The following is a 48,947-nucleotide window of genomic DNA, read 5'->3' as shown; positions in this document are numbered from 1 at the left end:
ACACCCGAAGGCATCAGACCGAGTTGATTCTGACTGTTGACTGTCTACTGACAATCTTCAATCCAAAAGGAATTGCTTCATGACCCGGTCAGCAAGCCGACCAGGCACGAGGTCAATCAATAAATTGGCATTGACAATGTGCACGCTGTTGAGTTCTCAAGGACCAGACGCACTCCCCGCTCGACCCACAAGGGGCTCCGCCAGAGAGGCATTCGTCTTGTTCCACCATCGGACACGTCGAATCACTTCGACTTCTTCAGGAGGACGTTGCCTGAGCGGGACCCCGTCCGGACTGCATCTCCAGGTGTTCAACCCGGTGATCGTCTCGGCCGTTCCGTTCTCCGCCTCAGCGGCAACGAGTGATTACTTTACGCAGAGGTGAACGGCAGCGCCAAGCCGGCCCACATCCCGGGCGTGTCGCTTGCAGCGGCACCGGGAGCACTCGCGCCCGGCAACGACGAACGGCCCGCTCCCCACCGGGGAACGGGCCGTTCGTGGCCGCTGTCAGTGCCGGGCGATGACCGGGTTCTTGAGCGTGCCGATGCCGGAGATGGTGACCTCGACGATCTCGCCGTCCCGGATCTGCCCGACGCCGGCCGGGGTCCCGGTCAGGATGACGTCGCCGGGCAGGAGGGTCCAGATCGAGGAGACGAACTCGACGAGCGACGGGATGTCGTGCACCATCTCGTTCGTCGACGCCGCCTGACGGAGGTCGCCGTCAACGCGCGTCTCGAGCCGGATGTCCGACGGGTCGATCTCCGTCTCGATCACGGGGCCGAGCGGGCAGAACGTGTCGAAGCCCTTCGCCCGGGTCCACTGGCCGTCACGCGCCTGCAGGTCACGGGCCGTCACGTCGTTCGCGATCGTGTACCCGAGGATGACGCTCGCGAAGTCCTCTCGCCGGACGTTCTTCGCGAGCGAGCCGATCACGATGGCGAGTTCGCCCTCGTGGTCGACGCGGCCGATGTCGGCGGGCAGCCGGATGGGTTCGTCGGGACCGATCACCGAGGTGTTCGGCTTGAGGAACACCACCGGGTCGTCGCCGGCACGCTCGTCCATCTCGGAGGCGTGCTCGGAGTAGTTGAGCCCGACGCCGATGACCTTCGACCGCGGGATGACGGGGGCGAGGAGCTTGGCGTCGGCGAGTGCGACCCGCTCCCCCGTGGTCTCGAACCCCTGATACATCGGGTCTCCGGCGAGCACCACCAGGTGCCGCTCGTCGAGGATGCCGTACCGGGGGTCTTCACCCTTGCTGCTGAACCGTGCGATCTTCACTGTTCGACCCTACCCACGCCCGCCGGTCGATCAGGACGCGTCGGTCAGCTTGGTCATCCACCCGTGGGGGTCGGGACGACGGCCGTACTGGATGTCGGTGAGCTCGTCGCGCAGGGACATCGTGAGCTCCCCCGCCCCCACGGTCGGCGAGCCGATGGTGAAGCCCTCGCCCCGGAGTTCGGCGATCGGCGTCACCACGGCGGCGGTTCCGCACGCGAAGGCCTCGGTGATCGAGCCGTCGGCGACGCCGTCACGCCACTCGTCGAGGGTCACCCGGCGCTTCTCGACGGTCAGACCGCGGTCCTCGGCCAGCTGCAGGATCGAGTCACGCGTGATCCCCTCGAGGATCGAGTCGGAGTCGGGCGTGACGAGGGTGCCGTCGGACTTGACCAGGACGACGTTCATGCCGCCGAGCTCTTCGAGGTACCTGCCCTCCACCGAGTCGAGGAACATGACCTGCTGGCAGCCGTGCTCGTAGGCCTCCTGCTGGGGCAGCAGCGACGAGGCGTAGTTGCCGCCGGTCTTCGCCGCACCGGTCCCGCCCTTGCCGGCACGGGCGTACTGCGTCGACAGCCAGATCGACACCGGTTTGGGGCCGGACGTGAAGTACGCACCGGCCGGGCTCGCGATGCAGTGGTACGCAACGGCCTGTGCGGCGCGGACCCCGAGGAAGGACTCGGTCGCGATCATGAACGGCCGCAGGTACAGGCTGGTCTCGGGCGCCGAGGGCACCCAGTCGACGTCGGTCTGCACGAGCTGCCGGATCGACTCGACGAACGCCTCGACCGGGAGCTCCGGGAGCGCGAGCCGTCGGGCGGACCGCTGGAACCGCCGAGCGTTGGCGTCCGGTCGGAACGACCACACCGAGCCGTCGGCGTGCCGGTAGGCCTTGAGCCCCTCGAAGATCTCCTGGGCGTAGTGCAGGACACTCGCGCTCGGGTCGAGGGACAGCGGCCCGTACGGGTGGATCGACGCGCTGTGCCAGCCGTCGTCGAGCGTCCACTCGACCGTGGCCATGTGGTCGGTGAAGTGCTTGCCGAAGCCCGGGTCGGCCAGGATCTGCTCGCGCTCCGCAGCGGCCCGGCGATCGGCTGACGGGGTGCTGGCGAACTCGAGTCCGAAGGCGGTGTCGGTGCTCATGGGGAGGGCTCCTTCTCAGGCGGTGGTGGTGCGTGCCGTGGCCGCGGCGGCGATCGCGTCGCCGATCTCGGCCGTGCGACGCGGAGTGGTGCCCCGATCGGCGAGGTCGGACTCCACTGCGCCGGTCACCGCCGCCGCCAAGTCACCGCGACCGAGGTGGTCGAGCAACAGGGCGACGGACAGGATCGCGGCAGTGGGGTCAGCCAACTGCTGACCTGCGATGTCCGGCGCGGAACCGTGGACCGGCTCGAACATGCTGGGGAAGGTGCCGTCCGGGTTGATGTTGCCCGAGGCCGCCAGACCGATGCCGCCGCTGATCGCGCCGGCCAGGTCGGTGATGATGTCGCCGAACAGGTTGTCGGTGACGATGACGTCGAAACGAGCGGGGTCGCGGACCATGTGGATGGTGACCGCGTCCACGTGCTGGTAGTCGACCGTGACGTCCGGGTACTCGGCGCCGACGGCCGCGACGGTGCGCTGCCAGAGGGCCCCGGCGTGCACCAGGACGTTGCTCTTGTGCACGAGGGTGAGGTGCCTGCGCGGGCGACGGTGCGCCAGGTCAAAGGCGTACCGCACGACCCGCTCCACGCCGAACGCGGTGTTCAGCGAGACCTCGGTCGCGATCTCCTGCGGAGTCCCGGTGCGGATGGCACCGCCGTTGCCGACGTACGGCCCCTCGGTGCCTTCACGCACAACGACGAAGTCGACCTCGCCGGGGTCGGCGAGCGGCGTCGCGACGGCCGGGTGGACCGTCGTCGGCCGCAGGTTCACGTAGTGGTCGAAGGCGAAGCGGAGCTTGAGGAGCAGCCCGCGCTCGATGATGCCGCCCGCCAGGCGCGGGTCGCGCGGGTCGCCCCCCACCGCACCGAGCAGGATCGCGTCGTGCTCGGCGATGGCCGCCATGTCGTCGTCCGTGAGGATGTCGCCGGTCTCCAGGTACCGTGCGGCGCCGAGGGAGAACGGGGTCTCCTCGACCACGAGGTCGTCGGGCAGCACGGCGTGCAGCACCTTCAGTGCCTCGTCGACGACCTCGGGACCGATGCCGTCGCCGCGGATGACCGCGAGTCGGATCGTCTGCGCACTGCTCATGTCCGCCACTCCCCTACAGCGTGATGTCGATCTCGCGGAGCGAGGAGGCGTCGATCGCGGAGCGGACGTGCTCGAGGATCTCGGCCGGGACGGGCGAGTCGACCGTCAGGACGCTGAGCGCCTGCCCGCCGGCGGCTTCGCGCGAGATCTGCATCGCGGCGATGTTGATGCCGGCCTGGCCGAACTCCTTGCCGTAGACCGCCACGATCCCCGGACGGTCGGTGTACTCCATCACGACGTGGTGCCGGTCGAGCGGCACCTCGACGTCGTGCCCGTTGATCTCGACGAGCTTCTCGACCTGCTTCGGGCCGGTGAGCGTGCCGGAGACGCTGATCGCCGGGCCGTCCGACTGGGCACCGCGGATCGTGAGCACGTTGCGGTACTCCGGGCTGTCGGTCTCGGTGATCAGGCGGACGGTGACCCCGCGCTGCTCCGCGATGAGCGGTGCGTTGACGTAGGAGACCTGGTCGCTGACGACGTCGGTGAAGACGCCCTTGAGCGCCGCGAGCTTGAGGACGCTGACGTCGTACTCGGCGAGCTCGCCGTGCACCTCGACGTCGATGCTCGTGACCGGCGACGTCGCGAGGGCGGTGAAGACCTGACCGAGCTTCTCGACGAGCGGGATCCCGGGGCGCACGTACGGGTCGATGACACCGCCCGCGACGTTCACGGCGTCGGGCACGAGCTCGCCGCCGAGGGCGAGACGGACCGACTTGGCGACCGAGACGCCCGCCTTCTCCTGCGCTTCGTCGGTGGAGGCACCGAGGTGCGGCGTCACCACGACGTTCGGGAGCGCCAGGAGCGGCGAGTCCTTCGGGGGCTCGGACACGAAGACGTCGAGGCCCGCACCGGCGATGGTGTTCGAGGTCAGCGCCCGGTGCAGGGCGTCCTCGTCGATCAGGCCACCGCGAGCGACGTTGACGACGAACGCGGTCGGCTTCATGAGCGCGAACTGGGCGTCCGAGATCATGCCGAGGGTCTCCGGCGTCCTCGGCATGTGGATCGTGGTGAAGTCCGCCCGACGCAGCAGATCGTCGAGGGAGACGAGCTCGACCCCGAGCTGCTGCGCCCGCGCAGTGGTGACGTACGGGTCGTAGGCGATGACGGAGACCCCGAACGCCTGCAGCCGCTGGGTGATGAGCGCGCCGATGCGGCCGAGGCCGATGATGCCGACGGTCTTCTCGTAGAGCTCGACACCGGTGTACGACGAGCGCTTCCACGCACCGGCGGCCAGCGAGGCGTGGGCGGCCGGGATGTGCCGCGCGAGCGACAGGATGTGCCCGACCGTGAGCTCCGCCGCCGAGATGATGTTCGAGGTCGGGGCGTTCACCACCATCACGCCGGCGGTCGTCGCCGCCTTGATGTCGACGTTGTCGAGGCCGACGCCGGCACGGGCGACGACCTTGAGGGACGGTGCCGCGGCGATCGCCTCGGCGTCGATCTTGGTGGCGGACCGCACGAGGACAGCGTGCGCGTCGGACAGCGCCGCCAGGAGCGCCGGACGGTCGGTGCCGTCCACGTTCCGGATCTCGAAGTCGGGCCCGAGGGCGTCGACCGTTGCGGGCGAGAGTTCTTCGGCGATCAGGACGACCGGCTTCGACACAGCAGCTGTTTCCTCACTCGAGACGGTTGGTATCCCACCATGCTATCGACGCGGGCCGGTGGTGACGACCGCGGGAGCGGTCCTGTGGAGAACCACACGACGGACGGCAGGGGCGGGGCGGGGCCGCACCGTGCCTCCTGGCCGTCGGCGGGTCGCGTCAGAAGTCCAGCAGCGTCGGGACGTACAGCTGGAGGTCGAGCCAGAGGGCGCCGGCGCCCGCAAAGGCGACCACGAACACCGCGATCGTGACGGGCAGGCTCGCACGCCGGGTGATGGCGATCGCCGCGACGAACGCGACCGGCGCGATCAGGATGTCGAGCACGAGCCACAGCCACGGTGTGCTGGTCTGCAGCGAGTCGCCACCCGAGGTCGTCTCGAGGAACGCGTTGAAGGCGTCCACCCGCTGGGTGATCTGCGTCAGGTTGCCGACGGCCTGCACCGTCATGTAGGCGAACAGGACCGCGAACACGGCCCAGACCACGATCTTCGCGACGACGGGGGCGGTGTTCCGGCGGGTCGTCGCCGGCACGGCCCCGGTCACCCGAAGCTCCGGGTCAGGAGGAACGGCCACGGGAACAGCACGACGGCGCCGAGGAGCATCCAGAGCAGTCGGGTGCGGGTCCGGCTGCCGCGGGCTGCCCAGAGCACCACGGTGAACCAGAGGGCGGGCGCGAGGATCGCGAGGAAACGGAGCACCTCGACGAAGAGCGTGAGGACCGTGTCGACGCCGGAGACGTACGCGGTCGACGCGGTGAGGAGCCAGGCCACCGTGTAGAGCAGGTAGAGGCCGCCGAAGACGCCGAACCCGACCAGCGCGCCGGAGGTCTCGGGTGCCTCGGGGTCGCGCGCTCCGCGGTCACGCACCGCCACCGGGTTGTGCGCCGCGTCGACGTGGGTGGCGTCGTCGGCGTCCCCCCAGCTGAGGGCGGCGTCGTCGGTGTCGACGGCGTTCGGCACGTCCGGGTCGGTCGACCCGTCTGGTGGGGATGCTGCCGTGGTCATGCCCCCGATTCTACGAGGGACGAGCCTGCCGCGGGACCAACCGTCGTCGGCGAGGGGCCTGCTTCGGCGTTCGTCAGGCGTCGGCGGGCTGCGTCGCGAGGACCTCGGCGACGACGTCGCGGACGGCCGGGAAGAGCGGGTGGCTCTCCATCAGGCCGGTGAGGATCTCGGTGAGCGCGTGCGCGGTCGCACCGGAACGCAGGAGCGCGTGCAGCTCGATCGACTCCGGGTCGTTCTCGTCGTCGAAGGCGAGCGCCACGCGGACCGCGCCGAGCAGGTGCTCGACGGGCAGGCCCCGCTCGGCGAGCTGCGACGCCGGGCCGACGAAGCGCTCGCGCCGACCGAGTTTGCGGAGCGGGTTGCGCCCGACGCGTGCCGTGGAGTCCGGCAGGTGCGGGTTCGCGATGCGGGAGAGGTTCGCGGCGACGTAGCGCGCGTGGTCCGCGGGGTCGAACCCGTGCTTCGCGATCAGCAGCGCCGTCGTCTCGGCGAGGACGCCGTCGACCTCGGCGCGGACGGCGTCGTCCTCGAGTGCTTCACGGATGAGCCGGATGCCCCGCACGTACCCGTGGTAGGCGGCGGTCGCGTGCGCGGTGTTCACCGTGTAGAGCTTGCGCTCGACGAACGGCTGCAGGTCGTCGACCCAGGTGACGCCCTCGATCGTCGGCGGCTCGGCGTCGGACCCCAGGAACGGGGTGCGCTCGATGACCCACTCGTAGAACGGCTCGAGCACCACGTCGAGTCCACCGGACTGGCCGAGCACGCCGGACTGGTCCGGCACGATGCGGTCGATCGCGCAGTTCGCGAAGACGGCGGCGATGTCGCGGTCCTCGAGGATCGGGGCGCGGCGGATGCTGGCGTGCAGGGAGTCGGTCGCGTTGAAGGCGTTCTCGCAGGCGACGATCGTGACGTCGCCGCGCTCGAGCGGACGTGCCGCGAGCCCCTCGGCGATGAGCGGCGCGACGAGCGGGAGCGTGCGGGCGCCCACCGCGGTGGTCACGACGTCGGCCGCGGCGATGGCCTGGACCACACGCTCTCGGTCGGTCTTGCTGTTCAGCGCACGGAACCCGTGGACGAGGTTCTCGACCGGCCTCTCGCCGACCTCGTGCACGACGAACCGGCCGGCTTCGTTGAGGGCGGAGACCACGCGCTCGTCGACGTCGACGAAGGTGAGCTCGTAGCCGCTCGCCACGAGGAACTGGCCCACGAACCCGCGCCCGATCTTGCCGGCGCCGATGTGGACCGCTCGCTTCGTCACCGCCATCCGACGATCATCCCATGCTGGTCGGGGCGGTCCTGACCGCGGGTGCGCGGCACGGCCGACGCGTGTCGGGAATCGTCCGGGCGCACGGCGGAGGGACGCCTGTCCGCGGCGTCGGGGCTGGAGGAGAGCTGCTGCATAACGTTCGGGTCACATCGCGAGGCGGCGGTGCACAGTGCACCGCCGCCTCGTCATCGAGTGGTTCTCGGAAGACTACCGCGCGGCGGAGCCGTCCACGTAGTCGCCGTCGTTCTGCTTCCACGCGAAGAGCGCGCGGAGCTCACGGCCGGTGGCCTCGATCGGGTGGCCCTCGCCCTTGGCGCGGAGCGCCTTGAACTCGGGTGCGCCTGCGTCCTGGTCCTCGATGAAGCGCTTCGCGAAGGCACCGTTCTGGATGTCCGCGAGCACCGCCTTCATGTTCTCCTTGACGTCCGGCGAGATCACGCGCGGGCCGGAGACGTAGTCACCGAACTCGGCGGTGTCGGAGATCGACCAGCGCTGCTTGGTGAGGCCGCCCTCCCAGATGAGGTCGACGATGAGCTTGAGCTCGTGCAGGACCTCGAAGTAGGCGATCTGCGGCTGGTAGCCCGCCTCGACCAGGGTCTCGAAGCCGTACTGGATGAGCTGCGACGTGCCACCGCAGAGGACGGCCTGCTCACCGAACAGGTCGGTCTCGGTCTCCTCGGTGAAGGTTGTCTTGATGCCGCCGGAGCGCAGGCCGCCGATGGCCTTCGAGTACGACCACGCGAGGTCCCAGGCGGAACCGGAAGCGTCGACCTCGACCGCGACGATCACGGGGACGCCACGGCCGGCCTCGTACTCGCGGCGGACGGTGTGCCCCGGGCCCTTCGGCGCGACGAGCGACACGTCGACGCCCTCGGGCGCCTCGATGTAGCCGAAGCGGATGTTGAAGCCGTGGCCGAAGACGAGCGTCGCGCCCGGCTTGAGGTGCGGACGGATGTCCTCGGCGTAGACGATGCGCTGGACCTGGTCCGGCGCGAGGATGACGACGACGTCGGCCCACGCGGTGGCGTCGCCCGGCGTGTGGACCTCGAAGCCCGCCTCTTCGGCCTTCTGGCGGCTCTTCGAGCCCTCCTGCAGGCCGATCTTCACCTCGACACCCGAGTCACGGAGGTTGAGTGCGTGGGCGTGGCCCTGCGAGCCGTAGCCGATGACGGCGACCTTCTTGCCCTGGATGAGCGTCAGGTCGGCGTCGGCGTCGTACACGATGTCAGTCACGAGGGTGTGTCTCCTTGGTTCTGGGGTCGGTGCCGGGCACCATCGGCGCCCGGGAAGGGTGTGGCGGGTGCTCAGCGCACCCGGTCGGTGATGCTCTTCGGTCCGCGGCCCATGCCGAGGAGTCCCGCGCGGGCGAGCTCCTTGACGCCGTAGGGCTCGAGCACGCGGAGGATCGCCTGGATCTTGCCGGGGTCGCCGGTCACCTCGACGATCAGGGAGTCGGTCGCCACGTCGACGACCTGGGCACGGAACAGGTTCACTGCTTCGAGCACCGCCGAGCGCGTCTGGTTGTCGACGCGCACCTTCACGAGCATGTGCTCGCGCTGGACCGACTGCGAGAAGTCCAGTTCGACGATCTTGATGACGTTCACCAGCTTGTTGAGCTGCTTCGTCACCTGTTCCAGCGGGAGGTCCTCGACGTCGACGACGACCGTGATCCGGCTGAGGCCGTCCACCTCGGTGTTGCCGACGGCGAGCGACTCGATGTTGAACCCGCGCCGGGCGAACAGCCCGGCGACACGGGTCAGCAGACCGGGCTTGTCCTCCACGAGGAGGGAGAGGACGTGGCTCATGCGGTTTCTCCCGTCATGTCGGCGTCCTCGTCGTCCCAGGTGGGCGCGAGTGCCTGGGCGTACTCGATGGACGAGTTGCTGACGCCCTGCGGGACCATCGGCCAGACCATCGAGTCACGGCTCACGACGAAGTCGATCACCACCGGGCGGTCGTTGGTCGCGAGGGCGAGCTCGATCGCGGCGTCGACCTCGTCGGCCTTCTCGACGCGGATGCCGAGGGCACCGTACGCATCGGCCAGCTTCACGAAGTCCGGCACACGGCGCGAGGCGTGCCCCGTCTCGAGGTCGGTGAAGGAGTGCCGGCCGTCGTAGAACAGCGTCTGCCACTGCCGGACCATGCCGAGCGACGAGTTGTTGATGATCGCGACCTTGATCGGGATGTCGTTGATGACGCAGGTCGCGAGCTCCTGGTTCGTCATCTGGAAGCAGCCGTCGCCGTCGATCGCCCAGACCACGCGGTCCGGCTGGGCGACCTTCGCACCCATCGCCGCGGGGACCGAGTAGCCCATCGTGCCGGCGCCACCGGAGTTGAGCCAGGCGTTGGGCCGCTCGTACTTGATGAACTGCGCAGACCACATCTGGTGCTGGCCGACACCGGAGGCGTAGACGGCCTCGGGACCGGAGAGCTCACCGATGCGCTTGATGATGCCCTGGGGCGCGAGGAGTCCGTCGGTCGGCTCGGCGTACCCGAGCGGGAAGTCGGTCTTGAGCTGGTGGAGCTTCGCCCACCACTCGTCGGTCGACGCTCGGTCCTCGACGGCGATGCCGCCCCAGGCGTCGAGCAGGTCGACCAGGACCTCGCGGGCGTCGCCGACGATCGGGACGTCGGCGAAGCGGATCTTCGAGATCTCGGCCGGGTCGATGTCGACGTGCACGACCTTGGCGTCCGGCGCGAACTCGTCCGCCTTGCCGGTCACGCGGTCGTCGAAGCGGGCCCCGAGGGCGACGATGAGGTCGCTGTCCTGCAGGCCGAGCACCGCCGGCACCGTGCCGTGCATGCCGGGCATGCCGAGGTGCTGCGGGTGCGAGTCCGGGAACGCGCCGCGCGCCATCAGGGTCGTGACGACCGGCGCGCCCGTGGCCTCGGCGAAGCGGAGCAGCTCGGCGGTCGCACGGGAGCGGATGACGCCGCCGCCGACGTAGAGCACCGGACGCTTCGACTCGGACAGCAGCTGCGCGGCCGCGGTGATCTGCTTGCCGTGCGCCTTGGTGACCGGGCGGTAGCCGGGCAGGTCGATCTTGGGCGGCCACACGTAGGGCGCCGACTTCTGCTGGGCGTCCTTCGTGATGTCCACCAGCACGGGACCGGGCCTGCCGGTCGTCGCGATGAGGTGCGCCGCCGCGAGGGTCGCCGGCACGTCGGCCGGGTCGGTCACCAGGAACGAGTGCTTCGTGATCGGCATCGTGATGCCGACGATGTCGGCTTCCTGGAACGCGTCGGTGCCCATCAGCGTCGAGAACACCTGGCCGGTGATCGCGATGAACGGCACCGAGTCCATGTAGGCGTCGGCGATGGCGGTCACGAGGTTCGTCGCGCCGGGGCCCGACGTGGCGATGGCGACGCCGACCTTGCCGGACGAGGAGGCGTAGCCCTCGGCGGCGTGGCCGGCGCCCTGCTCGTGACGGACGAGGATGTGACGGATCGTGGTGGACGCCATCAGCTCGTCGTAGAACGGGATGATGGCTCCGCCCGGCAGGCCGAAGACGTCGGTGATCCCGAGGTGCTCGAGCGTCCGGAGGACGGCTCCCGAGCCGGTCAGGATCTCCGGCGACCGGCGTGCACCGGCGGCCGCGGACAACGGCGTTGCTTCCGTGGGCATGAGTGGTCCTTGCCTGAGTGGTGGCGGTGGTGCGGGTGTCGGACGCTAGCCCGTGACCGCGCCCTGGGCGGCGGACTTGACGAGCTTGGCGTACTTCGCGAGGACTCCGCGGGTGTAGCGCGGGGGCAGCGGGGCCCAGCCTTCTCGGCGGGCCTCCAGCTCGGCCGGGTCGACCAGTAGGTCGAGCGAGCGAGCCGCGATGTCGACACGGATGCGGTCGCCATCACGAACGAAAGCGACTGGACCTGCGTCCACTGCTTCCGGTGCGATGTGGCCGATGCACAGGCCGGTTGTGCCGCCTGAGAATCGACCGTCGGTCAAGAGTAGTACATCCTTGCCGAGGCCCGCGCCCTTGATGGCTGCGGTGATGGCGAGCATCTCGCGCATGCCCGGGCCGCCCTTGGGGCCCTCGTAGCGGATGACGACGACGTCGCCCTTCTGGATGCGTCCCTCGGTCAGGGCGTCCATCGCCGCACGTTCGCGGTCGAACACGCGGGCGGGGCCCTCGAAGACGGAGGCGTCGAAGCCCGCGGTCTTCACCACGGCGCCCTCGGGGGCGAAGGAGCCCTGCAGGACGGTCAGGCCACCGGTGGTGTGGATCGGGTTGTCGAGCGTCCGGAAGACCTCGCCGTCGAGTGCCGGCGGGTCGATCTCGGCCAGGTTCTCGGCGACGGTCTTGCCCGTCACGGTCATGCAGTCGCCGTGCAGCAGGCCCGCGTCGAGCAGCGCCTTCATGATGACCGGGATGCCGCCGTTGCGGTCGACGTCGACCATGACGTACTTGCCGAAGGGCTTCATGTCGGCGAGGTGCGGGACCTTCGAGCCGATGCGGTTGAAGTCGTCCAGCGACAGCTCGACCTCGGCCTCGTAGGCGATGGCGAGCAGGTGCAGGATGACGTTGGTCGAGCCGCCGAGCGCCATCGCGACGGCGATCGCGTTCTCGAAGGCTTCCTTCGTGAGGATCTGGCGCGCGGTGATACCGTGCTCGAGCATGTTCACCACGGCCTCGCCGGAGCGGTGCGCGTAGTAGTCACGACGGCGGTCGGCACTCGGCGGGGCCGCAGAGCCCGGCAGCGACATGCCGAGGGCCTCGGCGACCGAGGCCATCGTGTTCGCCGTGTACATGCCACCGCAGGCGCCCTCGCCCGGGACGATGGCGCACTCGATCTTCTTGAGCTCTTCCTCGCTCATGGTGCCGGCCTTGCAGGCGCCGACGCCCTCGAAGGAGTCGATGATCGTGACTTCCTTCATCGTGCCGTCGGCCTGCTTCACGTAGCCCGGCATGACCGAACCCGCGTAGAGGAAGACACTCGCCAGGTCGAGGCGCGCGGCGGCCATCAGCATGCCGGGGAGCGACTTGTCACAGCCGGCGAGCAGGACGGTGCCGTCGAGGCGCTCGGCGTTGACGACGGTCTCGACGCTGTCCGCGATGACCTCACGCGAGACGAGGGAGAAGTGCATGCCCTCGTGCCCCATCGAGATGCCGTCCGAGACGGAGATGGTGCCGAACTGCAGCGGGTAGCCGCCACCGGAGTGCACACCCTCCTTCGCACCCTGCGCGAGGCGGTCGAGCGAGAGGTTGCACGGCGTGATCTCGTTCCACGAGGACGCGATGCCGATCTGCGGCTTGCTCCAGTCCTCGTCTCCCATACCGACGGCCCGCAGCATGCCACGCGAGGTGGTTGCTTCGATCCCGTCGGTGACGACCCGGCTGCGCGGCTTGACGTCGATATCAGGCATGGGATGAGTCTAGGACGCTTTGGGATACCAGCTGCGCACCCCCATGCATTCTCATGCTCGTGGCCCGTGTTCAGCGGGTGGCGCGGAGCCTCGCGAGCTGCTTCAGGACGCCGGTCAGGGCCGCGGGGTCGTCGGTCCGGTAGCCGGCCCGCGTCTGGCCCGGACCGACCTTCACACCGACGTCGCCGTCACGGAGTACGCGGAAGCCGTCCTCGTCGGTGACGTCGTCACCGGCGAAGAAGACCGCGTCGGCGCCGTGCAGCTCGCGCAGCCGGGCGATGGCGTCCCCCTTCGTGACGTGCCGCACGGCGAACTCGACGATGTCCTTGCCGCCGCGCTCGAGCACCTCGGGGTCGGCATCGTGCGCCGCGCGGCTCGCCGCCGCGTTCGCCTCGGCCGCGACCTCGGCGGAGACCCGACGGGTGTGCACGCCGTGCCCGGCGGGCTTGTGCTCGATGACGACACCGGGGTACCGCTCGCCGACCGCGTCGAGCGCCGCGCCGATGCGTGCGACGCGCTCGAGCTCGTCGGGGGTCAGCGCGGCCTCGGCGTGGCCGTCGACACGCCACTCGACGCCGTGCGAACCGACCAGCGCCATCTCGTCCGGCGCGTGCGTGACCGCGGCGAGGCTGCCGAGGGGGCGCCCGGAGACGAGCACGACCTCGGTGTCCTTCGCGCGGTGCAGTGTCAGGACCGCGGCCCACGAGCCGGGCAGTGCCCCGACCTCTGACGGGTCGTCGGCGAAGGGTGCCAGCGTGCCGTCGAAGTCGAGCGCGACGATCAGTCGCGGCGCAGCCGCGAGCGTCTCGAGGGCCGCATCGAGGTCACCGGTCGTCGTCTCGTCACGCATCGCGGTCCTCCCGGGTGTCCTCGGCGGCACGCGCGGACTGGGCGTCCTGGTCGAAGATCGACATGTTGTCGGTCTGCGCTTCGCGGTGCGTCTCGCGGGGATCCGCGGCGGACGGGTCGATCTGGGCGTTCCGCGGCGCGTGGCGGTCGAGCGCCTCGAGGAACGAGCGCGACCAGCGCGCCACGTCGTTGTCCTTCACGCGCTTGCGGAGCGCGCGCATGCGCGTCGAGCGCTCACGGCGCGGCATCTCGATGGCGCGCTGGATGCTGTCCTTGAGCGCCCCGATGTCGTGCGGGTTGACGATCACGGCCTGCTTGAGCTCGTCGGCGGCTCCGGCGAACTCGGACAGGATCAGCACGCCGTCGTTGTCGAAGCGGGCGGCGACGTACTCCTTCGCGACGAGGTTCATGCCGTCGCGCAGTGCCGTCACGAGCATGATGTCGGCGGCCAGGTACAGCGCCACCATCTCCTCGCGCGGGTAGCCGTGGTGCAGGTACGAGATCGGCTGGTGGCCGATGACACCGAGGTCGCCGTTGATGCGGCCGACGCTCAGCTCGATCTCGTCGCGGAGCGTGGCGTACGAGTCGACACGCTCGCGGCTCGGGCTGGCGACCTGGACGAGGGCGGCGTCCTCGACGGCGATCCGCCCGTCCTCGATGAGCTCACCGAACGCCTTGATGCGGTGCCGGATGCCCTTGGTGTAGTCGAGCCGGTCGACGCCGAGCAGGACGGTCTTCGGGTTGCCGAGGCTCTCGCGGATCTCCCGCGCGCGTTCCTGCACCTCGGGCTTGTGGGCGATCGCCTCGAAGCTCTCGGCGTCGATGGAGATCGGGAAGTGGCGGGCCTCGACGTGCCGGACCGTGATGCCCTTGCGGCTCCGCGGCGCTGCCGGGTCGTCCACCGGGACGTCGATCGTGGTGCCCTTGGTCGTGTAGCCCTTGATGTGGCGGACCGCGCGGAGGAAGTCGCTCGCGTCGTCGTGCCGCTGGAAGCCGATCACGTCCGCACCGAGCAGCCCGTCGAGGATCTGCGCACGCCACGGCAGCTGCGCGTAGATGCCGACCGGCGGGAACGGGATGTGGTTGAAGAAGCCGATGGTCAGGTCGGGACGCTTCGCACGGAGGAGCGCCGGCACGAGCTGCAGCTGGTAGTCCTGCACCCAGACGATGCCGTCCTGCTCGACGATCTCGGCGATCTGCTCGGCGAACCGCTCGTTGACCCGCTTGTACGCGTTCCACCAGTCGCGGTGGTAGCTCGGGTGCTCGATGACGTCGTGGTACAGCGGCCAGAGGGTGTCGTTGCTGAAGCCCTCGTAGTACTCCTCGACGTCGTCGTCGGAGAGCGGCACGGGGACGATGTGGATGCCCTCGTTGTCGAACGGTTCCACCTCGACCTCGGGCTGCCCCACCCAGCCGACCCAGGCTCCGTCGTTCGCGCGCATCACGGGTTCGAGGGCGGTGACGAGGCCACCGGGCGAGTGCCGCCAGCCCTCGTTGCCGTCCTGGTCGACGACGCGGTCCACCGGGAGACGGTTGGAGGCGACGACGAACGAGTAGCGGGTCTGTTCGGTGCGGTCTGCAGGCATGGGGTGGTGTGATCTCCGTTCCGCCCGGCGGAGGCCGGGTGCGTCGGGTGCGCGGGTGCGTCGGTCCGTCGGGTGCGACGGCCGGCGTCGTGCGCCGGGTGCGGTGCCGAAGTTACCAGCGCGGGGACAGCGTATTCACGGCGGATCGGCGGTTCCGCTACGCTGCAGGCACGTGTCGGGGGGACACGGGTGCTGGAGCGCGGCGCCGGCCTCCCGGTCGGAGAGGACCCCCAGCCGTGAGCGAGAACCCGCCGAACCCGCCCGTCCCGCCGTCGCAGCCCGGTCCCGGGCAGCCCGCCTGGAACGGTCAGCCCGGTCCCGGTCAGTCCGGTCCCGGGCAGCCCGGTCTCGGGCAGCCCGCCTGGCAGCAGCAGCCTGGAGGCCCGCAACAGTGGTCGGGACAGCCCGCCCCCGCCGCGCAGTCGTCCGGTGCGTTCGGTCGCTTCCTGCGGTCCGTGTCCGGTCGCGACTGGCTGGCGGCCGTCCTCGCCGCCGTCGGCGGCTGGGTCGCGGCGTACGTCGTCGCGGCGCTCTCGCTGCTCATCACCGTGGCGCTGCTCGCGTCCGGCGGCAGCGGTTCGACGGGTCCGAGCACCGGCTCCGGCACCGACCTCGGCGCGGGGTCGGCTCCCGACGTCGAGTCCCTGCTCTCCGGCGTCAGCGTCCTGCTCGGTGCACCGGCACAGCTCGTCGCCCTCGCCGACCTCGGCCGCCTGCACCTGTCCGGGTCGATCGGGTTCCTCGGGTCCGGCTCGGGTTCCCTCGCCGTGGTCCCGGCGCTGGTGCTCGCGGCACAGGTGGTCCTGGCCGTCGTGCTCACGCGACGCATCCGGACTCGTGCCCTCGGCCGCACGCAGGTGCTCGTGACCGCGGTGGTGTCCGGGCTGGTGACGACGGTGCTCACGAACGTCGCGGCCGCCCTCTTCGCGATCCGGTTCCCGTCGGTGTCCGGAGCGGTCATCGAGCCGGTGCACGCCGTCGGTGTCGGCAGCGTCCTCGGCGCGTTCGTCATCGGCGCCCTGGCAGCGCTCCTCGCCCGGCCCTCCGTCCTCGCCGGTCGCAACGTCTTCGCCGCCCGTCTGCTCGGCACGCTCCGTGTCGCCGCGTCGCAGCTCACGGTCCTCGTCGTGCTGGTCGCCCTCGCCGTCATCGTCGTCGCCCTCATCGCCCAGCCGTCCTCCGGCTCCGCCCTGCCCCTGCTGCTCGGCAACGTCGCGGTCGGACTCACCGCGCTCGGCTTCCTCGGCGGCGTCGGGACGTCCGGCTTCGGGTCCGCCGGCGACACCGCCTCGGTGTTCGGCGGAGCCGGTGGCTGGACCTGGCTCGTCGTGCTGTTCGTCGTCGTCACCTCGGTCGTGGCCGGCCTCGCACTCGCCGTCCGCCGCAACGACCGGGTGCGGAGCACGCTCGACTGGGTCGTCACGCCGCTCGTGTGGTTCGCACTCGGGCTGCTGTTCTTCGTCCTCGGCACCGGGGTCGCCTCGTACCAGGTGAGCGGCACGAGCTCGGTGGACGGGTCGGGATCGATCGGCGTCGCACCGTGGACGCCGATCGTCTTCGCCCTGTGGGGTGGCGCGATCGAGGTCGTCGCCCGGTACCTCGCCCCGGTGCTCCTGCCCCGCCTCGGGGGTGCCGTGGTGCTCGGGACGTCGCGTCTGGTCGGCGCGGACCCCCGGCCCGTCGTGCCGCAGGCGTTCCCGGCCGGGCCCGCCGCCGGCACGGGTACCCGCGTCGTGGCCACCGCGTCCGTCGACCCGGCCGCGCCCGGTGCGCCTGCTGCTCCCGGTGCGCCTGCTGCTGCCGACGCTCCGGCTGCCGCCGCGTGGAACACTCCCCCGGGCGCCGGCCAGCAGGCGCCGTACCCGCCGTCGGGGTCTGCCGCGCAGTCCGCGTACGGCGCACAGCCGACGTCCGGCGCACAGCCGACGTCCGGCGCACAGCCGACGTCCGGCGCACAGCCGCCCTACGGCGCGCAGCCGGCGTACGGGGCGCAGCCGACCGACGGGTCGCAACCGTTCATCGGCGGTGGCGCGCCCGCACCCGCACCGATGTCCCCGCGGGCGAAGAAGATCCTGGTCCGCTCGCTCATCGCCGGTGGCGCCGTCGTGGTGGTCGTGATCGCCGGCGCCGTCACGACGAGCGTCCTCCGCGCGAACGTCTGGGGCCCGGCGCCCACGGTCAAGTCCTACGTGCAGGCCATCGCCAGCGGGGACGCCGACACCGCCGCCGACCTCAGCGAGGTCCCCGACGACGCCGCCATGCTCGACTCGACGGTGCTGAAGAGCGCGGAGGACCGGCCGTCGGACATCCGCGTCGGCCGGGTCGCCCGGTCCGGAGACACCGCGATCGCCACCATCAGCTACACGCAGGACGGCAAGAACCGTTCCGGCCAGGTGTCGCTCCGCCGCACCGGCACCTCGTTCCTGGTGAAGGACGAGTGGCGCATCACCCGGCCGCTCGCGCAGACGGTGACCCTGACGGCCTCCGACGTCCTCGAGGGCGCACCGGTGACCGTCGGCGGCGAGGAGGTCGGCACGATCGAGGACGGCAAGTTCACCTCGCTCGCCTACCCCGGCACGTACGAGGTCGAGGTCGGCGGGACGAAGTACTTCACCGGCGGCACCGAGGAGCTCACCGTGGGTCCGGTCTCGTCGGGCTACGTCGACTTCGCACCGAAGGCCACCGAGGCGCTCGAGCAGGACGCCGAGCAGTACGTGTCCGACCTCATCGACGACTGCTCCGCGAAGACCGAGCTCCGGGCCCTGAGCGGCTGCCCCTGGTACGGGCCGTACGACGCCGACGGCGGCGTGCGGTACGACGTCACGTCGATGCCCGAGCTGCGGGTCGAGGCGTCCCGCTCCGGCACCGTGATGGTGACGAGCACGAAGGACGGGAGCGTTTCGTACGAGTACACCTCCTACCTCGGCGACCAGAAGCGCGGCGAGGACTCGTTCGATGTGAACCAGTACCTGAAGGTGGAGGACGACAAGCTCGTCTCCGCCTACTGAGCAGGAGCCTCCTGAGCAGGAGTCGGCTGAGCAGGAGTCGGCTGAGCAGGAGTCGGCTGAGCAGGAGTCGGCTGAGCGGCTCCGCAGCACCACGACGGCCGACCCGGGATGACCGGGTCGGCCGTCTCACTAGGCTGAAGAGCATGGTCAGGACACGGGCGTGGTGCAGGGGTGACTCCGTCGAGCGGGACTTCCCCGTCGACCGCATCTCCGAACTCGTCGCCGACCCGGACACCTTCGTCTGGATCGACTACACCGACCCGACGCCTGCCGACCTCGAGCAGGTCGAGGAGGAGCTCGGCATCCACGCGCTCGCGGTCGAGGACGCGGTCGAGCACGGCCAACGCCCGAAGCTCGACCGGTACCGCGACAGCCTTTTCCTGGTCGTCTACGACGTCGGCGGCACGGACGACGACGGTGACCTCGTCACGCACGAGGTGAAGGCCTTCGTCACGGAGCGCGCCCTCGTCACGATCCACGGTTCCGACGTCGACACCACGCCGATGGAGCACCGCCTCACCGCGAACTCCGACATGGCCGAGCACGGCGTGCCCTGGCTCGTCTGGGCGCTGCTCGACGCCGTCGTCGACCGGGCCACCGACACCGTCGAGGAGCTGGAGCGACAGCTCGACGCGCTCGAGGACGACCTGTTCGAGCCGGGCGACCCCCGCGAGCAGCAGATCCAGCGTCGCTCGTTCCGGCTCCGCAAGACCCTCGGTGTCCTCCGGCGGCTGGTCGTCCCGACCCGGGACAGCGTGGCCTCGCTGCTGCACGGCGACGCAGAGACGATCTCGAACGGCATCCGGCCGTACTTCCGCGACGTGGAGGACCACCTCGTCTCGATCGCCGACTCGGTCGAGCAGCTCCGCGACGCGGTCTCGAGCGTGCTGGACACCACCCTGAACCTGGCGTCGAACCGGCAGAACACCGTGATGAAGAAGGTGACGAGCTGGGCGGCGATCATCGCGATCCCGACCGGCGTGACGAGCTTCTTCGGCCAGAACGTGAAGTTCCCGGGCGAGGGGGCCTGGAGCGGCCTCGGGGCGTCGCTCGCGATCATCATCGCATCGTCGCTCGTGCTCTACCGCGTCTTCAAGACCCGCGACTGGCTCTGACCATGCGGCCCGCCCGCGTCAGAGCGCGAGTGCCAGGACCCCGGCGACGACGGTGAGCGGCGCCACGATGCAGCCGAGCGCGATGTAGCGGCCCCACGACAGGTGCACGCCCTCGGCCGACAGGCGAGCGTGCCACAGCAGCGTCGCCAGCGAGGCCCACGGGGTGATGAGACACCCGGCGTTCACACCGATGAGCAGGGCGGCGTACCGCAGCGCCTCGTGCCCGGCGGCCGGCTCGAGGACCAGGTACGCCGGCAGGTTGTCGATGCCGTTCGCCGCGACCGCCCCGGCTCCGCCGAGCAGCAGCAGCGAGCCCGTGCCGGTACCGCCCTGCAGCACGTGCACGATCGGATCAGTGATGCCCGTCGTGTGCAGCGCCTCGACCACCACGAAGAGCCCGGCGGCGAAGAGCAGGGTCGACCACGGCACGCGGGACACCCGGAGCTCGGACGGCGACCGGAACGCCGCGACCACGACGAGCACGAGGGCTGCCGCGATCGCCGCGATCCAGACGGTCACGCCGGCGGTCAGCGCGACGACGAGGGCGACGAGCACCCCGGAGGCCGCCCAGAACGACACCGGGTCACTCGGCTTCCGCACCGACACGGGCGTGTAGCGACCGAACAGCCTGCCCCGGAACACCACGAGCAGCACCGCGCACGGCACGACCACCCCGGCGACGGCGGGCCAGGCCATCAGCCCGGCGAACGGCAGCGGGCCGCCGAGCCCCATCCGGTCGACGGCGAGCAGGTTGGTCAGGTTCGACACCGGCAGCAGCATCGAGGCGGTGTTCGCGAGCCAGACCGTGGTCAGGGCGAACGGCATCGGGGGCAGCCCCACCCGCCGCGCCAGCGAGATGACGATCGGGGTGAGGAGCACCGCCGTGGTGTCGATCGACAGGAAGACGGTGCAGAGCACGGCGAGGACGACGACCGCGCCCCAGAGACCGACGGTGCGACCGCCGCCGATCCGAGCGGCGACGTCGGCGAGGCGGTCGAACACCCCGGCGTCGGCGGCGAGCTCGGCGACGATGGTGAGTCCGAGGACGAACCCCAGGACCGGCAGGACCCGGTCTGCGAGCACCGCGAGGTCGTCGAGGGGCAGCAACCCGAACACGACGCAGACCGCGCCGACGACGAGCAGGGCCGCTCCGATGACCGCCTGACGCACGAACACTCCTCCAACCGATGCCGCGGCAGGGTGACCGGCGGCGCTCCAATGTACGGGCCGGTAGCGTTGTCAGCACGACGACAGGAGGCCTCTGTGCGCAAGTTCATGTTCAACGGTGCGGTGTGGAGTTCGCTCATCAGCGGCTACAGCGTGCTGCAGACCACCCGCCAAGGACCGCGTGACTGGCGGCTCGCGCTGACCTGGGTCGCGTGGATCGCCACGTCGATCGTGGCGATCGGCACGGTCGTCGAGGACGACCGCGCCGTCAAGGCGCGCCAGTAGGTCGCGGACGCGACCCCGTGACCGACGGGAGGCCCGGTGCCAGCTGGCACCGGGCCTCCCGTCCGTCGTCCGAGCCGGTCCACGGCGGCCGCCTCGGGACCGACAATCCGCGGAAGCGGGTCAGCGCTCCGACTCGGGGATGCCGGAGGTCTGGATCGGTCCGGTGAAGAGCGCACCGCGCTCGTCGTCGCCGAACAGCTGGGAGTCCCCCTCTGCCGGACGTCCGCGTCGGCGCGGTGTCGGGGCGGTCGGCTCGGTGAGCTGCACCCGCTGGACCGGCAGGGCATCCGGGTGGGTCCGCTGGATCCACTCGACCATCTCCTCGCGCACGTAGCAGCGCAGGTCGAAGAGCCCGCCGGCGTCCGGAGCGGTGACGAGGATGCGGACCCGGACCAGTCCCCCGACGGCGTCGGTGACCTGGAGCACCTTGACCCGGCGGTCCCAGATCGTCGACGTGTCGAGGATCCGGTCGAGCTCGGCGCGCATGTCGGCCGGGCTCACCCGCCAGTCGAGGTCGAACTCCACGGCGCCGAGGAGCTCGCTGCCGGTGCGCGTCCAGTTCTCGAACGGGGTGCTCGTGAAGTACGTCGACGGCAGGACGAACCGTCGGTCGTCCCACAGGTGCACGACGACGTAGGTGAGGGTGATCTCCTCGATCCGGCCCCACTGCTGCTCGACCACGACGACGTCGTCCACCCGGATCGAGCCGGAGAACGCCAGCTGCATGCCCGCGAACACGTTGCCGAGCGTGGACTGGGCGGCGAGGCCCGCGACCACCGAGATGAGCCCGGCGCTGGCGAGGACGCTCGCGCCGGCCGCCTCGACCCCGTCGAAGGTCAGCAGGATCGCGCCGACGGCGATGATGACGAGCAGGGCGACGGTGAGCCGTCGGATGATGAGCACCTGCGTGCGGATGCGTCGTGCCTGGCGGTTGTCCGGCACGTCGATGCGGAAGCGGTGCAGCCCGAGGTCCTCGAGGAAGATCGCGACCTGGCACGCGAGCCAGCAACCCGCCGCGATCGTGAGGATGAGGAAGGCGTGCACGACCTCGTCGCGCCACGGGTACGCGTCGGCGTTCCTCGGGATGCTGGACGTGAACGCGATCCAGAGCAGCACCACCAGGAGCACCGTGCGGAAGGGGTGTTTGGTCCGGCGCGAGAGCACGCCGGCCCAGCGTTCCCGGCGCGCGATCGCCCGGAGGACCAGGTGCAGGACGAGGGCGACGACGGCGGTGACGAGCAGGGCGAACCCGATCGCGACGAGGAGTCGGAGGAGGATGTCCATCCCTCCATGCAAGCAACGGATGGCGACCGTCGTTCAGGAACCGGGGCCGATGACCTGTGCGGACGCTCAGTCGTCCAGATCGGCTCGATCGTGGGTCCGAGTGACACCCCGGTCCGGTGCGCATGTAGGTTGTCGCGCATGACAGCGCAGAACGACACGGGTGTGAACCGAGCGCCGGCGAACGACTTCTCGCACGAGCAGGAGGGCTACCAGCACGGTCTGAAGCCCCGGCAACTGCAGATGATCGCCATCGGCGGCGCGATCGGGACCGGGCTCTTCCTCGGAGCCGGCGGACGACTCCACACCGCTGGGCCCGCACTCGCGCTGACCTACCTGGTCGCCGGGATCTTCGCCTTCTTCATCCTGCGGGCACTGGGCGAGCTGGTGCTCCACCGTCCGTCCTCGGGGTCGTTCATCTCGTACGCACGCGAGTTCTACGGTGAGAAGTTCGCGTACGCCGCCGGCTGGATGTACTTCCTGAACTGGGCGATGACCTCGATCGTCGACACGACCGCCGTCGCGATCTACCTGCAGTACTGGTCCGCCTTCACCGCGGCGCCGCAGTGGCTGCTGGCGCTGATCGCCCTGGTCGTCGTCCTCGCCGCGAACATGGTCGCGGTGAAGGTCTTCGGCGAGCTCGAGTTCTGGTTCGCCCTGATCAAGGTCGCCGCGCTCGTGGCGTTCCTGGTGGTCGCCATCGTGTGGCTCGTCTTCGCGTTCCCGGTCGAGGCCGGCGGCGAGGCCGTGCGTACCGGGTTCACGATCTGGGGCGACAACGGCGGGCTGTTCCCGAACGGGCTGCTCCCCGCGGTCATCGTGATCCAGGGCGTCGTGTTCGCGTACGCGGCGATCGAGCTCGTCGGCACGGCCTCGGGTGAGACGCAGAACACCGAGAAGGTCATCCCCCGCGCGATCAACTCCGTCGTCTTCCGCATCGCGGTCTTCTACGTCGGCTCGATCATCCTGCTCTCCCTGCTGCTGCCGTACACGGCGTACAAGGAGGGCGAGAGCCCGTTCGTGACGTTCTTCTCGTCGCTCGGCAACCCGCAGGTCGGTTCGATCGTCGGCGGGATCATGAACTTCGTCGTGCTCACCGCCGCGCTGTCGTCGCTGAACGCCGGCCTCTACTCGACCGGTCGCGCGCTCCACTCGATGGGCATGAACGGCTCGGCGCCCAAGTGGACCACGAAGATGTCGAAGGGCGGTGTGCCGTACGCCGGCATCCTGCTCACCGCGGCGTTCACCGTCGCGGGTGTGGTGCTGAACTACTTCGTGCCGAGTCAGGCGTTCGAGATCGCGCTGAACATCGCCAGCCTCGGCATCATCACGGCCTGGGGCACGATCATCCTGTGCCAGATGCGGTTGCGCCAGTGGGCCAAGCAGGGCCTCGCGAAGGAACCCACCTTCCGGCTCCCCGGTGCCCCGGTCACGGCGTGGCTGACCCTGGCGTTCCTGGCATCGGTCATCGTCCTGATGGCGATCGACTACCCCGTGGGCACGTACACGATCGCCTCGCTGGTCATCGTCATCCCGCTGCTCATCGTCGGCTGGTTCCTGCAGCGCGACCGCATCCTGCGCATCGCCGCCCTGCGCGAAGGCGTCACGGGTCCGTACCCGATCGGTGTCCGCAACCCCGCAGCCCAGGTCCGCCGCGACGGCGACCGGGACGACGACGGGGCGTAACCGCTCCGCTTGTCCCCGGAGCGCGAGGCCCGCAGGGCGAACACGAACGGTCCGGCACCCGTCGCTACTATCGGCGGGTGCCGGACCGTTCTGCTTCTCCCACCCTCGACCTGCAGCTCAGCTGGCGGGGTGCGTTCGGGCGGCTCCGCGTGTTCGCGGACCGGCTCGAAGCCGAGACCGACTACCAGCGCGAGGCCCGCATCGTCGTGCCGATGGAGCACGTGCAGGGGTGGCGGCTGGGCCCGTGCGACGAGGACGCCGTGTGCGTCGAGTTCGTCGCGGAGCAGGAGACGTACCGGGTGCTGCTCGACACCCCGGACGAGCAGCTCGCCTCGCTGGCGATCCGGAAGGTGCTCGGCCCGCCGCTCGAGTCGTGAGCGACAGGGGCCGACGCGTGCCGGTCAGTCGTCGGTGTCGACGCGGTCGGTGACGACGTCACCGGAGCCGGCGTCGATGCGCACGCTGTGCTTCGTCCCGGAGGAGTCGAGCACGTCACCCTCCCAGACGACCTTGCCGACGTGGTCGTCGAGTCCGAGTTCGGTCACCGTGCCGGCGTGCAGGTCCGCGAACGCGTCGACGGCCTGCTTGACGCTGAGGTCCGCGGCGTCGACGAAGCGCTCGTGCTCGGCCTGGTCGTCCGCGTCGGCAGCCTCGGTCTGCGGCGTGCCGGTGACCGCGGTGCCGTCGGCGTTGGTGTGCACCTCGTGCTCGGTGCCGTCCTTCGTCACGACGAGGACCTCGTAGGCGGAGGTGCCCTGCTCCTGCTCGACCGAGATGACGGTGCCGGAGCCGACCTCGCCACGGGCGGTGGCGACGGCGGCGAGCAGCGCCTTGTTCGAGCCCGCGGAGGCCGCGGAGGACGACCCGGAGGTCGTCGAGCCGGAGGACGACGAGCCGGTGGCGGACGAGCCAACCGAGCCGGAGCCGGCCGAGCCCGTGTCGTCGTCGGAGTCGTCGCTGGCGCAGCCGGTGAGCGCGAGCGCCGCGGCGATCGGCAGGGCGGCGAACGCGGCGATGCGGCGGGCGGAGGGCTTCTGGTGCTGGGTGCGGAGGTTCATGTGGACGAGCATGTCGGCGGGGTGCTGAAGCAGCCCTGAAGCCGCCTGTTCAGCCGCCGAGTGCGATGCGGACGACGAAGCGTGCGCCACCGAGCGGGGACGCAACGACGGTCGCGTCACCACCGTGGGCACGGACGGCGTCGCGCACGATGGCGAGTCCGAGTCCCGCGCCACCGGCGTCCCGGCTGCGCGCCTCGTCGAGTCGCACGAACCGCTCGAAGACCCGCTCCCGCTCGTCCTCGGGCACGCCGGAACCGTCGTCGTCCACCGTGAGCACCGCAGACCCGTCGTGCTCGGCGAGCGAGACCGCGACGCGTGTGCTCGCGTGCCGGACGGCGTTGTCGACGAGGTTCCGGACCACCCCCGCCAGCACGCGCTCGTCGCCGAGGACCCGTGCCGCCGAGATCGCCGAGCCGTCCACCCGCACCGCCGCGGCGACGCGGCTCTGCGCGGGCGCGGCACCGGCCGTGGAGCGTGCCCGCGCTCGCGCCACGGCGTCGAGTGCCAGGTCGTCGAGGTCGACGGGGCGCCGCGTCCGGATCCCGCCCTCGTCGAGGCGTGAGAGCTCGAGCAGCCCGGTGACGAGGTCCTGCAGGCGCACCGCTTCGGACCGGACGACGTCGGCGAGGTCGGCCACCTCGGTCCGCTCCGGGTGCGCGACGGCGACCTCGGCGTGCTGCCGGATCGAGGCGATCGGTGACCGGAGTTCGTGGGAGGCGTCGGACACGAAACGCCGTTGGCTCTCGGCCGACCGCTCGAGTCGGTCGAGCATGGTGTTCATGGTGGTCGCGAGCCGAGCGACCTCGTCGCCGGTGTCCGGCACCTCCACCCGCGCGTCCGGACGGGCGGCGCGGATCGTCTCGACCTCGGCGCGCATGCGCTCCACCGGCCGCAGCGACCGCCCGGTGACGGTCCACGTGACGGCCACCAGCAGGAGCACGAGCACGGGGACGCCGACGGCGAGGAGGACGACGGCGGTGCGGACGGCGGTGTCGGCCTGGTCGAGCGTGGCGCCGTAGACGAGCGTGGCCTCGCCACCGCCCGGCAGGTCCACGTCGTCCGCCACGAGCAACCAGTGTTCCCCGTCGTGCGTCCACCGGGACTCGTCGCTGGTGGGCAGCGCGTCCCCGTCGGCGTCCTCGCCGTGCGCCAGGACCGTCCCGCCGTCGCCGACGACCTGCACCAGGACGTCCTCGTAGTCCGCCACGGCTGCCGCGCCGTCCACCTCGACCCGGGAGGACACCTGCTCGAGCCCTGCCTCGGCCGAGGTGCGCACGCCGTCGAGCAGGACGAGCCGGAGCACGACGACGAACGCGACGGCACCGACGACCAGGGCGGCGAGCACGACGACCCCCGCGCCGAGGGTGGTGCGGGCCCGGACCGACCGGAACCGTCGCCGCCGGGTCGTCGCCCCGGCGCCGTCAGCCACCGTCGGCCGCCAGCCGGTAGCCGGCCCCGCGGACGGTCTCGATCGCGGCACGACCGAAGGGACGGTCGAGCTTCCGGCGGAGGTGTCCGACGTAGACCTCGACGATGTTCGGGTCCCCCTCGAAGTCGACGTCCCAGACGTTCTCGATCACGTCGCGCTTGGACCGGACCTGTCCCGGGTGCCGCGCGAGGTACTCGAGCACGGCGAACTCGCGGCTGGTCAGCTCCACGGGTGTGGCACCGCGGGCGACGGTCCGGGCAGCGGGGTCGACCACCAGGTCACCGAGCGTCAGCACGGTGGGGCGTTCGCGCGCCCCCGGCGGACGAGGGCCCGGAGCCGCGCGACGAGCACCGGGTGCGAGAACGGCTTCGTGACGTAGTCGTCGGCACCGGCGTCGAGCGCCTCGACCTGGTCCCACTCGCCGTCCTTCGCGGTCAGCATCAGGACGGGGGTCCAGTCGCCGTCCGCCCGGAGCTGCGCGCACACGGCCCAGCCGCTCAGGCCCGGCATCATCAGGTCGAGCACGATCGCGTCGTACCGGAACTCGCGTGCGTGCCACAGGCCGTCCACGCCGTCGTTCGCGACGTCGACCGCCCATCCCTCGGCCTCGAGGCCGCGGCGCACGCCGTCGGCGAGCCGGACCTCGTCGTCGACCACCAGCACACGCATGGGGTCGATCCTGCCGTGGTCCGCTGAAGCGGGGCTGAAGCGGTCTGTGCGCGGGGACTCGCGATGGTGACCGAGGCCGGCCTGGAGGCCCGTGGCGGCGCCGCCACGGGCCTCCAGGCCGGCGGGTGGTGCGGACCAGGGCCGCCCAGCGGCTGCTCGGACCGGCTCAGGCCAGCAGCAGGATGCCCGCGACGACCGAGGCGACGGCGATGGCGAGCGCGATGAGCAGGAGCACGAGGTGCACCGTGTAGAACGTCGTCGGCTTGCCGGCGGCGTCACGGGCACGGGAGTCCTTCGCGACGCGCTGGAAGAAGCGCGGCCAGGTGATGACGTTGAAGACGGCACCGAGGAACAGGACGACTGCGGCGAAGACGAGCACGGTCCGATCCTAGACAACGGTGCTCTCGCGCGGCGCCCGGGCGGGTGGTGCTCGGCCGCCCCCAACGCGGCCGAGTCCCGACCCCGGCAGGCCACAGGATCTGTAGCACTTGCTACAGACTGTACACGGCCCGCTCCGAAGCGTCGAGCGTCTACACGGTCTCGAGTGCGGCCTCGGCGTCGGCGAGCACGGCTCGCTCGGTGTCCGTCAGCGACGCGCGTGCGGTCCGGACCCCGTCGTTGATCTCGACGATGCGGCGGCTGAGCCGGGTGGCGGGGTCGTCGGTCGGCGGGTAGGCGTTGTCCACCCCGACCCGGTCGTGCAGCGGTGCCAGCCGGGCCAACGCGTCCTCCACCCGTCGGGTCCGGCGTCGACGGGAGATCCGGTGTCCGAAGACGAGCAGGAGCATGCCGGACGCGACACAGAGCACCGCGCCGGGCGTGGTGACGTCGTACGGCAGCGAGAGCGCGTGCGTGCGGTCGAGGTCGCCCGTGACGTGTGCGACGTCCATCACGACGACCACGACCATCCGGACGACCCCGAGCACGCCGCCGAGGACGAGGACCCACAGCCCCACCAGGTCGGTCGTCGTCCGGGCCTCGCGGAGTCGGAGCACGCAGATGAACCCCGTCGCGCCGAGGGCCACCCCGAGGTAGACGGTCTGCGCGATCGAGTAGACGGTGGCCGCCGGGTGCGAGCCCGCGTCCAGCATGAACGTCGTCGTGGAGGCGGGCTTGTCGAGCACCGTGAACGCGACGACGACCACGACGACGACCACCGCGAACGACACCAGGACGGCGTTCCGGAGCCACGGCCGTGCGGCGCCGACCGCCTTCGCGACACCCCACAGCAGCGTGCTCGTGCCGGCCACCATGAGGCAGTCGCTGATGAGGGTCACGACGTTGAACCCGCCGAGCCGAGGGTCGAGCCACCGGTACAGGGGGTCGACGTTCGTGACGATCGTCGCCGCGAAGAGCAGGAACGTGAACGCGAGCGTTCGGTCCTGCCCGCGCTGCATGACCAACAGCACGATCGTCCCGACGATGAGCAGCACCGCCTGGACGACGGCGATGATCACCCGAAGACCCCGCGGAAGGCGCTCGGGCGGCCGCGGTGCTGACGGATCAGGGTGGCGAGCCGGTCGGCGAAGACCTCGGCCTCGTGCTCGTACGTGTTGGAGAACATCCCGCGAGCCAGCGCCCGTTCGACCTTGTACTCCGGCAGGTCGGGGATGACGTCGCGGATGTACGCACTCTGCGGGGCGTGCTCCTGGTGGCGGTGCAGCACGTGCCCGAGCTCGTGCCCGATGACGAACGAGCGGAAGGTCGGCGACGCCGTGGGCGAGATCATCACGAGGTGCGCGTGCGCGAGCGTCGCCACGAAGCCACAGACCGGCTCGGCGGCGAGGAACGCCTCTTCGCGCACCACGATCGGCTTGTCGACGACCGCTGCCGCGGCGGCGACGGCCTGGTCGACGTCAGACCACCCCTCGGCGGCGCCACGGGCCCAGAACGCCTCGACGAACGACTCGGTCACAGGACGCTCCCCCGCTGCGATTCCTCCTCGAGCACCTCGGCGATGCGCCGCAACGCGTCGGGTGAGAGCTCACCGGGGAAGGTCCGTGCCGCGAAGCCGCTCACGCGGGCGGAGCGCAGGGACCGGACGAGGGCGAGCTGGGCCCCGATCCGCTCGGGCACCTCGCTGTCCTCGAGCAGGAAGCGTTCGTCGACCTCGAAGAACCCGGCCAGCAGACGCAGGAGCTCGGTGTCGCGGTTGCGCCGCCCGTCGCCGGACAGCATGTACGTCCACTTCGCCCGTGACAGGGAGCCACCGTGCGCCGCGACGTACTCCTCGATCGAGGCGAACGGCACCGGGGCGCCGCGCTGGGACTCCTCGAAGTCGAGGAGCAGGTTGAGGCGGCGCGCGAGCTCGGCGGCGTCGAGCGCCCCGCCCTTCAGATCACCCGTGTCCATCTCGGACTCCTCCCCAGCCGTGTCCGCGCGACCTGTGGGTCCGGCGCGTGGACGCCATGCTAGCGCGGGCGCCCGACACCGCGCCGCTACCCTCGTGGGCATGCCCCGCCGCTTCCCCGCCACCGTCGCGGCGCGCATCGAGCACGAGATCGTGATCACGAAGTCCCGCTTCATCACCACCGTGGCACCGGTCTCCGGGGTCGAGGACGCCGACCGGGTCATCGCCGAGGTCCGCCGGCGGTACTGGGACGCCCGGCACAACTGCACGGCGATGGTCACGGGCGTGCTCGGCGACCAGGCCCGTTCCTCGGACGACGGGGAGCCCTCGGGCACGGCTGGCGTCCCGATGCTCGAGGTCCTGCGACGCCGCGAGCTGACCGACGTCGTCGCGGTCGTCACGCGGTACTTCGGCGGGGTCAAGCTCGGTGCCGGCGGCCTGGTCCGCGCCTACTCGACCTCGGTGTCCGAGGCGCTCGACACCGCGGTCCTGGTCCGTCGCGAGGCGCTCACGCAGGTGCGCTTCGACGTCGAGCACGCCGAGGCCGGTCGGCTCGACAACGTGCTGCGCGACTGGGTACGGCACCACCACGCGACGCTCGGGCCGACCGAGTACGGGCGGGCGGCGACCTTCGAGGTGTGGGTCCCCCGGGACGCACTCGGGGTCCTCACCGCCGACCTCGCGGCGGCGTCGGCGGGAGCGCTCGAACCGGTCGTCGGCGAGGAACGGATCGTCGACGTCCCCGCGGACTGAATTCCGCGGTTCGACGCACCTCGGGCGTGTCCCCGCGTCGACGATCGAAGACCCCCGGAACGCACGAACGCCCCGACTCGATGAGCCGGGGCGTTCGTCCTGCGGTGCACCCCCTCGGACTTGAACCGAGAACCCACTGATTAAGAGTCAGTTGCTCTGCCAATTGAGCTAGAGGTGCATGTTCCGGCTTCCGTGCCGCAACGGGAATCAACAATAGCATGGGTTTCGCGCGCCCACGACCACTCGTGAGCGCACGACGCGAACAGGAGCACCATGACCGACCGTCTCGTCCCCGGCGACACCGCCCCCGACTTCACGCTGCCCGACCAGGACGGCGTCGAACACTCCCTGGCTGCCCTGCGCGGCAAGAAGGTCATCGTGTACTTCTACCCGGCGGCGTCCACCCCGGGCTGCACCACCGAGGCCTGCGACTTCCGCGACAACATGTCTTCGCTGCAGGCCGCCGGCTACGAGGTCCTCGGCGTCTCGAAGGACGAGCAGGCGAAGCTCAAGACGTTCCAGCACGAGCAGGCGCTGACGTTCCCGCTGCTGAGCGACCCCGACCTCGCCGTGCACAAGGCGTACGCGGCCTGGGGCGAGAAGAACAACTACGGCAAGATCGTCACCGGCACGATCCGGTCCACGATCGTGGTCGACGAGGACGGCGCCGTCCAGCTGCCGCTCTACAACGTCAAGGTGACCGGGCACGTGGCCAGCCTGCGGAAGAAGCTCGGCCTGGTCTGACGGCCGGCCACGCACTGGAGGCCCGGTGCCGGTTCCGAGAACCGGCACCGGGCCTCCAGTGCGTGGCGGACCAGACCGTCTACTCGACCGGGCGCGCGAGCGCGGCCGTCACCGACCGCGACAGCACCAGCGTGATGCCGAGCAGCGCCGGGATGAGCAGGAGCCAGCCGACGGCGGCGACCCGGAACACGCCCTGGAACGCCCCGATCGCGATCGCACCCTGCAGGACCTGCCAGACGATGATGCCGGAGCGCACCCAGGAGCGTCCCTGCCACAGCCCGTTCACCAGGGCGCCGAGCCAGAGCGCGGCGATGGCGACGAGCACGGTGAGCGCGATGCCGGAGGCGATGCTCGCGGCCGGCGCGACGAGCAGTTCGACGACCAGCACGACGGTCACGACCACCAGTGCGAGGAACTCGAGGCCGACCACGGCGAGCAGCCCCAGCATCGCCGGCGACCGGCGCGCGGCGGGAGCGGAGGGATCGGTGTCGTTCGGGGTGTCGTCGTGCACAGTGATCCTCCAGCATCGGAACCCTTGATTTGGCCCTACCAGTATGGAACGATATTGGAGGTCGTTTGGACGGCACGATGTGGTGTGCGTCTCCCGTGGTTCATCGCTCCTCCCCCGAGCGTCGCGCGGGCGTCAGACTCGCTTCCAGCGGACTCCTCCCCACAGTTGTCCCCTTTCATGCCGCATGCATGTACAGCGTTCCGATCCCCCGAACCACGGCCCCGGCCTGCCGTTCGAGCATCGACATCAAGGAGCACCACACATGGACTGGCGTGACAAGGCTGCCTGCCTCACCGCAGACCCCGAGCTCTTCTTCCCCGTCGGGAACACCGGGCCCGCCGTCGACCAGATCGAGAAGGCCAAGTCGGTCTGTGCGCGTTGCACGGTCACCGAGATGTGCCTGCAGTACGCCCTCGAGAACAACCAGGACTCCGGTGTCTGGGGTGGTCTCAGCGAGGACGAGCGTCGTGCGCTGAAGCGTCGCGCCGCCCGGGCTCGCCGCGCGTCCTGACCCCGGTCGTCTGACACCACGACGCCCGCCGTCCCCTCGGGGATGGCGGGCGTCGTCGTGCGCGCGGCGGGTGGGGGTGCGCAAAACACCGGTGTTCACGCGTCGAACACCGGAACGCGGGTGTTCGACCGGCGAACACCGGTGTCTTGCGAGCTCGGATCGGGCGTCAGGCGGGGGCGGTGAGCCAGCGGAACGGGATGGTGATCGTCACCTCGGTGCCGCTGCCCGTCAGGGTGTGCCAGTCGATGGTGCCGCCGAGCTCGCCCTGGATGAGCGTGCGGACGATCTGCGTGCCGAGACCCGATCCGACCTTGCCCTCCGGGAGCCCGACGCCGTTGTCGCGGACCTCGATCTCCAGGTGGTCGTCGAAGCGGCGGGCGACGATCTCGACCTCGCCGTCGCGGCCGTCCAACCCGTGCTCGACGGCGTTCGTGACGAGTTCGGTGAGTCCGAGGGCGAGGGGCGTCGCGGCCTCGGAGGGCAGCACGCCGAACTCGCCGGTCTTCTTCGGGTGCACGGTGGTGTTGTGCGACGCGGCGACCTCGGTCACGAGCTTCAGCACCGAGTCGAACACCTCATCGAAGTCGACGGTCTGGCTCAGGCCACTCGACAGGGTGTCGTGCACGACGGCGATGGCGGCGACGCGGCGCATGGCGTTCTGCAGCGAGGTCCGCGCCTCGTCCGAGTGCGTGCGACGCGCCTGGATCCGGAGCAGGGACGCCACCGTCTGCAGGTTGTTCTTCACGCGGTGGTGGATCTCGCGGATCGTGGCGTCCTTGGTGATGAGCTCGCGTTCCTGGTGCCGCAGCTCGGACACGTCGCGGCAGAGCACGATCGCGCCGATGCGCTCACCGTGGTCGCGGAGCGGGATCGACCGCAGCGACACCGTCACGCCCTTCGACTCGATGTCCGCGCGCCACGGTGCGCGACCCGTGACGACGAGCGGCAGGGACTCGTCGACGTCGAGCTGAGCACCGATGAGCTCGGTGGTGACCTCGGCGAGGGATTTCCGCTCGAGTTCCCCCTCGAAGCCCATGCGGTTGAAGGCGCTCAGGCCGTTCGGGCTCGCGAACGTCACGATGCCGGCGGTGTCGAGCCGCAGTAGGCCGTCGCTGGCACGGGGCGCACCACGACGGGGACCGGCCGGCGCACCGAGGTCGGGGAAGTCGCCCGTCGCGATCATGCCGAACAGGTCGTTCGCGCTCGCGGTGAAGTTGAGCTCCTGGCGGCTCGGCGTCCGCATCTCGTCCTGGTTGGAGTGCCGGGTGACGACGGCGATCGGGCGCTCGGTGGTCTCGGCGCTCTTCGCGCTGAGGCGGCGGAGCACCGGGATCGCGCGGACGCGGGTCGGGGTGTCCTCGTACCAGTCGGGCTCGGCGGAGTCGACGACCCTCGACCCGGCGAAGCTCTCGGTCACCTGGCCCCGCCACTCCTCGCGGATCTCCTGGCCGACGATGTCCCGGTAGAACAGCGTCGCCGCGGAGCTCGGCCGGGCGTGCGCGACGGCCACGAAGGAGCCGTCCTCGGCGGTCGGGACCCAGAGCACCATGTCGGCGAAGGACAGGTCGGCGAGGAGCTGCCAGTCCCCCACGAGCAGGTGGAGCCACTCCACGTCTGCTTCCGAGGAACGGCCTTGCGCGAGGACGAGGTCACTGAGGGTCGACACCCGATCAGTCTAGGTGCGCCGCTTTGTGGAGAACGTCGCCCTGTCCACAGGCCAGGTCCATGTGTATTTTGTATGTCGCACGCCCCATACGCTCGCTCCGACGACGGAAGGGGCAGGTGTGGCAGAGCAGGCACGCCGGATCGAGGACGCGACGACGACGGTGCACCCACCGCCGCTCCGGATCGTCGAACCGGATCCGGACCCCGTCGAGGAGACCGGTCCCCCGGATCCGGCGACGACGGCGCGAGCGCTCGGACTCTGCGTCGCCGAGGTGCTGACCGGCGCGCGGGAGGTCGACAGCATCGCCCGGTGGATCAGCGACGACGTGCAGCGGCACCTGCAACAGCGGGCCGCGGTGGCCGCGCAGGCCCGGGGCTCCAGCAGGCGGGCCAGAGGACGTCCGGTGCTGCGGGTCGGTAGCGTCCTCGTCTGCCGGCCGGCAGCCGGCGTCGCCGAGGCGACGGTGGTCGTGCACACGCGCAGCCACGCGCGGGCGGTCGCGATGCGGCTCGAAGAGCGGCACGGACGCTGGCAGGCGACCGTGATCGGGGTCCTGTAAGGCGGGTGACGGACAGACGGGAGGCCCGTGGCAGCGCCGCCACGGGCCTCCTGTCCGTCGGCGGTCACGCTTGGTGAGCAGGAATGGTCGGGTCCCGACGTGGGACCCGACCATTCCTGCTCACGGTGCGCTCGCGCGCGGACGCTAGTTCTTCTTGGCGGCCTGTCGACGCTCGGCCCGGTTGCTCGCCGCGGCCTGGCCGGATGCGGTGGCCGCGTTGCCGAAGGCGGAACCCTGCTCGGGCTCGGCGGCGGCTTCGGCCTCGGCCTGGGCGCGCTGCGCACGGGCGGTCGCCGCCTGCTCGAGACGACCCTTCTCGTCGCGGACCTCGACCTCGCCGTCGATCGACGGCGCCGAGTACTCGAGGCCGGAGACCTCGTCCTCGCCGAGGCCCTTGGCCTCGATGACCGCGTTCTCGCCGTCCGACTGCACCTGCACCTCGAGGTTGAAGAGGTAGCCCACGGACTCTTCGCGGATCTGCCCCATCATCGTCTGGAACAGGGCGTAGCCCTCGCGCTGGTACTCGACCAGCGGGTCACGCTGCGCCATCGCGCGGAGGCCGATGCCGTCCTTCAGGTAGTCCATCTCGTACAGGTGGTCGCGCCAGCGGCGGTCGATCACCGAGAGCACCACACGACGTTCGAGCTCACGCATCGCCTCGTCGCCGAGGAGCTCCTCGCGCTGCTGGTACGCCAGCTTGGCGTCCGACAGGATCTCGCGGGCCAGGAAGTCACGCGACGCCTTGCCCTTCGAGCCGGCCTCGGTGATGACCTCGTCGATCGAGATCGAGATCGGGTAGAGCGTGCCGAGCTCGGTCCACATGGCGTCGAGGTCCCAGTCGTCCGGGGAACCTTCGCCGGTGTGGGTGTCGATGACGTCGTCGATCACTGCCTTCAGGAACGACTGCGCGCGGTCGTGCAGGTCGTCACCCTCGAGGATGTGGCGGCGGTCGCTGTAGATCGCCTCGCGCTGGCGGTTCAGGACGTCGTCGTACTTCAGGACGTTCTTGCGGATCTCCGCGTTGCGGCCCTCGACCTGCGCCTGGGCGGAACGGATCGCACGGCCGACGAGCTTGTTCTCGATCGCCAGGTCGTCCGGCACGTTCGAGCGGCCCATCAGGCTCTCGGCGGCACCGGAGTTGAACAGGCGCATGAGGTCGTCGGTCAGCGACAGGTAGAAGCGGCTCTCGCCCGGGTCACCCTGGCGGCCGGAACGACCACGCAGCTGGTTGTCGATGCGGCGCGACTCGTGGCGCTCGGTGCCGAGCACGTACAGGCCGCCGACGGCACGGACCTTGTCGCCCTCTTCCTCGACCTCGGCCTTGACGCGGGCGAACACGTCGTCCCACGCCGCCTCGTACTCGTCGGGGGTCTCGGTCGGCGAGAGGCCCTTCGCGTGCATCTCCTGCACGGCGAGGAACTCCGCGTTGCCACCGAGCATGATGTCGGTTCCACGACCGGCCATGTTCGTCGCGACGGTCACCGCGCCGAAGCGACCGGCCTGGGCGACGATCGCGGCTTCACGCGCGTGGTTCTTCGCGTTGAGGACCTCGTGCTTGACGCCCTGCTTCGCGAGGAGCTTCGACAGGTACTCGGACTTCTCGACGCTCGTGGTGCCGACGAGGACGGGCTGGCCCTTCTCGTGGCGCTCCGCGATGTCCTCGGCCACCTGCTCGAACTTCGCCTTCTCGTTCTTGTAGACGAGGTCGGTCTGGTCGATGCGCTGCATCGGCTTGTTCGTCGGGATCGGGACGACGCCGAGCTTGTAGGTCGACATGAACTCGGCCGCCTCGGTCTCGGCGGTACCGGTCATGCCGGAGAGCTTCTGGTACAGGCGGAAGTAGTTCTGCAGCGTGACCGTGGCGAGGGTCTGGTTCTCGGCCTTGACCTCGACGCCTTCCTTCGCCTCGATCGCCTGGTGGATGCCCTCGTTGTAGCGGCGGCCCATCAGGATGCGGCCGGTGTGCTCGTCGACGATGAGCACCTCGCCGTTCATCACGACGTAGTCCTTGTCCTTCTTGAACAGGGCGACGGCCTTGATCGAGTTGTTCAGGAACGAGATGAGCGGGGTGTTCGCCGACTCGTACAGGTTGTCGATGCCGAGGTAGTCCTCGACCTTCTCGATGCCGGGCTCGAGGACGCCGACGGTGCGCTTCTTCTCGTCGACCTCGTAGTCCTCACCCGGGGTGAGGCGCTTGGCGATCGAGGCGAACTCGGTGAACCAGCGGTTCGCCTCGCCGGAGGACGGCCCGGAGATGATGAGCGGCGTCCGTGCCTCGTCGATGAGGATCGAGTCGACCTCGTCCACGACGGCGAAGAAGTGGCCGCGCTGGACCATGTCGGACGCCTGCCACGCCATGTTGTCGCGCAGGTAGTCGAAGCCGAACTCGTTGTTCGTGCCGTACGTGATGTCGGCGGCGTACTGCTCGCGACGCTCGGCCGGGGTCTGGTTCGCGATGATGCAGCCGGTGGTCATGCCGAGCGCGCGGAAGACGCGGCCCATGATCTCCGACTGGTACGAGGCCAGGTAGTCGTTGACCGTGATCACGTGCACACCGCGCGACGGGATCGCGTTGAGGTAGGCGGCGGTCGTCGCGACGAGGGTCTTGCCCTCACCGGTCTTCATCTCGGCGATGTTGCCGAGGTGCAGGGCCGCGCCGCCCATGAGCTGCACGTCGAAGTGCCGCATGCCGAGGGTGCGCTTCGCGGCTTCCCGCACGGCGGCGAACGCCTCGGGCAGGAGGTCGTCGAGGGTCTCGCCGTTGGCGTACCGCTCGCGCAGCTCCTTCGTCTCGTCGTGGAGTTCCTCGTCGGTGAGGCTCGAGAAGTCGTCCTCGAGGTCGTTGATCGCCGAGGCGTACGCCTTCAGCCGACGGAGGGTTCGTCCTTCGCCGATGCGGAGGACCTTCTCCAGCACGTTTGCCACGTGAACTCCTTACGAGGTCGTCGCGCGCGACCTGCGCGCCCGATCGACCAGTCATGCTAGCAACCCGCGAACGCACGGCGCTGTGAGCGGCGCAGCCGTGGCGGACAAGGGTGTGCGCGGCCCGCGAACGGACCGCGCACACGGTGCGGAACCTGCGTTCCGCGTGGAGGGGATCAGGCGATGGCAGCGGCCCGCTCGGCCTCGGCGTCGGCGTCGGCCTGCGCGGAGGCCTGCGCCTGGGCGCCGGACACCTCGTCGATGCCGATCACGCCGTAGTCCCAGCCCTTGCGCCGGTACACGACGCTCGGACGACGGGTCTCGGCGTCGACGAACAGGTAGAAGTCGTGCCCGACGAGCTCCATGTAGTACAGGGCGTCGTCCACCGTCATCGGTGCGGCCTCGAAGACCTTGTGCCGGATGACGACGGGGCTGTAGACCTCGTCCTCTTCCTCGGTGCCCTGCTCGTCGACGACCGGGACGGCCCCGGTCGCGACGTCCTCGATGAGCTTGCCGTCGGCCGGGACGACTCCCATGCCGTCGAAGGCGCTGCCTGCGGCCTCGGCGACGGAGGTGGGGCGGTGCCGGCCGTGGTGCACCTTGCGGCGGTCACGCGCCCGACGGAGGCGCTCCATGATCCGCGCGAAGGCGAGGTCGAAGGCGGCGTACTTGTCGGACGCTGCGGACTCGGCCCGCACGAGCGGCCCCGGCCCGATCAGTGTGAGCTCCACGCGGTCCTCGCCCTGGCTGCCGCTCGACTTCTCGTGGTGGCGGCTGATGCGCACCTCGAACGCGAGGGCGCGGTCGGCGAGCACGTCGATCTTCTCGGACTTCTGTTCGACGTAGGTGCGGAATCGGTCGGTGACCCCGACGTTCCGGCCCGTGATCGTCACGTCCATGTGGCGGCTCCCATCCAGTGTCGGCGCGTCGCCTCCGTCCGGCGACCCGAACGCCTTGTCGCGAGGCTAGACCCGGCACCCTGTCGGCGTCACGGGCGGGCGGCGAGTCCGCCGGACACTCACCGGACGCACAGAGGACACCGGGTGTTCACGGAGACGTTCAGTCGTCGACGCTCGCGACGGCGACACAGCGCACGACCCGGCCGCCGGCGGCCCGCACCGCACGGACGCCCTCGGCCATCGTGACGCCCGTGGTGACGACGTCGTCGACGAGCACGACGACGCGGCCGTCGACGCCGGTCGCACGCAGGGTCCCGACGGTCGCGGCGACGCGTTCCACCGCAGACCGCTCCTTCTGCCCCGGTCCGGATCGCCGGTGCCCGGCCGGGGTGCGGACGAGCCGGCGGGTGTTCCGGACCCCGCCCCGGGCGAGCAGCAGCACCACCGGGTCGAAGCCGCGTCGGCGGGCGCCCGTCCGCGACGGCGGGATCCGGAGCACCACGGCGCCGTCCGGGGCCTCGGCGAGCGCGGTGCGGACGAGGGCACCGAACCGGGCACCGAGCGGACGGGCGACGTCCACGCGGCCCCGGAGCTTCAGTTCGAGGACCAGGGTGCGGACCAGCCCCTCGTACTCGAAGGCCGCGTCGAGCCGGACGCCGGCGACGAGTCGGACCCGTCGGGGCCGCGCGGCGAGTGCGGCTCGGCACGGCGGGCAGAGCGCGCGGTCCGGCTGGCCGCAGCCCAGGCACGCGACCGGCAGGAACAGGCCGAGCACGGCGAGCAGGGCGTCGCGCCAGGGGGTCGGGGCGTCGTCAGGGGGCACGGCCACGAGTCTGGTGGCGACCGGACGACGGCGGTGGGCCGGTCCGCCGGGCGGTGGACGGGCCTCCAGGCCGGGCGGGCTGTGGAGGACCGTGCCGTCAGCGCTGGACGCCGAGCACGTCGGCGCTGACGCCCGTCGTGTCCCAGCCACCCCCCGTGGACTGCAGGACGTCGCCGCTCGACATCCGGAGGAGCAGTGCGCCGCCACTGCCGCCGCTGATGGCGGTCGCGCGGCCGTCTGGCTTCGGCAGGGTGCTCGACTTGCCGCCGATGGTCGTGCGCACGATGTTCGGCCCGGTGCTGGTCTGCCCGACCGAGGCGACGTCGGTGTCGTTCACCCACGCGGCACCGACGGCCGTGCCGCTCGCCGCCTGGACGCGGACGGGGGCGCCGAACGAGCTCGGTGACCGGTCGGAGCCGCGGATGATCGCCATCACGTACAGCCCCGGACCGTCGGAGGTCTCGATGAGCGCGAGTGCGCGGGTGGAGTCCCGGGACACCTGGAACGACACGAGGTCGCCGCGCGGCAGGGTGGTGCGGACCTGGTGGGGGTCGCCTCCGAGGCCGTACGCGGTGATGCGGCGGGTGTCGGACTGCTGTCCCACCCAGACGAAGCCGAGGTCGTCGACGACGGGGGCGACGAGGTCCTCGCGAGCGTCGACCCGCAGGCGGTCCTTGCCGCGCACGACGACGGCGCCGTCGCGGTTGCCGACGGCGGCGGTGGTGCCGGACGCCGACAGCGCGATCGAGGTCGGGTCGAGGCGGGCGATCGCGGCACCGACGCCGCTGCCGAGTTCGGCGACCTTGCCGGTGCCCGAGGCCGCGTAGCCGACGACGCCGTCCTCCTCGACCAGGGGCCGGGGGTCGACGTCCGGGTTCTGCTGCGCGTCGGCGCCGCCGGAGTCCGGGACGGACAGGGTGGCGCCCTCGATGGTCATCGAGACGGACGAGATGGTGGCGACCGAGGCGAGCGACTTGCTGAGCTGTTCGCGCATCCGGACCTTGTCGACCGTGCTCGCGCGGAGGGCGTCGCTCGACAGGTCGACGAGGGCGGTCCCGCTGTCGATCGTCACGGCGTTGAGGGACAGCTGGGTGCCCTCCGGGAACGACGAGACGACGGCACCCTTCAGCCAGTCCGCCGGACCGGCCAGCAGGGCACTCGCGATGCGGGTGCTCGTGGAGGACCGGGCGAGGAACCAGCGCTGGTCGGGCACGAGGAAGCGGTACGTCGGGTCGTAGAAGTAGAGCGCGTGCGGCTGGAACACCGACTCGAAGCCGACCGGCGACAGGATGATGCCGTCCGGGGCGTACGCGATGCGCCACTCCCCGTCCTCGCGGACGAACTGGAACGTCAGGGTCGACGAGGTCGGCCGGACGGCCTGGGTGTACTCCCCCTCGGAGTCGACGGTCGCACTGGCCGTCATCGTGTACGTGAGTTCGCGGTCGTCGGCGCGCTCGACGGTGCCGCTGCCGTCGCGGATCGTGACGCCCTGACGCGGGTTCCACCGCTGCGCGAAGTCGGCGGCCAGGAACTGCCGGGCGATCGCGTAGTTGTCCTGCGCACCGGTGGCGGCGGCGATGAACCCGCGGAGGATCGCGGTCTGGTCGGACCCGGTGATCGGCTTGTCCGGCCGGAAGTCGACGCCGGAGAGCGACTCGTCCTTGATCGTCTGCCCGGTGCGCACGGCGCCGTCGGTCGGGATGGCGGCGCAGGCGCTGACCGCGAGCAGGCTCACCGCGGCGAGCGCGACGGCGAGGACATGGCGGATCCGGTGGCGCATCAGGACTCCTCTCGCACGGCTCGGGGGCCGTCGTACGACTCGTCGAGCTCGGGCAGCGGGATGGCCGAGGTGGCGGTGGTGCCCTGCTCGTTGCGGGGCAGGGTGAGCACGAACGTGGACCCCTCGCCCGGTCGGGACCAGACGTCGATGCGGCCGCCGTGCAGCTTCGCGTCGCCGAGGCTGATCGCGAGCCCGAGCCCGGTCCCGCCGATGGTGCGCTTGCGGCTCGGGTCGGCTCGCCAGAAGCGGTCGAACACCCGTGCGGCGTCCTCCGGCGGCATCCCGACGCCCTGGTCGCGCACGGCGACGGCGACGGTGCGGGCGTCGCTGTCGACCACGACCTGCACGGGCTTCGCGTCGCCGTGCTCGATGGCGTTGCCGACGAGGTTGCGGAGGATGCGACGGACGCGCTTGGCGTCGAGGCGCATCGTGGTGTGGCCGCCGGGGGTCGCGAGCTGCAGCTCGATGCCGGCGCGTTCGGCGAGCGGCCGGAACTCGTCGACGATGTCCGCGGCGAGCGACGCCGGCACCACGGGCTCGGTGTCGAGCTGGACCGCCTGGGCGTCGTACCGCGAGATCTCGAGCAGATCGGCGAGGAGCAGCTCGAAGCGCTCCACCTGGGTGTGCAGGAGCTCGGCGGACCGGCCGACCGACGGTTCGAACGCGTGCCGGGAGTCGTAGAGCATGTCACCGGCGAGCCGGATGGTGGTGAGCGGGGTGCGGAGCTCGTGCGACACGTCGGAGACGAACCGCTGCTGCACGCGGGAGAGCTCGGCGAGCTGGGTGATCTGACGGCTGACCGCCTCGGCCATCCCGTTGAAGCTCCGCGCGAGGGTGGCCAGGTCGTCCTGACCGCGCACCGGGATGCGTTCGTCGAGACGCCCCGCGGCGATCTTCCGGCTCGTCTCGGCGGCGCCGCGGATCGGCACGACCACGAGCCGGACGACGAGCGAGGTGACCAGGGCGATGAGCACCATGAGCGCCACACCGCCGATGGACAGGGTCTGGGACACGAAGTCGAGGGTCTGCTGCGCGTCGGAGAGGTCGTAGACCAGGTAGAGCTCGTACTGGCCGGCGCTCGGGATCTGCAGGGTCGACCCGACCGCGAGCCCGGGCACGCGGCGGCCGTCGTCGTCGAGCTCGACGGGCTGCAGGCTGAGCCGGCCGGTGTTCTGCGCGACCTCCCGCCGGAGGGCGTCGGTGATCACCGCGTCCGGGAAGTCCTGGCTGGCGATGGTCTGCAGCGTCTGCGGGGTGGACTGGTCCGGGCTCCGCTCGATCGCGATGCTCGTGCCGCCGGGGCTCGTCGTGTTCGACAGGATCGCCTGCTGTGCCTCGTTCTGCAGGGTCTCGAGCTCGGACTGGTTGTTGTCCTCGGCCGCGGTCGCGGCGTCGAAGATGCCCTGCGCGACGATGGTGGCCCGCGCCGACTCCGACTCGATCTGGTCGCGGCGCTGCGAGTAGACGTTGGTCGAGATGCTCACCATGACCGCGGTGCCGATGATGGCGACCGCGAGCCCGGTCGTCATCACGGTGATCGCGACCGAGCGGAACATGAGCGAGCGCCGCCACAGGAACGCGATCGGACGCCAACCCCGTCGGAGCCAGCGCCGCATCCGGCGACGGCCGCGGCCGACCACGCCGATGGAGACGGTGGCACCGCCGCCGGCTCCGCTGCTGCCGGTGCCGCTCGCACCGCGCGACGGGCGCGACGGACGCGTCGAGGGCGGCGGCACGGTGCTCAGGCTCCTCCGGCGCGGTACCCGACGCCGCGGACCGTCGTGACGGTCTTCGGGTTGTCCGGGTCGTGCTCGATCTTCGCGCGGAGACGCTGCACGTGGACGTTCACCAGACGGGTGTCGGCCTTGTAGTGGTAGCCCCAGACCTGTTCGAGCAGCATCTCGCGGGTGAACACCTGGTTCGGCTTCTCGGCGAGCGCCCGGAGCAGGTCGAACTCGAGCGGTGTGAGCGCGATCACGGTGTCGCCGCGGCGGACCTCGTGCCCGGCGACGTCGACCGTGACGTCGCCGACGTGCAGGACGGTCGCGTCGGACGCGCTCGGCCGCAGGCGGGTGCGGATGCGCGCGACGAGCTCCTTCGGGTTGAAGGGCTTCACGACGTAGTCGTCGGCGCCGTTCTCGAGCCCGAGGACCACGTCCGCGGTGTCGCTCTTCGCGGTGAGCATGATGATGGGCGTGCCGCTCTCGGCACGGATGCGCTTGCACACCTCGATGCCGTCGATCCCGGGCAGCATGACGTCGAGCAGGACGAGGTCCGGCTTCGTGGCGTGGAACGCGTCGACGGCGTCGTTGCCGTCGGCGCTGAACTCCGGTTCGTACCCTTCGGAGCGCAGCACGATGCCGATCATCTCGGAGAGGGCCTGGTCGTCGTCGACGACGAGGATGCGCGGTGTCATGTGATCTGGACTCCGGGTGGCGTGCGTGGATGCCGTGGTCGGCACGTGTCCCCACACGATAGCCGAGGCCCCGCCGCGCCGGGTTTTCCGCCAGGATGGGGGTGGACCGCGCACCGCTGGCGCGGTCCGACACGACGAGGGGGCTGGAGTCATGTCCGATTGGCACACACCGGGTGGTGGACAGCAGGGTGGGCAGACGCCGCCCGCGTCCGGACCGGCGCAGGGAGCAGGACCCCAGCCTGGAGGCCCGACCCGCTTCTCCGTGCAGCCGCCGCCCGCCCCGGGGCCGGGTCCCGGTCCGGGTCGACCGGGTGGTCCGTCCGGCGGCTCGCGTCCGGTGATCCCGCTGCGCCCGCTGGGCCTCGGTGACGTCCTGGCCGGAGCGTTCACGGTCTTCCGCCGGAACGCACGGGTGCTCCTCCTCTGGAGCGTGCTGCTGAGCGGTGTGCTCGGCCTGCTCTCGACGCTCGCCAGCACCCTGGGGCAGCAGGCACTGCAGTCGCGCATGTTCTCGGCCCTCGACGGCGGCAACGGTGCCGACTCGGTGCTCGCGGGCACGCTGACGCTCACGGCGCTGATCTCGGTCGTGCTGCCGTTCCTCGCCTACCTCGGTCGCGGGTTCCTCGTGGCCCCGGTCGCCGCGGACACCGGGCAGCGGGTGCTCGGACGCCGCGCCACGTTCCGCGGGTTGTGGGCGCTGCTCGCCGGTCGCCGGTGGTCCGTCGTCGCGTGGATGCTCGTGCAGGTCGGTGCCGGCGTCGTCATCGCGATCGTCGCGGGGCTCGTGTTCTTCGGGGTGTTCGCGGCGATGGGTGCCGCCGACTCCGGCACCGGGTGGTTCGTGCTGGCGCTCGTCCTGTTCGTGCTCGGACTCCTCGTGGTCGTCGTGTGGCTCGGGACCCGCTTCGTGCTCACCGTCCCGACGATCGCGCTCGAGGGCCGGTCGGTCTTCGCCGCTGCAGCCCAGTCGTGGCGCCTGACCCGCGGGGCCTTCTGGCGGACCTTCGGGATCCTGCTGCTCGTGCAGCTCATGTTCGGGTTCGCGGCGTCCATCGCGTCGATCCCGCTCACCATCGGCGCCGTGCTCATCGGTGGCACGTTCGACCCGCTCGGGCAGACGGACGCCCCCTCCGGCGCCGGTGCCGGCGCGGTCATCGCGATCGCGATCGGGAGCCTCCTCGCGATCGCGGTGCAGTGCATCACCGACGTCCTGAGCGCGTCGATCACCACGTTCCTCGCCATCGACCGGCGGATCCGGACCGAGGCCCTCGACCAGCGGATCGCTTCGCACCTCGACTCGGGGCAGCCGACCGACCCGTTCGCCCCGTCCGAGCCGGTCGCCCGTGGGCCGTGGCCGCCGCAGCAGCAGTGGGGTGGTCAGCAGTGGCAGGCACAGCAGCCGTGGCCGGGGCAGCAGCAGTGGCCCGGGCAGCAGCAGCCCGGCCAGCAGCCGCAGCCGCAGCAGCCTTCCTGGCAGCAGGGTCCGGGGCAGACGCCGCCGGACGGTACCGCGTGACGACGGTCGACCCGGACGAGGCGCGCCGCCTGCTCGAACGCGAACTCGACCGGTCCGCCTACGACGGCGCACAGGCGACGTGGTGGGACCGCGCCTCCCGCTCGTTCCTCGACTGGCTCGGGTCGCTCCGCGCCGACGGCCTCGACTCCCCCGCCGCCGCCCGCACCGCCCTGGTGATCGCGATCGTCGTGCTCGTCGCGGTCGTCGTGCTCGTCGTCGTCGCGCGCGGACTCCCCCGTCGCCGCGCCCGGACCGGTGACGGCGACACCGGTGGGGTCTTCGACGCCGACGACCTGCGTTCCGCCCGTGCGCTCCTCGAGGCGGCCCAGGCCGCCGTCCGACGCGCCGACTGGACGGCAGCGGTGCTCGACGGGTTTCGCGCGGTCGCCCGGGGGCTCGGCGAGCGCGACCTGGTGCCGGACGTGCCCGGTGCCACCGCCCGCACGATAGCGGCGCGCGGTGCCGTGCCGTTCCCGGCGTCGGCCGAGGCCCTCCACGACGCCGCCACGACCTTCGACGCGGTCCGGTACCTCGGCGCCGACGCCGACGAGGACGCTGCCCGCCGCGTGCTCGACACCGAGCGCGCCGTCCGGGAGGCGCGCCCCGCACGTCCCGACGGCCAGGTGGTGCCGGCATGACGACCGACACCGCCACCAGTCCGGTCGCTGCCCCGGCCCCCGGCGTGCGCGAGGGACGCCGGTTCCGCGTCGGGTTCTGGGCCGTCATCGTCCTGGTCGGCGTCGTCCTCGCCGCCCTCACCGCGGTCGTGCAGGGCACCGACCCGCGTGCACCCCGGGCGCTGGACCCGACCTCGACGACCGCCAGCGGATCGGCGGCGCTGGTGCGGGTGCTCGAACAGCGCGGCACCGCGGTCTCCGTCACGGACACCGCCGACGGCATCGACGGCGGCACGGTCTTCATCGACGACTCGGACGGCGTGCTCGACCCCGCAGTCGCGGAACGCATCGCCGGCACGGCCCGGCACGTCGTGATCGTCGCCACGAGCGGCGCCGGGCTCGAGTCGTTCGGGCTCGACGTCGACCCGGCCGTCCCGGTCGACGGCGACGCGACGGTCTCGACGGCCGCGTGCACGATCCCGGCGGCGGCCGCCGCGGCCCGGGTGTCGACCGGCGGCTCCGGCTACACCGTGCAGGACGCCGGCGCCGAGCGGTGCGCCCCGACGGGGACGGGCGGCTCGCGCGTCTGGGGGCTGGTGCGCACCACCACCCCGGGCGGCGACGTCACCCTGCTCGGCACCACCTCGGCGTTCCGGAACGACACCATCGCCACCGCCGGGAACGCCGCGCTCGCCCTCGGCCTGCTCGGCGCCGACGAGCGACTGACCTGGTACACGCCGGCCGTCGGCACCCCCGACGCCGCACCGACCCTCGGCGAGCTCGCCCCACCGTGGGTACCGAGCGCCCTCGTCCTGCTCGCCCTCGTCGCCGTGGCGGCGGGCGTCTGGCGGGGCCGACGACTCGGTCCGCTCGTCGTCGAGCGGTTGCCCGTGGTCGTCCGTGCTGCCGAGACCACCGAGGGCCGCGCCCGGATGTACGCCCGCACCCGAGACCGCACCCATGCGCTGGACACGCTGCGCGTCGCCGCCGTCCGTCGCATCGGGAGGATGCTCGGGCTCCCCCGCTCGGCGCACGTCGACGAGGTCGTCCGGGCCGCGGCCCAGGCCACCGGCATCCCGCACACCCGCGTCGGCTCCGTGCTCGTCGGCGGGACCACCGACGACGACCGCGCCCTCGTCGACGGCGCCACCGCGCTCGACGACCTCGAACGCGCCGTCCGTCGCGCGACCTCGGGCGACCGACCCACCTCTGACCCCGACCGACCAGGAGCACGACCGTGACCGACCTGCCCCCTGCCACCACCGAGCACACCGCGCCGGAGCCCGACCACACGAACCCGTCCGGCACCGACCTGCGCGACGCGTTCGGACGGGTCCGCACCGAGGTCGCCAAGGCCGTCGTGGGACAGGAGGGCGCGGTCTCCGGCATGATCGTCGGACTCCTCGCGCAGGGCCACGTGCTGCTCGAGGGTGTCCCCGGTGTCGCGAAGACCCTGCTCGTCCGCAGCCTCGCCGCCGCGATGACCCTCGACACGAAACGCATCCAGTTCACGCCCGACCTGATGCCCGGCGACGTCACCGGGTCGCTCGTCTACGACGCCTCGACCGGGACGTTCCCGTTCCGCGAGGGGCCCGTCTTCACGAACGTCCTGCTGGCCGACGAGGTCAACCGCACGCCCCCGAAGACGCAGTCGGCACTGCTCGAGGCGATGGAGGAACGCCAGGTGAGCGTCGACGGCGACGCCCGGGCACTGCCCGACCCGTTCTTCGTCGCCGCGACGATGAACCCGATCGAGTTCGAGGGCACCTACACGCTGCCCGAGGCGCAGCTCGACCGGTTCCTGATGAAGCTGACGCTCGACATCCCGCCGCGCGACGTCGAGTGGCAGGTGCTCCGACGCCACGCCGACGGGTTCGTGCCGCGTGACGTGCGATCGGCCGGCATCACGCCGGTGGTCGGCGTCGACGAGGTCGTCCGCGCGCAGCGTGCCGTCCGCGCCGTCGGGGCCCGCGACGACGTGCTCGCGTACATCGTCGACCTCGCCCGAGCCACCCGCCAGGCGCCGTCCGTCCGTGTCGGGGTCAGCCCCCGCGGTGCGACCGCCCTGCTGGCCGCGGCCAAGGCCTGGGCCTGGCTCACCGGCTACGACGCGATCACCCCGGACCACGTGCAGGCCATGGCCCTGCCGGTCTGGCGGCACCGCCTCCGGGTGGCCGCGGACGCCGAGCTCGAGGGCGTCGGCGCCGACGGCGTGCTCCAGCAGGTGCTCGAGCAGGTGCGGGTGCCGATCTAGTGGCGGTCTCCGGCCGGTTCGTGGCGCTCCTCGCCGTCGCGATCGTGCCCACCGTGCTGCTCGGCAGCGGGTGGGCCGGTCTCGCGTGGGTCGGGGTGGTGCTGCTCGCCGCGGTGCTCGACGTCCTGCTCGCCGCCGACCTGCGGCGGGTCCGCGTGGAGCGCCGGATGCCGCGGCTCGCTCGACGCGACAGCACCGCGGACGGCACCCTCGTGCTCGCCAACGACGGGTCCCGGACGGTGCGCGGTGTGGTCCGCGACATGTGGGAGCCCTCGGCGGGCCACCGACCCCGCCGGATCCGCATGACGGTGCCCGGAGGCGAACGACGCACGGCCCGGATGCGGTTCACGCCGTTCCGACGTGGTCGGCGCCGCACCACCGGGGTCGCCGTCCGCGCCTTCGGTCCCCTCGGGCTCGCCGCACGACAGCGCGTCGTGGCGGCACCGGGCGAACTCGTCGTGACGCCGCCGTTCCGCTCCCGTCGGCACCTGCCGTCACGGCTGGCACGGCTCCGCGAGCTCGACGGCGAGACGACCCTGCAGCTGCGCGGGCACGGCACGGAGTTCGACTCGCTGCGCGACTACGTCCGCGGCGACGACGTCCGGTCCATCGACTGGCGTGCCACGGCGCGGCGGCAGGACCTCGTGGTCCGCACCTGGCGACCGGAACGCGACCGGCGGGTCGTCGTGGTGGTGGACGCGGGCCGCGCGGGCGCCGGTCGGGTCGGCGACGAGCCGCGCCTCGACTCCTTCATCGAGTCGGCGCTGCTCCTCGGTGCCCTCGCGGCCGCCGCCGGGGACCGGGTCGACCTGGTGGTCCTCGACGACACGGCACACGACCGGGTGCACGGCGCCTCCCGCTCGGACGTCGTGCAGCGCTTCGGCGAGGCGTTGGCGATGGCCGAACCGGGGCTCGCCGCGACCGACTGGGCGACGGTGCCGGCGCTCGTCGACTCCATCACGACGTCGCGGGCCCTGGTCGTGCTCGCCTCGAGCCTCGACTCCGTCGGCGCCTCGGGCGACCTGCTCGCCGTGCTCCCCCGGCTCTCCCGCCGGCACGCGGTCGTCGTGACGAGCATCGAGGACCCGGACGTGCAGCGGATGGCGCGCGGCGGGGTGGACCCGACCACCGCGATCCGCACCGCCCGGGGCGGACGGGTGCCGGGCCTCCCGACCGGCGCGGAGCGCGACGTCTACCGACGGGCCGCCGCGGAACGCACCCTGCTCGACGCGGACGGCGCGGCCGACGTCGCACGACGCTCCGGAGCGGAGGTCGTCCGGGGCGCGCCGGCGGAGGTCCCGCCGCTCGTCGCCGACGCGTACATCCGGGCGAAGGCCACCGGCCGGCTCTGAACGCCCCACGGACGCTACCCGGCGACGAGGGCGGTGGAGCCGCGCTCGAACTCCTCGAGGTCGCCGCGCTCCCCCGCCCGGTACGCGCGACCGCCGAGCACCCACTGGTACGCGAGCACCGCGACCAGGGCGAGGGTGCCGATGCCGATCTTGATCGGCCACGGCCAGTCCTGCCGCGTCACCACGCCCTCGACGATGCCGGACAGCAGCAGGGTCAGGGTCAGGCCGATCGCGATGGTGATGAGTGCCCGGCCGTCCTCGGCGAGGGCCTGGGCGCGCGTGCGTCCGGGCCCGGGCGCCACCCACGACCAGAAGATCATGAGGCCCGCACCGCCGGCGAGGAACACCGAGTAGAGCTCGAGCTGCCCGTGCGGGGAGATGTACAGGAAGAAGTCGGCCA

Annotated in this window: 44 protein-coding genes, 1 tRNA gene and 1 pseudogene (1 of these 46 cut by a window edge); 14 read left to right on the top strand and 32 right to left on the bottom strand. The window is 71.3% G+C overall.

What is annotated here, in order from left to right:
- Window positions 1-504: 504 nt before the first annotated feature.
- From KK097_RS02555 to otsA, 13 genes are all read right to left on the bottom strand, one after another.
- Complete coding sequence (locus KK097_RS02555; RefSeq protein WP_214528293.1) at window positions 505-1,275, bottom strand: fumarylacetoacetate hydrolase family protein; 771 nt, start codon at window positions 1,273-1,275, stop codon at window positions 505-507.
- 30 nt (window positions 1,276-1,305) lie between these two features.
- On the bottom strand, window positions 1,306-2,415 hold the full coding sequence (locus KK097_RS02550; RefSeq protein ID WP_214543597.1) for a branched-chain amino acid aminotransferase: 1,110 nt from the start codon (window positions 2,413-2,415) through the stop codon (window positions 1,306-1,308).
- Window positions 2,416-2,430: 15 nt separating this feature from the next.
- Window positions 2,431-3,504: a 3-isopropylmalate dehydrogenase gene (locus KK097_RS02545; protein ID WP_214543596.1), complete on the bottom strand. Its 1,074-nt coding sequence runs from the start codon at window positions 3,502-3,504 to the stop codon at window positions 2,431-2,433.
- Window positions 3,505-3,517: 13 nt separating this feature from the next.
- On the bottom strand, window positions 3,518-5,107 hold the full coding sequence (gene serA / locus KK097_RS02540; protein WP_214543595.1) for a phosphoglycerate dehydrogenase: 1,590 nt from the start codon (window positions 5,105-5,107) through the stop codon (window positions 3,518-3,520).
- Between the two features lie 157 nt (window positions 5,108-5,264).
- Window positions 5,265-5,648 (bottom strand): hypothetical protein, encoded by a 384-nt coding sequence (locus KK097_RS02535; protein WP_214528297.1) that lies wholly within the window; start codon window positions 5,646-5,648, stop codon window positions 5,265-5,267.
- Entirely contained in the window at window positions 5,645-6,109 is a 465-nt protein-coding gene (locus tag KK097_RS02530) for a hypothetical protein (RefSeq protein WP_214528298.1), read from the bottom strand. The genes KK097_RS02535 and KK097_RS02530 overlap by 4 nt, the downstream gene beginning before the upstream one ends.
- Before the next feature lie 73 nt (window positions 6,110-6,182).
- Complete coding sequence (locus KK097_RS02525; protein ID WP_214528299.1) at window positions 6,183-7,373, bottom strand: mannitol-1-phosphate 5-dehydrogenase; 1,191 nt, start codon at window positions 7,371-7,373, stop codon at window positions 6,183-6,185.
- 210 nt (window positions 7,374-7,583) lie between these two features.
- Entirely contained in the window at window positions 7,584-8,609 is a 1,026-nt protein-coding gene (ilvC, locus tag KK097_RS02520; RefSeq protein WP_214543594.1) for a ketol-acid reductoisomerase, read from the bottom strand.
- Between the two features lie 71 nt (window positions 8,610-8,680).
- Window positions 8,681-9,181 carry an acetolactate synthase small subunit gene (gene ilvN, locus KK097_RS02515; protein WP_017888842.1) on the bottom strand — a complete coding sequence of 167 codons (501 nt, stop codon included), beginning with the start codon at window positions 9,179-9,181 and terminating at the stop codon, window positions 8,681-8,683.
- Window positions 9,178-11,001, bottom strand: coding sequence for an acetolactate synthase large subunit (locus KK097_RS02510; RefSeq protein WP_027466529.1), 1,824 nt, complete (start codon window positions 10,999-11,001; stop codon window positions 9,178-9,180). The genes ilvN and KK097_RS02510 overlap by 4 nt, the downstream gene beginning before the upstream one ends.
- A gap of 45 nt (window positions 11,002-11,046) precedes the next feature.
- Window positions 11,047-12,741 carry a dihydroxy-acid dehydratase gene (gene ilvD / locus KK097_RS02505; RefSeq protein WP_214543593.1) on the bottom strand — a complete coding sequence of 565 codons (1,695 nt, stop codon included), beginning with the start codon at window positions 12,739-12,741 and terminating at the stop codon, window positions 11,047-11,049.
- Between the two features lie 70 nt (window positions 12,742-12,811).
- Window positions 12,812-13,591: a trehalose-phosphatase gene (gene otsB, locus KK097_RS02500; protein ID WP_214543592.1), complete on the bottom strand. Its 780-nt coding sequence runs from the start codon at window positions 13,589-13,591 to the stop codon at window positions 12,812-12,814.
- Complete coding sequence (gene otsA / locus KK097_RS02495; protein WP_214528302.1) at window positions 13,584-15,176, bottom strand: alpha,alpha-trehalose-phosphate synthase (UDP-forming); 1,593 nt, start codon at window positions 15,174-15,176, stop codon at window positions 13,584-13,586. Before otsA ends, otsB begins: the two co-directional genes overlap by 8 nt.
- A gap of 236 nt (window positions 15,177-15,412) precedes the next feature.
- On the opposite strand from otsA, the gene KK097_RS02490 reads away from it, so the two are divergent.
- A complete protein-coding gene (locus KK097_RS02490) occupies window positions 15,413-18,184 on the top strand; it encodes a hypothetical protein (RefSeq protein ID WP_214543591.1) in 2,772 nt (923 codons plus the stop codon).
- 143 nt (window positions 18,185-18,327) lie between these two features.
- On the top strand, window positions 18,328-19,299 hold the full coding sequence (locus tag KK097_RS02485) for a magnesium transporter CorA family protein (RefSeq protein ID WP_214543590.1): 972 nt from the start codon (window positions 18,328-18,330) through the stop codon (window positions 19,297-19,299).
- Between the two features lie 18 nt (window positions 19,300-19,317).
- On the opposite strand, the gene KK097_RS02480 is transcribed toward KK097_RS02485, so the two are convergent.
- Window positions 19,318-20,469, bottom strand: coding sequence for an SLC13 family permease (locus KK097_RS02480; protein ID WP_214543589.1), 1,152 nt, complete (start codon window positions 20,467-20,469; stop codon window positions 19,318-19,320).
- A gap of 93 nt (window positions 20,470-20,562) precedes the next feature.
- Here KK097_RS02480 and KK097_RS02475 point away from each other — a divergent pair, with 93 nt between their 5' ends.
- Entirely contained in the window at window positions 20,563-20,751 is a 189-nt protein-coding gene (locus KK097_RS02475) for a hypothetical protein (protein WP_214528306.1), read from the top strand.
- A 120-nt stretch (window positions 20,752-20,871) separates the two neighbouring features.
- On the opposite strand, the gene KK097_RS02470 is transcribed toward KK097_RS02475, so the two are convergent.
- Complete coding sequence (locus KK097_RS02470) at window positions 20,872-22,035, bottom strand: mechanosensitive ion channel family protein (protein WP_214543588.1); 1,164 nt, start codon at window positions 22,033-22,035, stop codon at window positions 20,872-20,874.
- Window positions 22,036-22,173: 138 nt separating this feature from the next.
- Between KK097_RS02470 and KK097_RS02465 the strand changes: the two genes are divergently transcribed.
- Window positions 22,174-23,718 carry an amino acid permease gene (locus KK097_RS02465; protein WP_214528308.1) on the top strand — a complete coding sequence of 515 codons (1,545 nt, stop codon included), beginning with the start codon at window positions 22,174-22,176 and terminating at the stop codon, window positions 23,716-23,718.
- A gap of 77 nt (window positions 23,719-23,795) precedes the next feature.
- Window positions 23,796-24,095, top strand: a complete 300-nt coding sequence (locus KK097_RS02460) for a hypothetical protein (RefSeq protein ID WP_214528309.1) — start codon at window positions 23,796-23,798, stop codon at window positions 24,093-24,095.
- A gap of 24 nt (window positions 24,096-24,119) precedes the next feature.
- Here the strand turns inward: KK097_RS02460 and KK097_RS02455 are convergent, their stop codons facing one another.
- The 7 genes and pseudogenes from KK097_RS02455 to KK097_RS02425 form a co-directional block, all read right to left on the bottom strand.
- Window positions 24,120-24,776, bottom strand: a complete 657-nt coding sequence (locus tag KK097_RS02455; protein WP_214543587.1) for a PepSY domain-containing protein — start codon at window positions 24,774-24,776, stop codon at window positions 24,120-24,122.
- A gap of 49 nt (window positions 24,777-24,825) precedes the next feature.
- A complete protein-coding gene (locus tag KK097_RS02450) occupies window positions 24,826-26,205 on the bottom strand; it encodes a sensor histidine kinase (protein ID WP_214543586.1) in 1,380 nt (459 codons plus the stop codon).
- Window positions 26,198-26,874 (bottom strand): annotated as a pseudogene (locus KK097_RS02445) (response regulator transcription factor). Before KK097_RS02445 ends, KK097_RS02450 begins: the two are co-directional and overlap by 8 nt.
- A gap of 166 nt (window positions 26,875-27,040) precedes the next feature.
- Window positions 27,041-27,253, bottom strand: coding sequence for an SCO4848 family membrane protein (locus tag KK097_RS02440; RefSeq protein WP_214528313.1), 213 nt, complete (start codon window positions 27,251-27,253; stop codon window positions 27,041-27,043).
- A 151-nt stretch (window positions 27,254-27,404) separates the two neighbouring features.
- Window positions 27,405-28,331: a hypothetical protein gene (locus KK097_RS02435; RefSeq protein ID WP_214528314.1), complete on the bottom strand. Its 927-nt coding sequence runs from the start codon at window positions 28,329-28,331 to the stop codon at window positions 27,405-27,407.
- On the bottom strand, window positions 28,328-28,789 hold the full coding sequence (locus tag KK097_RS17855) for an ImmA/IrrE family metallo-endopeptidase (RefSeq protein WP_214528315.1): 462 nt from the start codon (window positions 28,787-28,789) through the stop codon (window positions 28,328-28,330). The genes KK097_RS02435 and KK097_RS17855 overlap by 4 nt, the downstream gene beginning before the upstream one ends.
- Window positions 28,786-29,226: a hypothetical protein gene (locus KK097_RS02425; RefSeq protein WP_214528316.1), complete on the bottom strand. Its 441-nt coding sequence runs from the start codon at window positions 29,224-29,226 to the stop codon at window positions 28,786-28,788. The genes KK097_RS17855 and KK097_RS02425 overlap by 4 nt, the downstream gene beginning before the upstream one ends.
- A 100-nt stretch (window positions 29,227-29,326) precedes the next feature.
- Here KK097_RS02425 and KK097_RS02420 point away from each other — a divergent pair, with 100 nt between their 5' ends.
- The gene (locus KK097_RS02420) at window positions 29,327-29,977 is read left to right on the top strand and encodes a YigZ family protein (RefSeq protein ID WP_250892676.1); all 651 of its coding nucleotides are present in this window, start codon (window positions 29,327-29,329) and stop codon (window positions 29,975-29,977) included.
- Window positions 29,978-30,082: 105 nt separating this feature from the next.
- Here the strand turns inward: KK097_RS02420 and KK097_RS02415 are convergent.
- Window positions 30,083-30,155: transfer RNA gene (locus tag KK097_RS02415), tRNA-Lys, on the bottom strand.
- A 95-nt stretch (window positions 30,156-30,250) separates the two neighbouring features.
- Between KK097_RS02415 and bcp the strand changes: the two genes are divergently transcribed.
- Window positions 30,251-30,721, top strand: coding sequence for a thioredoxin-dependent thiol peroxidase (bcp, locus tag KK097_RS02410; protein WP_214543585.1), 471 nt, complete (start codon window positions 30,251-30,253; stop codon window positions 30,719-30,721).
- Between the two features lie 79 nt (window positions 30,722-30,800).
- Here bcp and KK097_RS02405 read toward each other — a convergent pair whose 3' ends face one another.
- The gene (locus KK097_RS02405) at window positions 30,801-31,232 is read right to left on the bottom strand and encodes a hypothetical protein (protein ID WP_214543584.1); all 432 of its coding nucleotides are present in this window, start codon (window positions 31,230-31,232) and stop codon (window positions 30,801-30,803) included.
- Between the two features lie 262 nt (window positions 31,233-31,494).
- Between KK097_RS02405 and KK097_RS02400 the strand changes: the two genes are divergently transcribed.
- A complete protein-coding gene (locus KK097_RS02400) occupies window positions 31,495-31,743 on the top strand; it encodes a WhiB family transcriptional regulator (protein WP_017888820.1) in 249 nt (82 codons plus the stop codon).
- Between the two features lie 166 nt (window positions 31,744-31,909).
- On the opposite strand, the gene KK097_RS02395 is transcribed toward KK097_RS02400, so the two are convergent.
- Entirely contained in the window at window positions 31,910-33,409 is a 1,500-nt protein-coding gene (locus tag KK097_RS02395; RefSeq protein ID WP_027466510.1) for a sensor histidine kinase, read from the bottom strand.
- Between the two features lie 118 nt (window positions 33,410-33,527).
- Between KK097_RS02395 and KK097_RS18325 the strand changes: the two genes are divergently transcribed.
- Window positions 33,528-33,968, top strand: a complete 441-nt coding sequence (locus KK097_RS18325; protein WP_214543583.1) for an Rv3235 family protein — start codon at window positions 33,528-33,530, stop codon at window positions 33,966-33,968.
- Window positions 33,969-34,112: 144 nt separating this feature from the next.
- On the opposite strand, the gene secA is transcribed toward KK097_RS18325, so the two are convergent.
- The 6 genes from secA to mtrA form a co-directional block, all read right to left on the bottom strand.
- Window positions 34,113-36,893, bottom strand: coding sequence for a preprotein translocase subunit SecA (gene secA / locus KK097_RS02385; protein WP_214528321.1), 2,781 nt, complete (start codon window positions 36,891-36,893; stop codon window positions 34,113-34,115).
- Between the two features lie 173 nt (window positions 36,894-37,066).
- Window positions 37,067-37,789, bottom strand: coding sequence for a ribosome hibernation-promoting factor, HPF/YfiA family (gene hpf, locus KK097_RS02380; protein WP_214543582.1), 723 nt, complete (start codon window positions 37,787-37,789; stop codon window positions 37,067-37,069).
- Between the two features lie 160 nt (window positions 37,790-37,949).
- Window positions 37,950-38,612 carry a ComF family protein gene (locus KK097_RS18555; protein ID WP_214543581.1) on the bottom strand — a complete coding sequence of 221 codons (663 nt, stop codon included), beginning with the start codon at window positions 38,610-38,612 and terminating at the stop codon, window positions 37,950-37,952.
- Between the two features lie 97 nt (window positions 38,613-38,709).
- Complete coding sequence (locus KK097_RS02370) at window positions 38,710-40,392, bottom strand: LpqB family beta-propeller domain-containing protein (protein ID WP_214528324.1); 1,683 nt, start codon at window positions 40,390-40,392, stop codon at window positions 38,710-38,712.
- Window positions 40,392-42,128, bottom strand: coding sequence for an MtrAB system histidine kinase MtrB (gene mtrB, locus KK097_RS02365; protein WP_214528325.1), 1,737 nt, complete (start codon window positions 42,126-42,128; stop codon window positions 40,392-40,394). Before mtrB ends, KK097_RS02370 begins: the two co-directional genes overlap by 1 nt.
- A 5-nt stretch (window positions 42,129-42,133) precedes the next feature.
- Window positions 42,134-42,808, bottom strand: coding sequence for an MtrAB system response regulator MtrA (gene mtrA / locus KK097_RS02360; protein ID WP_017888813.1), 675 nt, complete (start codon window positions 42,806-42,808; stop codon window positions 42,134-42,136).
- A 337-nt stretch (window positions 42,809-43,145) separates the two neighbouring features.
- Here mtrA and KK097_RS02355 point away from each other — a divergent pair, with 337 nt between their 5' ends.
- The 5 genes from KK097_RS02355 to KK097_RS02335 are packed head-to-tail and all read left to right on the top strand — an operon-like array spanning window position 43,146 to window position 48,547.
- Window positions 43,146-44,324, top strand: a complete 1,179-nt coding sequence (locus KK097_RS02355; protein ID WP_214543580.1) for a glycerophosphoryl diester phosphodiesterase membrane domain-containing protein — start codon at window positions 43,146-43,148, stop codon at window positions 44,322-44,324.
- Window positions 44,321-44,962 (top strand): DUF4129 domain-containing protein, encoded by a 642-nt coding sequence (locus tag KK097_RS02350; RefSeq protein ID WP_214528327.1) that lies wholly within the window; start codon window positions 44,321-44,323, stop codon window positions 44,960-44,962. Before KK097_RS02355 ends, KK097_RS02350 begins: the two co-directional genes overlap by 4 nt.
- Entirely contained in the window at window positions 44,959-46,182 is a 1,224-nt protein-coding gene (locus KK097_RS02345) for a DUF4350 domain-containing protein (protein WP_214543579.1), read from the top strand. Before KK097_RS02350 ends, KK097_RS02345 begins: the two co-directional genes overlap by 4 nt.
- A complete protein-coding gene (locus tag KK097_RS02340) occupies window positions 46,179-47,195 on the top strand; it encodes an AAA family ATPase (RefSeq protein ID WP_439647644.1) in 1,017 nt (338 codons plus the stop codon). The genes KK097_RS02345 and KK097_RS02340 overlap by 4 nt, the downstream gene beginning before the upstream one ends.
- Entirely contained in the window at window positions 47,195-48,547 is a 1,353-nt protein-coding gene (locus KK097_RS02335; protein WP_214543578.1) for a DUF58 domain-containing protein, read from the top strand. Before KK097_RS02340 ends, KK097_RS02335 begins: the two co-directional genes overlap by 1 nt.
- 14 nt (window positions 48,548-48,561) lie before the next feature.
- Here KK097_RS02335 and KK097_RS02330 read toward each other — a convergent pair whose 3' ends face one another.
- Window positions 48,562-48,947, bottom strand: partial view of a stage II sporulation protein M gene (locus tag KK097_RS02330; RefSeq protein ID WP_214543577.1) — the 3' portion only. 613 nt of this gene lie beyond the right edge of the window; 386 of the gene's 999 nt are visible here — the last part of the coding sequence; its start codon lies off the right edge, out of view; the stop codon is at window positions 48,562-48,564.

Origin of the sequence: Curtobacterium flaccumfaciens (assembly GCF_018598405.1) — a bacterium.
Lineage (GTDB): Bacteria > Actinomycetota > Actinomycetes > Actinomycetales > Microbacteriaceae > Curtobacterium > Curtobacterium aurantiacum.
The sequence above is the reverse complement of the archived record's forward strand: the minus strand, read 5'-3'. Positions and strand labels throughout refer to the sequence as shown.

What these genes read in the sequence shown, in the direction of transcription:
- KK097_RS02550 (WP_214543597.1), bottom strand. Translation starts at nt 2,415, where the DNA reads ATGAGCACCGACACCGCCTTCGGACTCGAGTTCGCCAGCACCCCGTCA.
- KK097_RS02545 (WP_214543596.1), bottom strand. Translation starts at nt 3,504, where the DNA reads ATGAGCAGTGCGCAGACGATCCGACTCGCGGTCATCCGCGGCGACGGC.
- KK097_RS02530 (WP_214528298.1), bottom strand. Translation starts at nt 6,109, where the DNA reads ATGACCACGGCAGCATCCCCACCAGACGGGTCGACCGACCCGGACGTG.
- KK097_RS02525 (WP_214528299.1), bottom strand. Translation starts at nt 7,373, where the DNA reads ATGGCGGTGACGAAGCGAGCGGTCCACATCGGCGCCGGCAAGATCGGG.
- ilvN (WP_017888842.1), bottom strand. Translation starts at nt 9,181, where the DNA reads ATGAGCCACGTCCTCTCCCTCCTCGTGGAGGACAAGCCCGGTCTGCTG.
- KK097_RS02510 (WP_027466529.1), bottom strand. Translation starts at nt 11,001, where the DNA reads ATGCCCACGGAAGCAACGCCGTTGTCCGCGGCCGCCGGTGCACGCCGG.
- ilvD (WP_214543593.1), bottom strand. Translation starts at nt 12,741, where the DNA reads ATGCCTGATATCGACGTCAAGCCGCGCAGCCGGGTCGTCACCGACGGG.
- otsB (WP_214543592.1), bottom strand. Translation starts at nt 13,591, where the DNA reads ATGCGTGACGAGACGACGACCGGTGACCTCGATGCGGCCCTCGAGACG.
- otsA (WP_214528302.1), bottom strand. Translation starts at nt 15,176, where the DNA reads ATGCCTGCAGACCGCACCGAACAGACCCGCTACTCGTTCGTCGTCGCC.
- KK097_RS02485 (WP_214543590.1), top strand. Translation starts at nt 18,328, where the DNA reads ATGGTCAGGACACGGGCGTGGTGCAGGGGTGACTCCGTCGAGCGGGAC.
- KK097_RS02470 (WP_214543588.1), bottom strand. Translation starts at nt 22,035, where the DNA reads ATGGACATCCTCCTCCGACTCCTCGTCGCGATCGGGTTCGCCCTGCTC.
- KK097_RS02465 (WP_214528308.1), top strand. Translation starts at nt 22,174, where the DNA reads ATGACAGCGCAGAACGACACGGGTGTGAACCGAGCGCCGGCGAACGAC.
- KK097_RS02455 (WP_214543587.1), bottom strand. Translation starts at nt 24,776, where the DNA reads ATGAACCTCCGCACCCAGCACCAGAAGCCCTCCGCCCGCCGCATCGCC.
- KK097_RS02425 (WP_214528316.1), bottom strand. Translation starts at nt 29,226, where the DNA reads ATGGACACGGGTGATCTGAAGGGCGGGGCGCTCGACGCCGCCGAGCTC.
- KK097_RS02420 (WP_250892676.1), top strand. Translation starts at nt 29,327, where the DNA reads ATGCCCCGCCGCTTCCCCGCCACCGTCGCGGCGCGCATCGAGCACGAG.
- bcp (WP_214543585.1), top strand. Translation starts at nt 30,251, where the DNA reads ATGACCGACCGTCTCGTCCCCGGCGACACCGCCCCCGACTTCACGCTG.
- KK097_RS02400 (WP_017888820.1), top strand. Translation starts at nt 31,495, where the DNA reads ATGGACTGGCGTGACAAGGCTGCCTGCCTCACCGCAGACCCCGAGCTC.
- hpf (WP_214543582.1), bottom strand. Translation starts at nt 37,789, where the DNA reads ATGGACGTGACGATCACGGGCCGGAACGTCGGGGTCACCGACCGATTC.
- KK097_RS02370 (WP_214528324.1), bottom strand. Translation starts at nt 40,392, where the DNA reads ATGCGCCACCGGATCCGCCATGTCCTCGCCGTCGCGCTCGCCGCGGTG.
- mtrA (WP_017888813.1), bottom strand. Translation starts at nt 42,808, where the DNA reads ATGACACCGCGCATCCTCGTCGTCGACGACGACCAGGCCCTCTCCGAG.
- KK097_RS02345 (WP_214543579.1), top strand. Translation starts at nt 44,959, where the DNA reads ATGACGACCGACACCGCCACCAGTCCGGTCGCTGCCCCGGCCCCCGGC.